Annotated in this window: 59 protein-coding genes (1 of these 59 cut by a window edge); 41 read left to right on the plus strand and 18 right to left on the minus strand. The window is 38.7% G+C overall.

Annotation, left to right across the window (positions count from 1 at the left end; all coding sequences use genetic code 11):
- From ACK1I8_RS21720 to ACK1I8_RS21745, 6 genes are all read left to right on the plus strand, one after another.
- Positions 1 to 555: the end of a M28 family peptidase gene (locus ACK1I8_RS21720; RefSeq protein WP_412467337.1), read on the plus strand. 894 nt of this gene lie to the left of the window's left edge; only the last 555 of its 1,449 coding nucleotides appear in the window; its start codon lies beyond the left edge, outside the window; the stop codon is at positions 553 to 555.
- Positions 556 to 919: 364 nt separating this feature from the next.
- Entirely contained in the window at positions 920 to 1,294 is a 375-nt protein-coding gene (locus ACK1I8_RS21725; RefSeq protein WP_412467338.1) for a hypothetical protein, read from the plus strand.
- A gap of 324 nt (positions 1,295 to 1,618) precedes the next feature.
- Positions 1,619 to 1,909: a hypothetical protein gene (locus tag ACK1I8_RS21730; RefSeq protein ID WP_412467339.1), complete on the plus strand. Its 291-nt coding sequence runs from the start codon at positions 1,619 to 1,621 to the stop codon at positions 1,907 to 1,909.
- 8 nt (positions 1,910 to 1,917) lie between these two features.
- On the plus strand, positions 1,918 to 2,340 hold the full coding sequence (locus ACK1I8_RS21735; RefSeq protein WP_412467340.1) for a hypothetical protein: 423 nt from the start codon (positions 1,918 to 1,920) through the stop codon (positions 2,338 to 2,340).
- A 578-nt stretch (positions 2,341 to 2,918) separates the two neighbouring features.
- Positions 2,919 to 4,235: an adenosylhomocysteinase gene (gene ahcY, locus ACK1I8_RS21740; protein WP_412467341.1), complete on the plus strand. Its 1,317-nt coding sequence runs from the start codon at positions 2,919 to 2,921 to the stop codon at positions 4,233 to 4,235.
- A 332-nt stretch (positions 4,236 to 4,567) separates the two neighbouring features.
- Entirely contained in the window at positions 4,568 to 4,918 is a 351-nt protein-coding gene (locus ACK1I8_RS21745; RefSeq protein ID WP_412467342.1) for a DUF6370 family protein, read from the plus strand.
- 166 nt (positions 4,919 to 5,084) lie between these two features.
- On the opposite strand, the gene ACK1I8_RS21750 is transcribed toward ACK1I8_RS21745, so the two are convergent.
- The 3 genes from ACK1I8_RS21750 to ACK1I8_RS21760 form a co-directional block, all read right to left on the minus strand.
- Entirely contained in the window at positions 5,085 to 6,065 is a 981-nt protein-coding gene (locus ACK1I8_RS21750; RefSeq protein WP_412467343.1) for a polysaccharide deacetylase family protein, read from the minus strand.
- Positions 6,066 to 6,365: 300 nt separating this feature from the next.
- The gene (locus ACK1I8_RS21755; RefSeq protein WP_412467344.1) at positions 6,366 to 6,746 is read right to left on the minus strand and encodes a GtrA family protein; all 381 of its coding nucleotides are present in this window, start codon (positions 6,744 to 6,746) and stop codon (positions 6,366 to 6,368) included.
- 1 nt (position 6,747) lies between these two features.
- Positions 6,748 to 8,382: an ArnT family glycosyltransferase gene (locus ACK1I8_RS21760; protein WP_412467345.1), complete on the minus strand. Its 1,635-nt coding sequence runs from the start codon at positions 8,380 to 8,382 to the stop codon at positions 6,748 to 6,750.
- A gap of 83 nt (positions 8,383 to 8,465) precedes the next feature.
- Between ACK1I8_RS21760 and ACK1I8_RS21765 the strand changes: the two genes are divergently transcribed.
- From ACK1I8_RS21765 to ACK1I8_RS21775, 3 genes are all read left to right on the plus strand, one after another.
- The gene (locus ACK1I8_RS21765; protein ID WP_412467346.1) at positions 8,466 to 9,182 is read left to right on the plus strand and encodes a pyridoxine 5'-phosphate synthase; all 717 of its coding nucleotides are present in this window, start codon (positions 8,466 to 8,468) and stop codon (positions 9,180 to 9,182) included.
- 102 nt (positions 9,183 to 9,284) lie between these two features.
- Positions 9,285 to 10,190, plus strand: a complete 906-nt coding sequence (locus tag ACK1I8_RS21770) for an EamA family transporter (protein ID WP_412467347.1) — start codon at positions 9,285 to 9,287, stop codon at positions 10,188 to 10,190.
- Positions 10,191 to 10,296: 106 nt separating this feature from the next.
- Complete coding sequence (locus ACK1I8_RS21775; protein ID WP_412467348.1) at positions 10,297 to 10,860, plus strand: hypothetical protein; 564 nt, start codon at positions 10,297 to 10,299, stop codon at positions 10,858 to 10,860.
- Between the two features lie 46 nt (positions 10,861 to 10,906).
- Here the strand turns inward: ACK1I8_RS21775 and ACK1I8_RS21780 are convergent, their stop codons facing one another.
- From ACK1I8_RS21780 to ACK1I8_RS21790, 3 genes are read right to left on the minus strand one after another with little or no spacing between them, the layout of a single operon-like run.
- Positions 10,907 to 12,229 carry a serine hydrolase domain-containing protein gene (locus tag ACK1I8_RS21780; RefSeq protein ID WP_412467349.1) on the minus strand — a complete coding sequence of 441 codons (1,323 nt, stop codon included), beginning with the start codon at positions 12,227 to 12,229 and terminating at the stop codon, positions 10,907 to 10,909.
- A 4-nt stretch (positions 12,230 to 12,233) separates the two neighbouring features.
- Positions 12,234 to 12,824, minus strand: coding sequence for an HAAS signaling domain-containing protein (locus ACK1I8_RS21785; protein WP_412467350.1), 591 nt, complete (start codon positions 12,822 to 12,824; stop codon positions 12,234 to 12,236).
- Positions 12,821 to 13,159 (minus strand): PadR family transcriptional regulator, encoded by a 339-nt coding sequence (locus ACK1I8_RS21790; RefSeq protein ID WP_412467351.1) that lies wholly within the window; start codon positions 13,157 to 13,159, stop codon positions 12,821 to 12,823. Before ACK1I8_RS21790 ends, ACK1I8_RS21785 begins: the two co-directional genes overlap by 4 nt.
- Before the next feature lie 473 nt (positions 13,160 to 13,632).
- On the opposite strand from ACK1I8_RS21790, the gene gcvP reads away from it, so the two are divergent.
- Positions 13,633 to 16,509, plus strand: coding sequence for an aminomethyl-transferring glycine dehydrogenase (gene gcvP / locus ACK1I8_RS21795; protein WP_412467352.1), 2,877 nt, complete (start codon positions 13,633 to 13,635; stop codon positions 16,507 to 16,509).
- A 557-nt stretch (positions 16,510 to 17,066) separates the two neighbouring features.
- Positions 17,067 to 17,651, plus strand: a complete 585-nt coding sequence (locus ACK1I8_RS21800) for a YceI family protein (protein WP_412467353.1) — start codon at positions 17,067 to 17,069, stop codon at positions 17,649 to 17,651.
- Between the two features lie 471 nt (positions 17,652 to 18,122).
- Here the strand turns inward: ACK1I8_RS21800 and ACK1I8_RS21805 are convergent, their stop codons facing one another.
- Complete coding sequence (locus ACK1I8_RS21805) at positions 18,123 to 18,890, minus strand: MBL fold metallo-hydrolase (protein ID WP_412467354.1); 768 nt, start codon at positions 18,888 to 18,890, stop codon at positions 18,123 to 18,125.
- Between the two features lie 235 nt (positions 18,891 to 19,125).
- On the opposite strand from ACK1I8_RS21805, the gene recJ reads away from it, so the two are divergent.
- The 7 genes from recJ to ACK1I8_RS21840 all read left to right on the plus strand — a co-directional run bounded on the left by recJ (position 19,126) and on the right by ACK1I8_RS21840 (position 25,555).
- Complete coding sequence (recJ, locus tag ACK1I8_RS21810) at positions 19,126 to 20,826, plus strand: single-stranded-DNA-specific exonuclease RecJ (protein WP_412467355.1); 1,701 nt, start codon at positions 19,126 to 19,128, stop codon at positions 20,824 to 20,826.
- 94 nt (positions 20,827 to 20,920) lie between these two features.
- On the plus strand, positions 20,921 to 21,661 hold the full coding sequence (gene lptB / locus ACK1I8_RS21815; protein WP_412467356.1) for an LPS export ABC transporter ATP-binding protein: 741 nt from the start codon (positions 20,921 to 20,923) through the stop codon (positions 21,659 to 21,661).
- Between the two features lie 166 nt (positions 21,662 to 21,827).
- Positions 21,828 to 23,345, plus strand: a complete 1,518-nt coding sequence (locus ACK1I8_RS21820; RefSeq protein WP_412467357.1) for a GH3 auxin-responsive promoter family protein — start codon at positions 21,828 to 21,830, stop codon at positions 23,343 to 23,345.
- Between the two features lie 484 nt (positions 23,346 to 23,829).
- Positions 23,830 to 24,258, plus strand: a complete 429-nt coding sequence (locus ACK1I8_RS21825; protein ID WP_412467358.1) for a YkvA family protein — start codon at positions 23,830 to 23,832, stop codon at positions 24,256 to 24,258.
- Positions 24,242 to 24,562 (plus strand): DUF2752 domain-containing protein, encoded by a 321-nt coding sequence (locus ACK1I8_RS21830; RefSeq protein WP_412467359.1) that lies wholly within the window; start codon positions 24,242 to 24,244, stop codon positions 24,560 to 24,562. The genes ACK1I8_RS21825 and ACK1I8_RS21830 overlap by 17 nt, the downstream gene beginning before the upstream one ends.
- A 6-nt stretch (positions 24,563 to 24,568) precedes the next feature.
- The gene (locus ACK1I8_RS21835; RefSeq protein ID WP_412467360.1) at positions 24,569 to 25,048 is read left to right on the plus strand and encodes a CCC motif membrane protein; all 480 of its coding nucleotides are present in this window, start codon (positions 24,569 to 24,571) and stop codon (positions 25,046 to 25,048) included.
- 96 nt (positions 25,049 to 25,144) lie between these two features.
- On the plus strand, positions 25,145 to 25,555 hold the full coding sequence (locus tag ACK1I8_RS21840) for a BrxA/BrxB family bacilliredoxin (protein ID WP_412467361.1): 411 nt from the start codon (positions 25,145 to 25,147) through the stop codon (positions 25,553 to 25,555).
- Between the two features lie 234 nt (positions 25,556 to 25,789).
- Here ACK1I8_RS21840 and cdaA read toward each other — a convergent pair whose 3' ends face one another.
- From cdaA to folP, 3 genes are all read right to left on the minus strand, one after another.
- Positions 25,790 to 26,581: a diadenylate cyclase CdaA gene (gene cdaA / locus ACK1I8_RS21845; RefSeq protein ID WP_293786288.1), complete on the minus strand. Its 792-nt coding sequence runs from the start codon at positions 26,579 to 26,581 to the stop codon at positions 25,790 to 25,792.
- A 125-nt stretch (positions 26,582 to 26,706) separates the two neighbouring features.
- Positions 26,707 to 27,069, minus strand: coding sequence for a four helix bundle protein (locus ACK1I8_RS21850; RefSeq protein ID WP_412467362.1), 363 nt, complete (start codon positions 27,067 to 27,069; stop codon positions 26,707 to 26,709).
- 151 nt (positions 27,070 to 27,220) lie between these two features.
- On the minus strand, positions 27,221 to 28,075 hold the full coding sequence (gene folP, locus ACK1I8_RS21855) for a dihydropteroate synthase (protein ID WP_412467363.1): 855 nt from the start codon (positions 28,073 to 28,075) through the stop codon (positions 27,221 to 27,223).
- Positions 28,076 to 28,174: 99 nt separating this feature from the next.
- On the opposite strand from folP, the gene ACK1I8_RS21860 reads away from it, so the two are divergent.
- Genes ACK1I8_RS21860 through ACK1I8_RS21880 form a run of 5 tightly spaced genes read left to right on the plus strand, consistent with a single transcriptional unit; the run spans position 28,175 to position 31,939 of the window.
- Positions 28,175 to 28,720 (plus strand): DUF1599 domain-containing protein, encoded by a 546-nt coding sequence (locus ACK1I8_RS21860; RefSeq protein WP_412467364.1) that lies wholly within the window; start codon positions 28,175 to 28,177, stop codon positions 28,718 to 28,720.
- 34 nt (positions 28,721 to 28,754) lie between these two features.
- Positions 28,755 to 29,906, plus strand: coding sequence for a BT_3928 family protein (locus tag ACK1I8_RS21865; protein WP_412467365.1), 1,152 nt, complete (start codon positions 28,755 to 28,757; stop codon positions 29,904 to 29,906).
- A 2-nt stretch (positions 29,907 to 29,908) separates the two neighbouring features.
- Complete coding sequence (locus tag ACK1I8_RS21870) at positions 29,909 to 30,964, plus strand: ABC transporter permease (protein WP_412467366.1); 1,056 nt, start codon at positions 29,909 to 29,911, stop codon at positions 30,962 to 30,964.
- 3 nt (positions 30,965 to 30,967) lie between these two features.
- Positions 30,968 to 31,414 (plus strand): DinB family protein, encoded by a 447-nt coding sequence (locus tag ACK1I8_RS21875; RefSeq protein WP_412467367.1) that lies wholly within the window; start codon positions 30,968 to 30,970, stop codon positions 31,412 to 31,414.
- 21 nt (positions 31,415 to 31,435) lie between these two features.
- Positions 31,436 to 31,939, plus strand: coding sequence for a shikimate kinase (locus ACK1I8_RS21880; RefSeq protein ID WP_412467368.1), 504 nt, complete (start codon positions 31,436 to 31,438; stop codon positions 31,937 to 31,939).
- A gap of 152 nt (positions 31,940 to 32,091) precedes the next feature.
- Here the strand turns inward: ACK1I8_RS21880 and crtD are convergent, their stop codons facing one another.
- From crtD to ACK1I8_RS21895, 3 genes are all read right to left on the minus strand, one after another.
- Positions 32,092 to 33,573 (minus strand): 1-hydroxycarotenoid 3,4-desaturase CrtD, encoded by a 1,482-nt coding sequence (crtD, locus tag ACK1I8_RS21885; protein WP_412467369.1) that lies wholly within the window; start codon positions 33,571 to 33,573, stop codon positions 32,092 to 32,094.
- Between the two features lie 273 nt (positions 33,574 to 33,846).
- The gene (locus tag ACK1I8_RS21890) at positions 33,847 to 35,547 is read right to left on the minus strand and encodes a M28 family peptidase (RefSeq protein WP_412467370.1); all 1,701 of its coding nucleotides are present in this window, start codon (positions 35,545 to 35,547) and stop codon (positions 33,847 to 33,849) included.
- A gap of 42 nt (positions 35,548 to 35,589) precedes the next feature.
- Entirely contained in the window at positions 35,590 to 36,048 is a 459-nt protein-coding gene (locus ACK1I8_RS21895) for a DoxX family protein (protein ID WP_412467371.1), read from the minus strand.
- Positions 36,049 to 36,263: 215 nt separating this feature from the next.
- Here ACK1I8_RS21895 and ACK1I8_RS21900 point away from each other — a divergent pair, with 215 nt between their 5' ends.
- The 3 genes from ACK1I8_RS21900 (at position 36,264) to ACK1I8_RS21910 (ending at position 38,456) form a co-directional block, all read left to right on the plus strand.
- Complete coding sequence (locus ACK1I8_RS21900; RefSeq protein WP_412467372.1) at positions 36,264 to 36,374, plus strand: phenylalanyl-tRNA synthetase subunit alpha; 111 nt, start codon at positions 36,264 to 36,266, stop codon at positions 36,372 to 36,374.
- A gap of 166 nt (positions 36,375 to 36,540) precedes the next feature.
- Positions 36,541 to 37,974, plus strand: a complete 1,434-nt coding sequence (rlmD, locus tag ACK1I8_RS21905) for a 23S rRNA (uracil(1939)-C(5))-methyltransferase RlmD (protein WP_412467373.1) — start codon at positions 36,541 to 36,543, stop codon at positions 37,972 to 37,974.
- 68 nt (positions 37,975 to 38,042) lie between these two features.
- Positions 38,043 to 38,456, plus strand: a complete 414-nt coding sequence (locus ACK1I8_RS21910; RefSeq protein ID WP_412467374.1) for a hypothetical protein — start codon at positions 38,043 to 38,045, stop codon at positions 38,454 to 38,456.
- A gap of 144 nt (positions 38,457 to 38,600) precedes the next feature.
- Here the strand turns inward: ACK1I8_RS21910 and ACK1I8_RS21915 are convergent, their stop codons facing one another.
- The gene (locus tag ACK1I8_RS21915) at positions 38,601 to 39,305 is read right to left on the minus strand and encodes a head GIN domain-containing protein (RefSeq protein WP_412467375.1); all 705 of its coding nucleotides are present in this window, start codon (positions 39,303 to 39,305) and stop codon (positions 38,601 to 38,603) included.
- A 191-nt stretch (positions 39,306 to 39,496) separates the two neighbouring features.
- On the opposite strand from ACK1I8_RS21915, the gene ACK1I8_RS21920 reads away from it, so the two are divergent.
- From ACK1I8_RS21920 to ACK1I8_RS21955, 8 genes are all read left to right on the plus strand, one after another.
- Positions 39,497 to 40,003, plus strand: coding sequence for a phosphoribosyltransferase family protein (locus tag ACK1I8_RS21920; protein WP_090986580.1), 507 nt, complete (start codon positions 39,497 to 39,499; stop codon positions 40,001 to 40,003).
- Positions 40,004 to 40,202: 199 nt separating this feature from the next.
- Positions 40,203 to 40,826 carry a 1-acyl-sn-glycerol-3-phosphate acyltransferase gene (locus ACK1I8_RS21925; protein ID WP_412467376.1) on the plus strand — a complete coding sequence of 208 codons (624 nt, stop codon included), beginning with the start codon at positions 40,203 to 40,205 and terminating at the stop codon, positions 40,824 to 40,826.
- On the plus strand, positions 40,823 to 41,920 hold the full coding sequence (locus ACK1I8_RS21930; protein WP_412467377.1) for a glycosyltransferase family 2 protein: 1,098 nt from the start codon (positions 40,823 to 40,825) through the stop codon (positions 41,918 to 41,920). The genes ACK1I8_RS21925 and ACK1I8_RS21930 overlap by 4 nt, the downstream gene beginning before the upstream one ends.
- On the plus strand, positions 41,890 to 42,564 hold the full coding sequence (locus tag ACK1I8_RS21935) for a carotenoid biosynthesis protein (protein WP_412467378.1): 675 nt from the start codon (positions 41,890 to 41,892) through the stop codon (positions 42,562 to 42,564). The genes ACK1I8_RS21930 and ACK1I8_RS21935 overlap by 31 nt, the downstream gene beginning before the upstream one ends.
- A 12-nt stretch (positions 42,565 to 42,576) precedes the next feature.
- Positions 42,577 to 43,425, plus strand: a complete 849-nt coding sequence (locus ACK1I8_RS21940; protein WP_412467379.1) for a 4-hydroxy-3-methylbut-2-enyl diphosphate reductase — start codon at positions 42,577 to 42,579, stop codon at positions 43,423 to 43,425.
- A 175-nt stretch (positions 43,426 to 43,600) separates the two neighbouring features.
- Positions 43,601 to 44,275 (plus strand): fatty acid desaturase, encoded by a 675-nt coding sequence (locus ACK1I8_RS21945; protein ID WP_412467380.1) that lies wholly within the window; start codon positions 43,601 to 43,603, stop codon positions 44,273 to 44,275.
- Between the two features lie 428 nt (positions 44,276 to 44,703).
- Positions 44,704 to 45,714 carry a ferrochelatase gene (gene hemH, locus ACK1I8_RS21950; RefSeq protein WP_412467381.1) on the plus strand — a complete coding sequence of 337 codons (1,011 nt, stop codon included), beginning with the start codon at positions 44,704 to 44,706 and terminating at the stop codon, positions 45,712 to 45,714.
- 7 nt (positions 45,715 to 45,721) lie between these two features.
- Entirely contained in the window at positions 45,722 to 46,228 is a 507-nt protein-coding gene (locus ACK1I8_RS21955) for a gluconokinase (RefSeq protein ID WP_412467382.1), read from the plus strand.
- Here the strand turns inward: ACK1I8_RS21955 and ACK1I8_RS21960 are convergent.
- Positions 46,206 to 47,438: a 3-deoxy-D-manno-octulosonic acid transferase gene (locus ACK1I8_RS21960; RefSeq protein ID WP_412467383.1), complete on the minus strand. Its 1,233-nt coding sequence runs from the start codon at positions 47,436 to 47,438 to the stop codon at positions 46,206 to 46,208. The genes ACK1I8_RS21955 and ACK1I8_RS21960 overlap by 23 nt on opposite strands.
- A 131-nt stretch (positions 47,439 to 47,569) precedes the next feature.
- Between ACK1I8_RS21960 and ACK1I8_RS21965 the strand changes: the two genes are divergently transcribed.
- From ACK1I8_RS21965 to ACK1I8_RS21985, 5 genes are read left to right on the plus strand one after another with little or no spacing between them, the layout of a single operon-like run.
- Complete coding sequence (locus tag ACK1I8_RS21965) at positions 47,570 to 48,880, plus strand: UDP-glucose dehydrogenase family protein (protein ID WP_412467384.1); 1,311 nt, start codon at positions 47,570 to 47,572, stop codon at positions 48,878 to 48,880.
- 1 nt (position 48,881) lies between these two features.
- Positions 48,882 to 49,871, plus strand: a complete 990-nt coding sequence (locus ACK1I8_RS21970) for a UDP-glucuronic acid decarboxylase family protein (protein ID WP_412467385.1) — start codon at positions 48,882 to 48,884, stop codon at positions 49,869 to 49,871.
- Between the two features lies 1 nt (position 49,872).
- A complete protein-coding gene (gene galE, locus ACK1I8_RS21975) occupies positions 49,873 to 50,895 on the plus strand; it encodes a UDP-glucose 4-epimerase GalE (protein WP_412467386.1) in 1,023 nt (340 codons plus the stop codon).
- A complete protein-coding gene (locus ACK1I8_RS21980; RefSeq protein ID WP_412467387.1) occupies positions 50,896 to 51,453 on the plus strand; it encodes a hypothetical protein in 558 nt (185 codons plus the stop codon).
- A gap of 17 nt (positions 51,454 to 51,470) precedes the next feature.
- Entirely contained in the window at positions 51,471 to 52,211 is a 741-nt protein-coding gene (locus tag ACK1I8_RS21985) for a tyrosine-protein phosphatase (protein WP_412467388.1), read from the plus strand.
- Here ACK1I8_RS21985 and ACK1I8_RS21990 read toward each other — a convergent pair.
- The 3 genes from ACK1I8_RS21990 to ACK1I8_RS22000 form a co-directional block, all read right to left on the minus strand.
- Positions 52,208 to 52,384, minus strand: a complete 177-nt coding sequence (locus ACK1I8_RS21990) for a hypothetical protein (protein WP_412467389.1) — start codon at positions 52,382 to 52,384, stop codon at positions 52,208 to 52,210. The two genes, ACK1I8_RS21985 and ACK1I8_RS21990, sit on opposite strands and share 4 nt — an antisense overlap.
- A 48-nt stretch (positions 52,385 to 52,432) precedes the next feature.
- Positions 52,433 to 53,662 (minus strand): ABC transporter permease, encoded by a 1,230-nt coding sequence (locus ACK1I8_RS21995; RefSeq protein WP_412467390.1) that lies wholly within the window; start codon positions 53,660 to 53,662, stop codon positions 52,433 to 52,435.
- A gap of 156 nt (positions 53,663 to 53,818) precedes the next feature.
- Positions 53,819 to 54,172 carry a HesB/IscA family protein gene (locus ACK1I8_RS22000; protein ID WP_293786224.1) on the minus strand — a complete coding sequence of 118 codons (354 nt, stop codon included), beginning with the start codon at positions 54,170 to 54,172 and terminating at the stop codon, positions 53,819 to 53,821.
- 93 nt (positions 54,173 to 54,265) lie between these two features.
- Between ACK1I8_RS22000 and ACK1I8_RS22005 the strand changes: the two genes are divergently transcribed.
- Together ACK1I8_RS22005 and ACK1I8_RS22010 are read left to right on the plus strand one after the other, a co-directional pair.
- Positions 54,266 to 54,796, plus strand: coding sequence for a hypothetical protein (locus ACK1I8_RS22005; protein WP_412467391.1), 531 nt, complete (start codon positions 54,266 to 54,268; stop codon positions 54,794 to 54,796).
- Between the two features lie 174 nt (positions 54,797 to 54,970).
- Entirely contained in the window at positions 54,971 to 56,518 is a 1,548-nt protein-coding gene (locus ACK1I8_RS22010; protein WP_412467392.1) for a methylmalonyl-CoA mutase, read from the plus strand.
- Positions 56,519 to 57,058: the final 540 nt, after the last annotated feature.

Genomic DNA, 57,058 nt, shown 5'->3' on the forward strand with positions numbered 1-57,058 from the left:
AAAACCAAACGAACAGTGGAATTTGTATTGTTTATGGGCGAGGAGCAGGGTTTATTAGGTTCTAAAGCATATATTAATCAGGCTAAAAAGGACAAAACTTTAAACCAGGTAAAATTTATGCTCAACTATGATATGACCAATGATCCGAAAGGTTTCTCCACTTCCAGGGCAGAAATGAAAGATTTGTTTACGGCCTGGGGAGCTGATATTGTGAAAATAGATACTGGCTTTAAAAATCTGTTTAATGCGGGTGCAGGTTTGCACAGCGATCATCAGCCATTTATGCTGGAAGGTATCCCTACCGGCGGTGGTTTTGGAGGTAAACTGCCTAATAATTCCGGCCCCTTTTACCATTCAGATGGCGATAGTTTCAAACTGGTTGATGAGCAGGAGCTCAAAAATACGGTACGGTATAGTGCCATGTTGACTTACGCCTTAGCCAATACACCGAGAATCCCGGTAGGTGTTCAGGGGGAGGAAGAGTTAAGAATTTTCTTAGAATCACAGAATTTAAAAGAGCCTTTAAGCATTGCGGGTGAGTGGAGGTGGAAGTAACCTGCAGTGTGATTTCTTGCGTTTTCGCTTCGCGGGTGAGTACACAAAAGTTGGGATTGCACAGATTATTATATCGTTGATTCGGAAGATTGTTCTTCAGTTATAGCTTAGGAGAACCTACCAGCATTCATCCAAAAAAAGCAATTTAAATATGCAAATAGCTTGCGTGAATGAGGTTTGATGTAGATTTTTTGGGGTTTGTGTAAGGTTCTGGATAGTTGATGTAAAATTTAGCATTAACTTAAGTTAGTGCTACCACCTGCCCGCATTCTTAACTATATTTGAATCATCAGATAATGGGGATTGAATTAATCATTACCCAAAAACTAATCATTATTAATCTAAATTAATCCGAATTCTAAAAATGATAATTATCAACACTCTCCTGCGCCCTGCGAAAAAGTTTTTTACCAGGCAAGATTTGGTACCGTCCGTAATTGGATTAACCTGCGCTGAAACACAGTCGCCATTAGCAATCACTAAAAACTATAATCCTTTTATCAGCACAGCTAATGCAAAATTAAATGCACAAGATTACGTTAATTGCGCAGTAGCTGCCTTGGACGTCCACAGCCAATATGCGCTTAGCCAGTCTACGTTGTCGACATGGTCTATTCCATTAATGAAAAAGGCCTTTGGAACCGTAGCAAAAAAAGTATTAGGTCCAATTGGAGTTGCAATTACTGTAGCCAGTTTTGGCTTCTGCCTTTATACTACTGACCACATACAACAACATTGATATGAACTTAGCTTATTTTATATTTGGTTTCATTGTTCTTTTATCTTTTGCTAAAAAGATAAAAGATATTACCAGAGATATTAGGAGGAACAATACAAGCAAACTAAAAGCAGATGCTTTCTTTTTAGTACTCATGATTTTGGCAACAACCATAGTGTTTTTTGCGCTCTCGAAGCTAAATCATAAGATCTAAAGGTTACTGTTAAATTCATTCCGTTATGATTTCAGGTTTGAATTAATGATAAAATGCGAATCATATCTTTTACATCCGAAGTAGATGAAACTTCATAATCTTCAAATATAAGCGGAGTAATCTCCAGTAATGTGAGCGAAAGAACTGGATGCATGGATGCAAAAACTTTTGGAACAAATGATGGTGATCCATCAACTCCTTTAAACGCAAATCATAGCAAGATTTTAAAATCACAAGTTGGAAATAGAGGTCAAAATCTGCCCGGTTTGCTAGCTGGTAAAAAAGGAATATATTGTATGGTGTCAGATAACATGAACTGGGCAAGTGGCCATGCGGACTTGTTGTATCCTGACGCAACCTGTGGAACGGAATGTCATTTTGAAGGACCCATAGCCTGGATTGACCTTTGGGTATTAAACTAATTGATAATATGAAAATATTAAAGCCATTTATACTGATTTGCTCTTTTGTACTGTCCTCTTGCAAAACAAATTATCGCTATCCAAGATTTGACTTCAATAATGGGCCCAACCCATGTGTAAATGCGTTTAAAGACAGAGTGTTTTTATCAATATTGAGTGAAGCATATAAAGGTACCGATGCATTGAAAGAAATATCTAAAAGAGATGTGGGGAATCCTTATGAAGGCATTTATTCACCTGAACTCTTTAAAAAGATTGATTCTATTGGTCATGATTTTTATAATAAAATCCCTCCTCCCGAATTATGTGAATGTGATAAGGGCCAAAACTATTTTATGGCTCAAGCATTGCATTTTTATGCGAGCAGAGAGTTGGATTCTGTAGCCCGTGCTGAATTAAAAAAAATATCAACAGATTGTTTTAAAAAATGAATTCAATTTAGGAAACACCTGCGAATGGTGCCACTACAGCTAACCTGTAGTGACACTTATAGTTTTATGGTTGATGATCTCACAATAAATAATTGGAAATCAAAAAAAATTAAGTTTTCCTGGGCCATACATATTACAGTTTATGGCTTATCCCGCTCAAGGCGTAACGATAATTGCCTTGGATGCTAATTTAAATTTTACAACATTTGACATAAAATCAAAAGTATTGAATCATTTTGAGTCTATAAGATTTCCCTATAGAATGTAAGGAATGTTAAGGTTAAAGCCAGAATGCTGATAAGTGCTGACATCATTTTAAATTACATTGGCGTTTTTATGATGTCCAGTGCAATTATCCCGCATCACAACATATGTGCGTAAGGTCGCAGCCATTGCCATTGTAAAGTTATAATGTACAACCTTGAACGTATTAACTTATAAGGCTTTGATATTGGCTAAACTATTGCGTAATTTTGAAACTCGAAACATAGCACTCTTAAATAAAGTGGGCAAATAGTGGGTATCAAAATTAAACTATTTGTAATCGACTGATTTTTAAACAATTAAATAATTATATTATGTCATCAGTAGAGACAACTTACATCCCTTACAAAGTTAAGGACATTTCACTGGCAGAATGGGGCCGTAAAGAAATCGAATTAGCCGAAGCAGAAATGCCAGGTTTAATGAGTTTACGTAAAGAATTCGGTCCATCACAACCGTTAAAAGGTGCGCGTATTGCAGGCTGTCTGCACATGACCATCCAAACGGCTGTATTAATCGAAACGTTGGTGGCCCTTGGTGCTGAAGTTACCTGGTCATCTTGCAATATTTTTTCTACACAAGATCACGCTGCGGCTGCAATTGCTGCTGCCGGTATTCAGGTTTATGCCTGGAAAGGTTTGAATGAAGAAGAATTCGACTGGTGTATTGAGCAAACTTTACACTTCGGTCCGGAGCAACAGCCATTAAACATGATTTTGGATGATGGTGGCGATTTAACCAATATGGTTTTTGATAAATATCCTGAATTAATTGCAGGTATTAAAGGTTTATCAGAAGAAACGACCACTGGTGTTCACCGTTTGTACGAAAGAATGAAAAACGGAACCTTGCACTTACCTGCAATTAACGTGAACGATTCAGTTACCAAATCTAAATTCGATAACAAATACGGTTGCCGCGAATCATTGGTTGATGCGATCCGTCGTGCTACCGATGTGATGATGGCTGGTAAAGTAGCTGTGGTTTGTGGCTACGGTGATGTGGGTAAAGGTTCTGCAGAATCGTTAAGCTCACAAGGTGTACGCGTTATCGTAACTGAAATTGACCCAATCTGTGCGCTACAGGCTGCAATGGAAGGTTACGAAGTGAAAAAATTAGCTAACGCCATTAAAGAAGCTGATATCGTAGTGACTACAACTGGTAACTGTGATATCGTTCGCGAGCAACACTTCAGGGCATTAAAAGATAAAGCAATTGTTTGTAATATCGGTCACTTTGATAACGAAATCGATATGGCCTGGTTAAATGGTGCTTACGGCGATACCAAAGTAGAAATTAAACCTCAGGTTGATAAATATACCATCGATGGAAAAGACGTGATCGTTCTTGCTGAAGGTCGTTTGGTTAACTTAGGTTGTGCAACTGGTCACCCAAGTTTTGTAATGAGTAACTCTTTTACTAACCAAACTTTAGCGCAGATCGAACTTTGGACCAATACTGATAAGTATGAAAACAAAGTATATACTTTACCTAAACATTTGGATGAAAAAGTTGCCCGTTTACACTTAGAAAAAATCGGTGTAGAATTAGATGTTTTAGATCAACACCAGGCTGATTATATCGGTGTACCGGTTGAAGGTCCGTTTAAAGCAGATACATATAGGTACTAGTTCAGTTTACAGTTTTTAGTTAGCAGTTAACATAAGACAATAAATGTTAAAGGGATGTGCAGATTTGCATGTCCCTTTTTTATTTGCTCTCCTCAGGGAAGTGGCCGCAGAAAGGGGGTGCCAATACTTTTAAGTCATTATACCATCAACGGTTAAATGAGTCTCTATTTTTTAAAAACGCTGGTTTCTGTTCTTTTCAGAGGCTTCAGTCCTGCTATCCCTCCAAGTCCTCACTCATGCTTCGCTCCGGTCTTTCCGTTCTATCAGGTTTATTTTACAGCGGACTTTGGTTCTTTTGCTACTGAAAACTTACATTTGAAAAAATAAAAACAATGAAAAAGTTAATAGTTGCCCTTTTATGGGGTGTGTTTTCCGTTGCTGCAAATGCTCAAACCACACCTAAGAAAGCTGAAACAGCAAAAATAATCACCAAACAAACGGTAGACATTGCCTGTGGCGAATGTCAGTTTAAAATGAAGGGTAAAGATTGTGAACTGGCGGTTAAAATTGATGGCAAACCTTATTTTGTGGATGGAAAAGACATTGATGAGTTCGGTGATGCCCATGGCGAACATGGTTTTTGCAATGCTGTTCGCAAAGCAGAAATTACCGGCGAAATCGTCAATAACCGCTTTAAAGCAAAAGAAATAAAGTTATTGCCGGTTAAGAAGCAGTTTAGATAAAATACGTCATTGCGAGAAGGCTTTTTCAGCCGACGAAGCAATCTATTTAATAAGGATCGCTTGCATTAAAGATTGCTTCGTCGTTCCTCCTCGCAATGACGAAAAATTAGCTTTGTGTTCTTTGTGCCTTTTTTTCTGTGTTCTCTGCGGTTAAAAACGTGATAGATTATTCAAATTCTTTCTCCAAACCCTGCCTTAAATCAAAAAGTAACCATTGTTTATTCTTTACGTCAGCTTGTTTTGTTTGGAGTAACCGGATAAAATCTTTCACGCCTATTTCTTCATTTCCGTTGCCGTGGATCAGTACAATGCTGCCCGCGTTAGGTTGCTGTCCTTTGGCTAACCAGGCATCGCTTCCGATTGGAATTAATCCGTAGGCTTCGATTCTTTCCACAATTTTTTTATCTGATACCAGACCGGGAAAGCGGAAAAATACCGAAGGAGTCAGACCATTCTTTAACATCAGTTTTTCGTTTTCCAGTACTTCTACATCTAAATCGGTACCTGGTGCCAATAGAAAATTTTCGGCTAATGGCAGTTTATTGACTTCGTGATTATAAGTATGGTTTACCCAGGTAATATTCAATTCCTTTTTCTCTACCAAACTTTTTAACCAGTTCAAATCATCCTGATGTTTTAACATCCACTTACCTGAAACTGAAATTGCGAGTGGTGTAGGCTGTTCTATTTTTTTAAATTCATCGAAAACCGATTGGAAAATAATCCGGTCTAAAGCCTTATGCGATGGACAAAGATCAATGGTTAAGGTAATGCCTTTTTCCTTTGGAATGGCGTGATCGATACCTGCATTTTGCAACTGCTGATCCTTAACGGCTGCAGCTTCGATTGATTTGATATAAGCTGTGTTTTTAAAAATGGCAAGTACATTAGCAAATTGTAGGCCTTTTGTAGTATAATTATTGGCCAAATCAATTTTGGTATCTAAAGTTTCAGGATTTACCAATAATAAATATTTTTGGTTGTTTGCAGAGAAACTCCTTACGGCGATTAACCGCTCATTATTTCGTGTTGCCAGGGCAAAATCTACCTTGTAGCGTTTAATGTTTTCAAAATTTTGCGCAAAAATTTCGGTGCAGAAAAAGCAGATACAAAAAATGCTCAGCAGTGTAAATTTAGATAACTTCATTTTTCCTTATTTAAAATCTTTCTAATTTAAGCCAAATCCATTATCTTTACAAACATCGCTATGAACAAAGAAAAATTAAAATTATGGTTTAAGCGGGTAGGGCTAGTGGGATTTTTATTCTTCCTGATTAAAGGATTGATATGGCTTGTTGTGTTCTACTTTATTGGCAAAAACGTTTCTTAAATTAGTTCATTCGTTCACCGGCCATTCGTTTATTAGTCCGGGCCATTCGCGTAAATCTTTAGCTGACCGTCATCCTGATCCGATGCCGTCGGATTTGTTTCAGGATCTTTATGTTAACTATTTAAAAGTAAACAACATATTCGCCAGAAAATTCCATACAAATACAATTACAATTGCAAAAAACTTCGCCACATAAAAATTGGTTCCGTTTTTCCTTTGGTGGAAAAGATAGATGATAAAAGTATTTAAACCTAAGCCGATTAAACTGACCACCAAAAACTTACTGAATTCGGTTCCCCAGTGGCTATTGGTACTCTGGAAAGTCCATATCCGGTTAATCAGATAATTATTAGTCACGGCTAAAGTAAAACCAATGGCATTAGCAATATACTTGTTGATTTTTATCTTTTCTTTACATAACCAGGTAGCTCCGAAATCGATTGCCATACCGAGCAGGCCTGTTAATCCAAATTTTATAATGCGGGAAAATAAATCCATTTTAATGCAATTTAACCAGGTAAAAATGTTCCAGTAGCTGAGGACGTGTTTCGGCATTGATAAATTTTGGCGTAAGCTTGGTAATGTGATAATATCCGAACGATTTTAACACCTCCGCACCATATTCTTTTTTCAGTTTCGCCAGTTCAGATTCCGCGGCGTAAATCACCAGATTTTTTTCATCCCTCGATTTATTCAATTCCTCATAACTCCAAAAGTATTTTGGTTCGCCATTGGCATAAAAATCGAAGGAATAAGCATCCGGGTACATTAAAACAGCAGCTTTGGATTGCGGATAATTCTTTTTTAGCCAGTTTCCCGCTTCCATACCCGATTCATATTTCAGTACTGATGGATAGAAAAATATCGATAAGAAAATCATCATACCCACGGAAATCACCGCACTTCTGGCCAGTAAGTTTTCGGTTCTAAATCCTTTGAAGATTAAAAAAGAAGCTGTCAGTAAAATAACTAAAACCACAATCGCTATATAGTAATCTGTAAACCCAAAAAAGACGGCAACTGCAGATAAAATCAAAACAATTAAAACAGCCAGTACATTTTGGATGGTAAAAAACACTTTCAGGTTTTTGCCTTCCAATTGCTGTATAAACAAAGCCGTAACAATGGCGAATTGCGGCAAAATAATCAAAATATAATGCGGCAACTGGAATTTCGAAAGCGAAAACAATAAAAAGGTAATGGCTGCGCTTGTCCAGATCATGATGCTTTCGGCAGGTAAAGTCACCCTGTTTTTCTTTTTGAAGAGGTTAACTACGGCAGCATAAAATAATATCGACCAGGGTAAAAAAGCCCAAAGGGTAGTGTGCAAAAAGAATGAAACATCGCCTTTACCTTTTATAGGTCCGTTGTTAAAGAACCTGCCGAACTGGCTGTCCCAAAAGAAGAACTTTAATCCAGATACGCCGGTTTTTCCAAATACTACCTTTTCGGGATGCAAGTCGAATTGTATATATAAAGTATATAATTCCGGAATAATAAAAATAAAAATCAATGCAATGGCAGTCCACCATTTGAGCTTTAGCAACTGTTTCCATTGCCTGGTGAGCAACCAGTAAATGACGAATCCGCCAAAAACGGGGATTAGTACAAATATGCCTTTAATCATGATGGCGCATGCAGCGAAAAATGAACCTGCAACAATATGCCAGAAAGAACCCTGATGCGCTTTATAATAATGATAAATGGCTGCTAAGGTAAAGGTAGTAATGTAGACCTCCGCACGAACATCGAAAGTAGAAATGAGGATGTGCAGCGAACTTAAAAAAATCAATGCACTGATCAATCCTGTTTTTTCATTGTAAATGTCTTTTGCCAGTTGATAAAGGTACCATGCACCCAATAATCCAAATAAGAAGGAAGGAAGTTTATAGGCGAAGGCTGTTATTCCAAAAATTTTAAATGAGGCAGCCGCCAGCCAAAAAGTTAAATGTGGTTTGTCTAACCAATCTGTACCGCGAACATAAATATTGATCCAGTCGTTCCGCAGCACCATATTTTTGGCTATGGACGCATACAGTGCAGAATCGGGTTCCATCACGCCACCAAAAAGTGCCAGTATGCTAACGAGCGCAACTAGTATGATTAAAATTTTATATCGGGCGGTGTCTTTCATTTACTGGAAGCAAATATGAGCAAAAAAAAGTCAAATTTTTTTAAGGTTTAAGATTAACAGGGGCAAAGCCTTATCTTTGCTTTATGACAAAGTTATCGGTTAACATCAATAAAATTGCTACGCTCCGCAACAGCCGCGGGGGCAATAATCCCGATTTGGTAAAGGTTGCGCTAGACTGTGAACGTTTCGGTGCGCAGGGAATTACGGTACATCCACGCCCCGACGAACGCCATATCCGTTACCAGGATGTATACGATCTAAAGGCGGTTATTGCTACCGAGTTTAACATTGAAGGAAATTGTAAGGAAAATAAATTTGTTGATCTGGTTTTGGCGAATAAACCTGCCCAGGTGACCTTAGTTCCAGATGCAGAAGGTCAGATAACCTCGAACCATGGTTGGGATACCATCAAACATAAAGATTATCTAAGAGAGATGGTTGCAGTTTTTCAAAAAGAGGGCATCCGTGTTTCGATTTTTGTTGACCCACAAGTAGAAATGATTGATGGCGCGGCGGAAACCGGAACAGACCGGATTGAATTATATACCGAAGCTTATGCACATAATTATTTTGCCGACCGGGAAAAAGCGATTGTTAATTATATCGCGGCTGCCCGTCATGCCAATACTTTAGGTTTGGGTATTAATGCCGGTCATGACCTGGATCTGCACAACCTGCATTATTTTGCCCAGAGCATCCCGGGTTTGTTAGAAGTTTCAATCGGTCATGCCTTAATTAGCGATGCACTTTATCTAGGTTTGGAAACTACCATACAGAAATATTTACAACAGCTCGCTTAGGGTTTAACCACAAAGTGCACAAAGAAGTACACGGAGCAAACAGCGCCTCTGCGAACTCGGAGTAAAACTTTTTTTCGCTGTGGTTGAAATAAAAAATATATAATGTTAAAAGGAATTCTCCTTGTCTTTTTTGGTGCCTGTAGTTTCGGCATCCTGTCTACTTTTGTTAAACTGGCCTATCATGATGGTTACACTTTGGGCGATGTTACCGGTGCACAGGCTTTTTTCGGTGCTGTAATTTTATGGGTATTATTTTTCTTGCAAAGCAGAACTGCAGCTTATAAAGCTAAAGCTCTTCCTGCTAAAACGCCCTGGTGGCAAATGCTCATTGCAGGCACCTGTACAGGTTTGGTAAGTATATTTTACTATCAATGTGTAAAGCTGGTACCTAATTCGGTAGCCATCATTTTGCTGATGCAGTTTATCTGGATGAGTATTTTAATGGAGTATCTCATTTTCAAAAAGAAACCCACCGGTTTACAGTTAGCAGCTATCGTATTGGTTTTGGGCGGTACTGTTTTGGCCAGCGGAATGGCAGAAACCAGTATGGAGAGCATGGATTTAAAAGGTATTGGTTTTGGCTTGCTTGCCGCACTTTGTTATGCCGGTTTTTTATTGTTGAGCGGTAGGATCGGGAATGAATATGCACCGCTAAAGAAAAGTGCCCTCATGATTACCGGTGCCTGTATTTTGATTTTCATCATCTTCCCGCCAGTATTTTTAATTAATGGTGCTTTGGCTGGAAGTTTATTAAAATGGGGATTGATCATTTCAGTTTTCGGTACCGTAATTCCGCCGTTATTTTATGCCGAAGGCGTTCCAAGGATTGGTACTGCTCTTAGCTCCATTTTAAGTGCGGCAGAATTACCTGTTGCCGTAATGATGGCCGGTTTTGTATTGCAGGAACAGGTTTCTTTTTTAAGGTGGCTTGGGGTTGTGGTCATTTTATCGGCGATGGTTTTACCAAATCTGAAATATTTGAAAAAAGGTGGAGGACAGGAAGGTTGAGGGTGTAAGGTTAAGTTACGCGATAAATAATCTTCCGACTTTCGGACCTTCGGCACCCCACTTATTGAAAAAATAAATATCTTTAACAAGCATAAAGCAATCACACATGAAAAAAGTTACGATTTATATTTTATCGCTGATCATGATCGGCTTAGCCGGATGTAAAACTAAAACCACCATCAATCAGGATGAAGCAGCTGAAGTGATTACTGATTACCTGAAAGCCAATCCGGAATATAAAACCACCAGGTTTAAGTTTGGTGAGATGAAATTCAACAGTACAAACGATATGTTCGAACTGGGAAAATATAAATCTTTGGCCAGTAAAGGTTTGGTTACTTTAAGTTTAAAAGAAGCCAAAAAGAAGTTTCTTTCAAAAGACAGCAGTTTTGTTTATCAGATTACGCTAACCGACAAAGCAAGTCCGCTGGTATTAAAACAGGATGGTGACCGGGCAACGGTGAAAGTGGTAGAATATGTATTGTCTGACGAGAAACCGGTTGATTTTGCACAGGTAAACTCCAGCACCGCCAAGGTAACGGTATCGCTTGAGATGAATACCACCGATTTTGAGCCTTTTGATAAAGAAGCCAATAAAAACAGCAACTTCATTACCAAAACCTATAAATTAAAGTTGAGTAAAGATGAGGGATGGAAAGTACAGAAATAAGCAGATTAGCGTGTATTAAACTAACCTGCCAATTGCGTTAATCTAACTATTCCCTCGTGAATTTAAATTCTTTTCCGCCCTGTTTCAGGGTCATTTGGTTTTCTGCCGGGTGGAAAGATAGCAGGATACCCGCCTCTTCAAATTTAAATTCGTGATTTCCATTGGATGTTAATCTTAAGGCTGGTTGACCTGTAGCCTGTGCGATTAAAGCGGAATTGTCTTTGGTAATGTTAATTTTTATCGGAATGGCCGTTGATGCATAGGTGCCTAAATATTTGTTTAAGTCTGCAGTACTTTGCTTCACTGTGTTAAAATCGGGAATACGATATTCCTTATTAAAAACAGCGCTTAATACAGCAAGTGAAATGATGTTATTGTTAAAATTTGAGCCGTTGCCTGTCAAGGCATAAGCAATATTTCCATCACTGAAATAAGAAAATGTAGCGCTGAAACCGTCTATACTGCCCGAATGACCGAAACCTTCCTTATCGTAAAATGGAATAGCGGAAATGCCCATGCCGTATTTGCCGTTAACGGTTTTCATCTGGGCTAAACTTTTTTGAGAAATTATTTTTCCACCAAATAATGCTGTGCCGAATTTCACCAGATCGGTCGGTGTGGAAACAATCCCGCCAGCACCAAGCGGAATGGAGATATCAGTCTCATCCTCCATTTTCCAATCTCCTTCATAACGGTACGAGCTGGCTTCGTTATTTTTTGAATTAATCTTTTTACCTAAAAAAGTATTTTTTAACCCAATAGGCTTGGCAATATATTTATCCAGTATTTGCGCATAAGGCATTTTGAAAGTTTTTTCGAGGATGTATGATAGCAGTAAATAGTTCGAGTTGCTGTAATCAGATTGAGTGTCTGGCTCAAAATGAGTCCCGCCCTTACTGATGATGGCGATCATCTCTTTTTCGGTTTTCGGTTGTGTATGCCATTTCAGGAATTCCTCTTGATCATCTGTAAAATCGTGTATCCCGCTTCTGTGGTCAAGCAAATTTGAGATGGTGATTTTACCGGCGTTTTTGATTTCCGGGAAAAATTTCAGGATAGTTTGGTTGAGGCTTATTTTTTCTTCGTCAATGGCTTTAAAAATTAAAGCAGCTGTAAAGGTTTTAGAGATAGATCCGATCCTGTATATTGTGCTTTCGTTCGCTTTTTGCTGCTTTTCCACATTGGCGAAACCCAATGAACGGTGATAAATCAGATGACCATTTTGAGCAACGGCTATACTGCCCATAAACTTGTTGTATTTGCCAAGGGTATCGAAATAAGCATCCAGCCTGGTTTTATCAAAAGATTGTGCAAAACTAAAATGGACTAAGGTTGTCAGAAAGATAAAGAATGTTAATTTTTTGATCATGATATTATTTGTTGATTGTTCTTTTTAATTTGAGGAGTAGGGTGATCATGAAGTAGAGTGCAACGGTCACGATAATCATTACAGGAATAAACCAGTTGCCCAGAATTTCATCTGCTGGATTTACCAGGCCTTTCGAAAGGCCGATTATAAACACTTCACCCGGTTTATAAAAAAAGCCTACCTGTGATGGATTCCATATCTTAGCACCGATCAGAAACACAAAACCAAATAGAAACAAGTAGAGGATGAAAAATATGATATAGGATATACCATTGGTTAAATTGAGCAATAAAGCTTTGAAAACAGCTATAGGATTAAATGTTTGAGTCGCTTCTGTTAATTTTTTGTCAGCAACTAATGGTTTAAGTATTTCTTCAGGTCTTCCTAACTTTTCCAGGATATTGAGTAGCTTTTCGACCTCGTTTCCGGTTGGATGTTCCTGCAGGTTTTCATAAATATGACTGTTCAGCTCCATTAATATTTCATCCTGATTTTGCTGATTGAGTCCTTTAACCTCTTTTCTTATTCTGTACAGATAATCCTGATAAATCCGCTCAGCAGATTGATCTTTAAATGGTATTTCTTTTAATTTCATTTTGTAATTTTTATAACAGAGCTGTTCAGGTTGTGCCAGTATTCTTCCATTTTGTTCACTGTGTTTTTCCCTTCTGGTGTAATGCTGTAATATTTTCTGGGGATGCCTGATTCTTGCTCAACCCATTCTGATATAATCAGTTTTTCATCTTTAAGCCGGTTCATCAGCGGGTATAGCGTTCCTTCGGCAATTTCAATTTCCGTAATCTTTTTGATTTCGTTAATCAGATCATAACCGTAATAGGCCTTTCCGCTTTTTAAAACATTGAGCACAATAAAGGATAAGGTCCCCTTTTTAACCTGCGATATCCATTTATGAATAAAGTCTTCGTTCATAGCGTAAAGGTATAACAAAATACATAGTATAACAATGTATGGCTCGATGAGAATAAATTTATGATGTAAGTGATTGTAAATGAGTTGTATAATTTTAAGGATATGATTTGAGTATTTGCTGCCCGACACTGTTTTCTGCAGTTCTGTTGTGATTATATCCTGAGAACAGTGGAAATCCTTTCTAGTTATCATGATTTGAATACGCTGCCATGCATCGTAGCTCAGCATTAAAGGATTGTAAAAAGATTGGAATGGATAGCAGAAACAAACTTAAATTTTAATACCGCTACCGCTTTCCAAATAATTAAAGTATCAGGGAAAAGTTGTAGAAAAGTGTAACCTTGCTTTCCATTACAAATTCTATCTGTTTTGTCGCTTTTAAGCGTAAATAAGACGCCTTTTTTACACTGATTGATAGTGAAATACAGCTTCATTTTTGCTACCTTTGCACGCAAATTTATTATTCATACCGCATGAGCTTAAATATCCACTACAAGGAAGATTTTCAAAATCGTCATATTGCTCCTAATGAGGCTGATACAGCCGAAATGTTGCAAACTGTTGGCGTAAATTCTATCGACGAGCTAATTGAACAGACTGTTCCCACGGCAATCAGGTTAAAACAACCTTTAAACCTGCCGGCAGCGAAATCAGAAACTGAATATCTTGGTGCTTTAAAACAAACTTCATTGTTGAATAAAGTTTTCAAAAGCTTTATCGGTCAAGGTTATTACGATACCATTACCCCTGGTGTTATTTTACGTAACGTATTCGAAAACCCGGGATGGTATACACAATATACGCCATATCAGGCAGAAATTGCGCAAGGCCGTTTGCAGGCTTTGTTAAATTTCCAGACCATGGTTATCGATTTAACCGGAATGGAAATTGCCAATGCATCTTTACTGGATGAAGGTACTGCTGCAGCCGAGGCTATGTTTATGCAGTACAGCTTACGCAAAAACCAGGCAGCTAAAAAGTTTTTCGTTTCAGCATTACTTTTTCCTCAAACCATCGATATTTTAAAAACACGTGCTAATCCTTATGGTATTGAGCTGGTGATCGGCAACCATTTGGATTTCACGGCTACCGATGAATTTTTCGGCGCAATTGTTCAGTATCCGGCTGGTAATGGCGAAGTTTTTGATTATGCCACTTTCGCATCAGCTTTACATAGTCAAAATATTAAATTAACCGTAGTTGCTGATATTTTAAGCTTAACCTTGTTAACGCCTCCGGGCGAGTGGGGTGCTGATGTAGTAGTAGGTACCACACAGCGTTTAGGTATTCCAATGGGTTTTGGTGGACCACATGCTGCATTTTTTGCCACTAAGGAAGAATATAAACGCAATATCCCTGGCCGTATCATCGGGGTAACCATTGATAGCCAAGGTGATTATGCTTTACGTATGGCATTACAGACGCGCGAGCAGCACATCCGTAGGGATAAAGCAACTTCAAACATTTGTACCGCACAGGCATTACTGGCTATTATGGCCGGTTTTTATGCCGCTTACCATGGCCCGAAAGGATTAAAAGCCATTGCTGAACGTACACACGGTTTGGCCATCAGTTTGGCATCAACCCTTAATAATCTGGGTTATGAGCAGTTAAATTCAGCCTATTTCGATACCATCCGTTTCGATCTTGGCGATTTAAAAGGTGGTATTCACGCTTATTGTTTAGATAATGAAATTAACTTAAATTATGTAGGTAATACGGTTACCATTTCGGTTGATGAAACCACTACTTTTGAAGACATCACTTTAATTGCCAAAATATTTGCAAGGGCTAAAGGTTTTGCTGGCGATCAGGTAGAGGTGGTTGATAGTGTAGAAACTGTTATTCCTGAGGCTTTACAACGTACTTCTGCTTATTTAACACATCCGATTTTTAATTCGCACCATTCAGAACACGAAATGTTGCGTTATATTAAATCGTTAGAAGCAAAGGATTTATCGCTTTGCCATTCGATGATTGCCTTGGGTAGCTGTACCATGAAATTGAATGCTACCGCAGAGATGATCCCGGTTACCTGGTCTCACTTCGGTCGCATCCACCCATTTGCCCCGGCCGATCAGGTATTGGGTTATTATTCTGTTTTTAACGAACTGGATAAATGGTTAAGCGAAATTACCGGTTTTGCTGCCATGAGCTTACAGCCAAATGCTGGTGCGCAGGGTGAATATGCGGGTTTAATGGTTATCCGTGCTTATCACCATGATAGGGGCGATTTCCACCGTAACGTAGCGTTGATTCCTGCTTCGGCACACGGAACCAACCCTGCTTCTGCTGCAATGGCCGACATGAAAATTGTAGTGGTCAAATCTTTAGAAAACGGTAATATTGATGTTGAAGATTTAAAAGCTAAAGCAGAATTACACAAAGATAACCTGTCTTGTTTAATGGTAACTTATCCTTCTACACACGGGGTATTTGAAGAAAGCATTATTGAAATCTGCGAAACCATCCACGCTAACGGCGGACAGGTTTATATGGACGGTGCCAATATGAATGCGCAGGTTGGTTTAACAAGTCCGGCCAATATCGGTGCCGATGTTTGCCACCTAAACCTGCACAAAACTTTCTGTATTCCACACGGTGGTGGTGGTCCTGGTATGGGGCCGATCGGGGTAGCGAAACACCTGGTTCCTTATCTTCCTGGTCATGCTGTAGTGGATATTGATAAAGGGAAATCGATTTCTGCAGTTTCGTCCGCACCATGGGGTTCGGCTTCAATCCTGATCATTTCTCATGCATATATTGCCATGATGGGTGCTGAAGGTTTAACCAACGCTACGAAATATGCCATTTTAAACGCCAATTACATGAAAGCACGTTTAGAGCAACATTATCCTGTGCTTTATTCAGGTGTTCAAGGTCGTTGCGCACACGAGATGATTTTAGATTGCCGTGCTTTCAAATCTTTCGGAATTGAAGTGACCGATATCGCAAAACGTTTAATGGATTATGGTTTCCATGCACCTACCGTTTCATTCCCGGTTGCAGGTACTTTAATGGTTGAGCCGACAGAATCTGAACCTAAGCATGAACTGGATCGCTTCTGTGATGCTCTAATTGCCATCAAAAAAGAAATAGATCAGGTAGAGAATTTAACTTTCGATAAAACGGATAACCCGTTAAAAAATGCACCACACACGGTTTCGGTCATTACTGCAAACGATTGGGAGCATGCTTATAGCCGTCAAACTGCTGCTTTTCCACTTCCTTATGTGTTAGAGCGTAAGTTCTGGCCATCAGTTGGTCGTGTAAATGATAGCCATGGCGATAGATCATTAATCTGTGCATGTCCTCCGGTGGAAAGTTATTTGGAAGAAATAGTTCCTTAGTGAGGTAGAAGGCGGGAAGATAGAGGGTTTAGGGCTCCTTTCCATCGCCTTACTCCCGATCGTCATTGCGAGGAGGAACGACTTGGCAATCTATTGAGATAAATTTTGAGCTAAGGTCGTGTTCTCACGAACATATTGATCTGCAGGTTTTGTGAATTCCTTTTCATAAAGCCTGCAGATTTTTTTTGGAAACGAATGTCGCTTTTTCATCGGCGGTTACAGCCCTGCCTTTTCTGTCCGTACTGCCAGCAGGGGCTTCAATCTTTTTGTAGTATATGCTTTCAATGCCGTCATTAAGAGCAGGAACAATGCGACAATCCTTTACGGTAAATACACAACAAAAAGCATTTCCGCTGCTGTCAGGTTTAGAATGAACATTGGAGGTTTGAATCATCGATTGTGAAAAATTTTCTATTCGGTAAATTAACCCTTACATCTTGCCACAGTCAATAGCATGACTTCTGATAAATCAATTATTTTTGAAAAACTTAACATAGGTCAACAACAAGAGTTAGGTAGTTCGTCTATATTTGTATCAAATTTTAAAAAACCAGAAAATGAAATTAAAAATCTCTTCAATTTTTTTATTAGTTGCAGTTGTTTCTTTATCAGCTTTTACAACTATTAAACCAGTAACTTATACTGTAGATGTAGCAAAATCAACCATTACCTGGATTGGTAAAAAAGTAACCGGTTCTCACAACGGAACAGTGGCTTTACAGTCAGGTACATTAGCGGTTAATGGTAAAAGCGTAACAGGTGGTACTTTTGTAATTGATATGACTTCAATTAAAGATGCTGATGGTAGTGCCAAATTAGAAGGCCACTTAAAAGCTGACGATTTCTTTGGTACAGCTAAATTCCCAACTTCAACTTTCGTTATTACTAAAGTTGCGGGTTCAGGTGCTAACGTAACGGTAACCGGTAATTTAACCATCAAAGGTATCACTAAACCATTAAGCTTCCCTGCAACAGTAACGGTTAATGCAGATGGTACAGTTTCAGCTTTAGCGGGTAAAATCATTGTAGATAGAACTAAATATGACATCAAATACGGTTCAAAATCGTTCTTCGATAGCATTGGCGACAAAGCAATTGACGATAACTTCGAATTGTCTGTTAAATTGGTAGCTAAAAAATAATTTTTCCAGTCTCGGAAAATGGAAAGCCCCCGGCAATTGCCGGGGCTTTTTTCGTTTAACCGCGAAGAGCGTTAAGTTTTTACCACAGAATGCATTGAGTTTTACACAGAGGAGCACGGAGACTCTATAAGCACCCAGCTTTGTGTACTTTGTGCATTTTCTCTGTGATCTTTGTGGTAAAAAAGCAACTATGCGTGCTTTGCGAATCTTCTTTGTGCGCTTTGCGGTAAAAATTGGAGGTTTTAAAAAAACAGGGTAAAGTAAGTAGCAAGTACTGCAAAGTCGAAAGATCTCTCCACTTCGCGTTGCTCCGGTCGAGATGACGGAACGACGTAAGTGCACACAGAAATAAAAAGATATTGATTTTTTAAACTCAAATCGTACTAAATTACTTTAGTATCTGTTTCGCCCTAAACCCTAAACCCTAAACCCTAAACCCTAAACCCTAAACCCTAAACCCTAAACCCTAAACTATCTTATCTTAAATCCACCTTCAACAGCATCTACGAAACCGGTTGCTGCACTTTTTCCATGGTAGAACAAACACTCCCAATTCTCATCGGCTGCTCGTTTACCAAATTCTTTGCGCAGTTCCATGGCTTTGCGGCCGTCGAAATCATACTTGGCAATAAAATTTTTGACCAGTTCTTCTGGTTCCGGTAAAACATCGCCGCCAAAAAATACTTTCTGATTGCCCTCCGTCAAAAGAAAAACCTGGTGGTTTGGGCAATGCGCCCCGGTAAATTCGTAAGCAATGGTTTCATCCAAAGCACCATCACCTTCCACAAACTTCAATTGCGCGTTACGCTGTACAAAATCAAAAATATCGGTATGGTAAGATGATGAACTGCTGCTGAAAGCGGTTTCCCATTCGCCCCGGTTTATTACATATTCGGCATCAGGGAAACTTAGTTCTACTTGATCATTGCTTTTTTTATGGATCATACCACCAGAATGGTCGTAATGTAAGTGCGACATTAAAACTTTGGTTACATCAGTGGGATCGAAACCTGCATTGCGGATGTTTTGATGTAAAATCAGTTCGCCATGGTCATCACTAAAACCTAAACCCGTATCAAAAAGTACGAGGTCGTTTTTCAGCTCAACCAAAAAAGGCTGAACATTGATAAATAATGAAGCAGGTCTGTCCTTATAACTGTGTATAGCGGAATCGAAAGGCACAAATTTCTTTGAGGCATCAACAGAGTAGGTTCCTTCGAATAGGGTGTGTACTTGCAAAATATGAATCTTTTAAGGTGTGTACAAAGGTAACAATCTAAAAATTAGTATTTATCATAAACCCACGTGTAATCACTTTCGACAGGGCTTTTCAAAATGATATGATTAAAACCACATTCGTTATTGGAATAAAATCTAACTTTTTGTATTTAAACACTTTGTAAGGCAGTACACTTAAGTTTAGCGCTGTCATATCCAATTAAAACGTATATTTACTGTTCGGAGACAGTATAAAATGGAAAAAAGATGGGTACTTGCGTCAGATTGTAATGATGATACGGTAGCAAAAGTAGCAGAACAACTTAACATAGACCGCTCATTGGCACAAATTCTCGTGCAGCGGAATGTCTGTGATTTTGATCAGGCGAAAGATTTCTTCCGACCTGATCTTGATCGCCTCCATGATCCTTTTTTAATGAAGGATATGGATATTGCTGTAGCCCGTATTGAAAAGGCATTGGCCAGCCATGAAAAAATATTAATCTATGGCGATTACGATGTTGATGGTACCACTTCGGTTGCTCTGGCCTTCAGTTTCTTTTCCAGGCTTACTCAAAATATAGAGTATTACATCCCAGACCGTTATCTGGAAGGCTATGGCATTTCTATTGCTGGGATTGACTATGCGAATGAAAATGGGTTTTCCTTAATTATTGCATTAGATTGTGGAATAAAATCAATCGATAAAATTGATTACGCCAATAAACTGGGGATTGATTTCATTATCTGTGATCACCATTTGCCGGGAGATGAACTTCCACAAGCCGTCGCGGTTTTGGACCCTAAACGCGTTGATTGTGAATATCCCTTTAAAGAGCTGGCTGGCTGCGGGATCGGTTTTAAATTGGCCCAGGCTTATGCCCAGAAACATCAGCTTCCTAAAGAAACCTATCTGCAATATTTAGATTTAGTGATGGTGAGTATTGCAGCCGATATTGTACCTGTGGTAGGCGAGAATAGGATTTTGGCATATTACGGCTTAAAAAAACTGAATACCAATCCTTGCGAAGGTTTACGCGCCCTGATGGAAGTTTCGGGCAAAACTGAAAATTATTCCATTACCGATGTGGTTTTCACATTAGGTCCGCGTATTAATGCAGCTGGTAGGATAGACCATGCAAAACATGCTGTTGCCATGTTACTTTGCCAGGTAGATGGTAACGCATTGGAACAGAGTGAACTCATTAATCTAAAAAATACCGAACGTAAAACCTACGATCAGGACATTACCCGCGAAGCTTTGGCATTAATTGGCGAAAGCGAAATCCTCATCAACAGAAAAACAACTGTGGTATTTAACGAAAATTGGCATAAGGGGGTAATTGGGATAGTGGCTTCGCGTTTAACGGAAAAATATTACCGCCCGACTATTGTACTCACTAAATCAAACGGGCATGTAGCCGGTTCGTGCCGATCGGTAGTGGGTTTTGATTTATATGAAGCTTTAAGCGGTTGTGCGCATTTACTGGATCAGTACGGTGGACATAAATTTGCGGCTGGTTTAACCATGCAGGAACACAATGTAAATGCCTTTGCCGATAAATTTGAAGAAATTGTGTCGGCTAGCATTACCGAAGAACTGCTTACCCCCATGATCAGGATTGACGCTGAAATTGAACTGACGCAGATAGATGGTAAATTTTTCCGCGTTTTATCGCAAATGGGGCCTTTTGGGCCAGAAAATATGGCGCCGGTTTTTGTTACCCATAATGTATATCTGGCTCAGCATGCCATGGCCGTTGGCCAAAATCATTTAAAAATTAATATAAAACAACAAAATTCGCCTATTTTTGAGGGCATTGCATTTGGGTTGGCAGAATTTCAAAGTCTTTTACAACCAAGGGTACCGTTTTCCGTTTGTTATACGTTAGAAGAGAATGTATGGCGTGATAAAAAACGTTTGCAGTTAAATATTAAAGGAATAAAAGTTAAATAAAATAAATCGTCATCCTGTCCCGATTTCATATCGGTGTCAGGAATCTTTTGAGTAAGATGCTGAATCAAGTTCAGCATGACGGATCGATAAATATATGATCTTAAGAGCCGAAAATCTGGTTAAAAAATATAAACAGCGTACTGTTGTAAACAATGTTTCCTTTAATGTAAGTCAAGGGGAAATTGTTGGCCTTTTAGGCCCAAACGGTGCGGGGAAAACCACTTCCTTTTACATGATTGTGGGTTTGATCAAACCAAATGAGGGACGTATCTTTTTAGAGGAAGAGGATATTACTGAAGATCCGATGTACCGCAGGGCGCAAAAAGGAATCGGTTATCTGGCCCAGGAAGCATCTGTTTTTAGAAAACTTACCGTAGAGGATAATATCCTGGCCATTTTGGAAATGAGCAAATTGACTAAGGAAGAGCAGCGTGATAAACTCGAAGAGCTGATCAATGAGTTTAGTTTGCATAAAGTACGCAAAAATCGTGGCGATTTATTATCTGGCGGTGAACGCCGCCGTACCGAAATTGCCCGTGCTTTAGCTGCAAACCCTAATTTTATTTTATTGGACGAACCCTTTGCCGGGGTTGATCCTATTGCGGTAGAGGAAATCCAAAGTATTGTGGCTAAGCTGAAACATAAAAATATTGGAATTCTAATTACCGATCACAACGTACAGGAAACACTTTCTATTACTGACAGGGCATATTTGCTTTTCGAAGGAAAAATCCTGGAGCAGGGGGTTCCGGAAGTGCTTGCTGAGAATGAAATGGTGAGAAAAGTATACTTGGGGTCGAATTTTGTACTGAAACGTAAGAAATTTGATATTTAAAATAGTTAACAAACAAAATTCAACCTGGCGTGTTGCCTAATCGCAACGTTAAACCAAAAGCTATTAAATTTATTGTGTATAAAAATCTCCGCATATCTTCGTGTAATCAATTCGTAAGTATGAAAATCTCTGGCAAAATGAGGGTCATTCACTTTAACATTTAGAAATGGCAATTGTAAATTCAATTTTTACCTGGTTAATGAAAAAGCGGATCCACCAGATTGAGCTTTTTATGAAATATCCCCACGATGTTCAGGAAGAGTGGTTTCATAGCCTGATTGATAGTGCAGAAAATACAGAATGGGGCAAATTGTATGATTATAAATCAATTCTAACTCCTCGACAATATCAAGAGCGTGTTCCGATCCAAAATTATGATTCACTGAAGCCATATATCGAACGCATGCTCAATGGCGAACAAAATATTCTTTGGCCATCCGATATCAAATGGTTTGCAAAATCTTCGGGTACCACAAGCGATAGGAGTAAATTTATACCAGTCTCTGAAGAATCTTTGGAAGAGTGCCACTTCAAAGGGGGGAAAGATATGCTTTCTATCTATTGTAATAACCGCCCGGATAACCAGATGTTTACCGGAAAAGGTTTGGTTTTAGGAGGCAGCCATCGGGTTAATCAGTTAAACGAAGATTGTTTTTATGGTGATTTATCGGCTGTGCTGATCAAAAACCTTCCCATATGGGCAGAATATTACCGCACCCCCGACATGTCTATCGCTTTGATGGACAATTATGAAATCAAGATGGATCGGATGGCAGAAGCCACCATTAATGAAAACGTAACCAGTATATCGGGCGTACCCACCTGGACCATCGTGCTGGCTAAAAAAGTGCTGGCGCTGACCGGAAAGCAGAACTTATTGGAGGTTTGGCCGAACCTCGAATTATATATCCACGGAGCAGTAAACTTTACACCTTATCGCGAACAGTTCAAACAGCTTATTCCTTCAGGTGAGATGTATTATCTGGAAACTTATAATGCATCCGAAGGCTTTTTCGGCATTCAGGATCAGGACCATTCGGAAGAAATGCTGTTGATGCTAGATTATGGGATCTTCTATGAATTTGTGCCGATGGAAAATATAGGAGATGAAAATCCTAAAGCACTACTGTTGGGTGAGGTAGAATTGCATAAAAATTACGCTATCGTTATTTCTACAAATGGTGGCTTGTGGCGTTACATGATTGGCGATACCATTCAGTTCACCTCTCTTTATCCTTACCGCATAAAAATAACCGGTCGCACTAAACATTTTATTAATGCCTTTGGCGAAGAGGTAATTATTGATAATGCAGAACAGGCCTTAACTAAAGCCTGCCAGCAAACAGGTGCTGAAATAAAAGATTATACTGCAGGGCCGATTTATTTTAAAGATGAAAAGGCCGGCGGACATGAATGGATCATTGAATTTGATAAGCAGCCTGATGATTTTGAAAAATTTGTGGATGTGATGGACCAGACCTTACGCGAGGTGAATTCTGATTACGACGCCAAAAGATTTAAAGATATGGCGCTGGCCCGTCCTAAAGTACACAATGCCCCTGCCCATACTTTTTATAACTGGTTAAAGGCAAAAGATAAGTTAGGTGGACAGCATAAAGTACCCCGATTAGCCAATGAGCGCAAATATATCGAGGATATTTTGGAGATGATGAAATCAGCTTGAGTTTGATTTAGATATGTCAGTCTGAGCCTGTCGAAGACCATATAAAGGCACTTCGACAAGCTACCATTGACAGAATCCAACAAAATGGTCGTTGCTCCCCCCGCAATGACGATTCCATGAGGCGGTGCTACAAAGTTGAATTTTACTGTCATTTATATTGACGTTTATCCAATAAATCTTATGGCATTATGCTCGAATGTAATCCGGACCTTAAAAACAAATCCTTCTCAATGGTATTCAAAAAATTATAATTTCAACCTGCATGAAAGTTATGCCGATCGGATGCCTGTTATCGCAAGATTTGTATTTGATCCAAAAAAGCAGCAGTTTTACTAAGAAGATGTGGGAAACAATAAACTGACTGCAATCGATTTTGACAAAAAAGTTATTGAAACTTTTAATAAAGAGTAAGGCTCAGGCTGTTCGGCAGATGAGCAGAATACAATGACGACACTTTTGGCCGTTAATTTGTAAAGCATTAATTATGAAATTGAACAGAGATAAAATACTTGGCTTTTTTAAGAAATCGCAAAGCAAAGCCTCGGTAATTTTGGGTGACAAAACTAAAGCCAGCAATACCATAAAAGATGCTTTAGGGAAGGCGGTAACTAATAAAGGTGATCTGGAAGGTATTTGGTCAAAATTGGTTCTGCTTTTTGCCGTATCTAAAGATTATGTGAATGGCGATTATACTGAGATCCCAAAAAGATCGATCATTGCCATTTTAGGAGGACTGATTTATTTCCTATCCCCAATTGATGTCATTCCGGACTTTGTGCCTGTTCTGGGCTTTATTGACGACATATACATTTTAAATCTGGTATACAGGCAGGTACTCAAAGATCTGGAAAAATATAAAACCTGGAAAGACGCACAAGGAAAAGTAATCGATATAAATGGCTCAACCGCATAAAAGTTTTTTAGAATGGTTGGGCGAACACCTCTTTAGTTGTCCATTTAAAAGCCATTTCGGCATCGATTGTCCCGGGTGTGGATTGCAGCGTTCAATTTTAGCATTATTTCGTGGCGATTTAACCACATCATTTAAGTTTTATCCTGCAACTATTCCGCTTATTTTTTTGGTGATTTTTACCATTATACATCTAAAATTAGATTTTAAGTATGGTGCACAGCTGATCAAAATCGTCTTTGCAGGGGTTGCAGTAATTATTTTAATCAACTACATTTACAAAATATACACTCACCAATTGATCTAAATACCTATGTCAGAAGAACAGGAAAACCCTCAGGAAAATAAACCTATTGATCTTTCAAAGAATCAAAATCCAGAACCTGCACCATTTCAGCCTTTCGGTAACGGGCCGGTAACGCCACCACCTTTTCAGCAACCGCCCCCATTTGGCCAGTTTGGAGGGGGAGGTTTTGGTCAGCAGAATTTGCCAAACGCTACAGCCGCTCTTGTATTGGGCATTTTAGCAATCCCGGCTTGTTGTTTTTATGGCATATTTGGATTGATATTCGGTATAATCGCCTGGATATTAGGTGCAGGTGACATGAAAAAATATCAGCTTAATCCGGGCTTATATACAGAGTCATCCTATAAAAATGCGAAAGCAGGTAAAATCTGCGGAATGATTGCAACCATTTTAAGCGCACTGGTAATCGTGATGTTTATATTAATTATAGTTGGAGCTATCTCTAATCCTCAGATGTTTGATAATTTTATCAAAGGAATAAAATAGGTCATTAATTTTACCTTAAAAATATAAACCGGATGGTGCATGCCATTCGATTTTCTTATTTTTGTACTATTGATATTGTAAATAAAAAAAAAGATAATGTATCCAGAATATTTAGTAGAGCCAATGCGTAAGGAATTAACCAACGTTGGTTTTCAAGAATTAAAAAATGCAGCAGACGTAGATCAGGCCATTAAAGGCGAAGGAACGGTGTTGGTTGTAGTGAATTCAGTTTGTGGCTGTGCAGCAGCAAACGCACGTCCGGCAGCTCGCACAGCAGCAGCACACGAAAAACACCCTGATAAATTGGTTACTGTTTTTGCGGGGATGGAAAAAGAAGCAGTGGATCAGGCTAGAAGTTATATGATGCCTTTCCCTCCATCTTCTCCGGCAATGGCTTTATTTAAAGATGGTAAATTGGTACACATGATCGAACGCCATCAGATTGAAGGCAGGCCAGCACAAATGATCGCTGATAACCTGATCGGTGCTTTTGAACAGTACTGCTAATCGTTGATTGCACAGATTATTAGACTAATAGCTGATTCTTAAAACTATATTCGAAAGGTGAATGGAAACATTCGCCTTTTTGCGTTTGTTACTTTTCGTCATCTCGAGCGGAGTGCAACGTAGTCGAGAGATCTATTGAGGTAGATCCGCACCTGGTCTTAGCGAGAGGCGAACAACTAGAGAATCAACGATTCTTCACTGCATTCAGAATGACCGTAAAGTTAACATCTCTTATTAAAAATCCTTATTGAGCAATTTCTCCAGTTCCCCGAATGAAACATTCATTCTTACTCTTCCTTGTTTGGCATAAGATATCTCTCCGGTCTCTTCTGATATAATTACAGCAACCGCATCAGTTGTTTCCGAAACACCGATACCTGCCCGGTGCCTTAAGCCGAATTGTGGGGGTAACTGGTCGTTATCTGTTAAAGGCAAAATGCAACTGGCGCTTTTAATCCTGTTTTCAGAGATCACTACAGCACCATCGTGCAACGGACTGTTTTTCTGAAAAATGCTTTCCAATAAACGTTTCGATATTTTGGAATCAACCAATTCGCAGCTATTGGCAAAAAACTGTTCATCGTAAAATTTAACAAATACGATTAACGCTCCTGTGCGCGTTTTCTTCATGCTTTTACAAGCATCGATAATGGGCTTTATCCGGGTTAAATTGTTTCTTTCAATCTCTTTTCGGCCAAATAAATAGCCCCACCAGGCTTTATTTTTCTGTAAAAAAGCATTCTTCCCGATCAGCAAAAGAAAGCGCCTGATCTCCGGATGGAAAATTACGATCAAAGCAATAATCCCTACGCTCATAAACTTGTCTATAATGGCCGTTAATAATTCCATATGCAGGGCTTTTACTATCCAGTAAAAAACGGTGATAATAAACATCCCAACCAACAGGTTAACGGCTAACGTATTGCGGATTAGGGTATAAACGTAGTAAATTAATAAGGCCACCAAAATAATATCAACGATATCAGTTGGCGATACTTTAAGGAAGTCAAAATCAAAACCTTTCATTAGTGGCAAGATAGCAAAACGGATTCCAGTTTACAAGATAAGGTTGATTGTTTAAGGGTTGGTTAATTGGGATTAGGTTAATTGTTTAAATTGGTTAACTGGTTAATTATTTGGGCGCATAAGAACTAATTCATTAATATGGATTTTCGTAAAGCATTTAGCTTGTTAGTTAATTCATCTAGTTTTAACCTGAATGAAATATATTCTTCTTCATTGATATATTCTAAATCGTAAGCGCCGATAATGTGATTAATGCTTTCTATTGCGCTAGAATAAGACATTGATATGAAGTGCGCTTTATCTTTGGAAGTAATTCTCGCTGAACCTTCTGCCAAACAATCGCCAATACTACTTGATGACCTTTTAATCTGACTCGTTAAACCAAACATTTCATCTTTTGGGAATTTTCTGGTCAAATTGTAAATGTCTTTTCTAAATATTCTGGCTTTTTGCCAGGTTTCTAATTTTTCAAACGAATAAACGTGCATAACAATTAAGATTAATCATTAGATGTGAACTGAGAATAGGAATATTTGAGATGAATTTAACTTAATAATCGTAAATAAACAATTAACCTCTACATTATGTACGGCCAATTAACCGATTAACCATTTCTTTTCAGTTAACCGATTTAAACAATTAACCAGTTAACCTTTCTACCAATTTCACACATTCTACCGCTTCTTTTACATCGTGTACCCTTAAAATACCTGCCCCTTTTTGTAAAGCAATAGTGTTGAGTACGGAAGTTCCGTTTAGCGCTTCTGCTGCAGTGATACCTAGTGTTTTATAAATCATTCCCTTGCGCGAAAAACCCACTAAAACAGGAAGTTTAAAAATTTTAAAAGCTTCCATTTGTCTGAGCAGTTCGTAATTATGTTCAACGGTTTTTCCAAAGCCGAAGCCAGGATCAATAATTACATCGTGAATATGCAGAGCCTTTAGCGCTGCAACTTTTTTCGAAAGATCATCTATTACTTCTAACAATACATTGTTGTATGTGGGGTTTTGTTGCATGTTTTGGGGTGTACCCTGCATGTGCATCATAATGTAAGGCACCCGTAGCCTGGCTACAGTTTCGAACATTTGACTGTCTAGATCGCCAGCGGCAATGTCGTTGATCATATGCGCACCGGCAGCAATGGTTTCTTCGGCAACCTTCGCCCTGAAGGTATCAATGGAAATAATCGCTTCCGGAAATGTTTTTGCCAAATTTTCTACTACAGGCACTAAACGGTCTGTTTCTTCATTGGGAGAGATATCTTTTGCGCCTGGCCTTGATGAATAACCGCCAATATCAATAAATGTAGCACCCTCATTTAAAAACCGGGCTGCTTTGTTCAAAGCTTCATCTATCGTTTTTGTACGGCTGTTGCTGTAAAAGGAGTCGGGGGTAATGTTTAAAATCCCCATTACTTTTGGCGAGCTTAAATCAATAAGTCTGCCTTTTATATTTAAGCTTTGTTTGGACTCAAAAAAGTTTTTTTCTGCCATAATAAACCCTTTCGGGATTTGGGTTTCGCTTTAAAAATGTATCTTTAGCTTTTGTTTTTTCAGGACAAAAATACACTAAAAACTAAATAATTATTGGCTTTGGCACAAACAAATACCTCTACAGAATTTGATGAAGTGATTGCGGTTTGCAGATCATTATTTTTAAAAAAAACTAAAGATTACGGCACTGCATGGCGGATTTTAAGGCCAAGTTCGATCACTGATCAGATTTTTATCAAAGCACAACGTATCCGCACCCTGGAAGAAAAAAAAGTAAGCAAGGTAGGAGAGGGTGTGATAGCTGAATATATCGGGATTGTAAACTATTGTGTGATTGCCATGATGCAGCTGGAACTGACGGAAAGCGACCCGAATGAAATGCCTTATGAAGAAGTGGAAAAAAGGTTTGACGAAAAGGTAACGGAAACTAAAGATTTGATGTTTGCCAAAAACCACGATTATGGAGAGGCCTGGCGCGATATGCGCATCAGTTCGTTAACCGACCTGATTTTGATGAAAATTTTTAGGGTTAAACAGATCGAAGATAATGAAGGGCAAACCTTGGCTTCGGAGGGCGTTAATGCAAATTATCAGGATATGTTGAACTATTCAGTTTTCGCACTGATCAAACTTGGTGTTAAATAATAATAACAAAATAGCCTTTAAGATAGATATATAAATGCGAAATATACTTTTAAGATTCTCCAGAATTTTTGTTGGTGTTTTATTCATATTTTCAGGATTAATCAAAGCAAACGATCCGCTGGGCTTTGGTTATAAATTACAGGAATATTTTGAAGTTTTTCACCTGAATTTCCTGAATGGTATGGCCACTGGCATAGCGATATTACTTTGTACTTTAGAAATTGTGCTGGGTGCTTTATTGTTATTGGGTTGCTGGAGTAAAAAGGTAGCTTGGGGATTATTATTGCTCATTATCTTTTTTACCCTGTTAACCTTTATATCTGCAGCATTTAAAGTGGTGACCAGTTGTGGCTGTTTTGGCGATGCCATCCCGCTTACGCCATGGCAATCGTTTACTAAAGATCTGATCCTTTTGACGCTGATTATTGTAATTTTCTTAAACAAACACCTGATTCATCCAATATTCAAAAAAGAAGCTGCACAAAGAAATATAGCCATTGCCGTAACGCTTGTATCTTTAGGTTTTGGATTGTATACCTATAATGTTTTACCGATTATTGATTTTCTGCCCTATAAAGTTGGTGCACATATTCCCTCTTTAATGGTGATCCCTCCTGGAGAAAAGCCCGATGAATTTGAAATCATGTATCACCTGAGAAACAAGAAAACCAAAGAGGAAAAAGATATGAGCGACAAAGCCTATCTGAAAACGGAGATTTGGAAGGATGAAAATTGGGAGATTATTGGGGAGCCGGCAAAAAGGCTGGTTAAAAAAGGGTTTGAGCCCAAAATCAAAGATTTGAATATTACAGATGCTTCCGGAACTGATTACACCAAAGAACTGATCGAAAACCCATACTATAATTTAATTTTTGTGGCTTACGATCTGCACGCAACCAATGAAGCTGCAATTGGTAAATTAAATGCATTAGCCATAAATGCCACCCAACAGTTTAATATCCGTACGGTATTGCTTACTGCTAATTCTGCACAGGATGCACAGGCCTTTATTAAAAAAAATAACCTGTTTTCAGAAGTATTTTTTGCAGATGCAGTTCCGTTAAAAAGTATGGTAAGGGCAAACCCTGGTGTTTTATTGATGAAAAATGGAGTGGTGATTAATAAGTGGCATTACCATAATGTACCCACATTCGATCAACTCAGCCGAAAATATTTCGATAAGTAAACATGATCGGATACGCACTAAAAAAACTCATGTATGGACTGCTGGTAATGGGCGGTGTAATAGTGGTGGTTTTTGTGCTGTTTAATATTTTGCCCGGCGATCCTGCAAGGATGACTATGGGGCAGCGGGCAGATGTGCAGTCACTTGAAGCTGTTCGAAAAGAATTTGGTTTAGATCGGTCTAAGCCGGTTCAGTTTATTTTATATATCAACGATTTATCGCCGATCAGTTTGCTGGATAATGATAGTGCCAGTCAACAGAAATACCATTATGCCAAACTAATCGCTTTTGATCAAAAAGTACTGGTGCTTAAATGGCCCTATCTGCGTAGCTCTTACCAAACCAAACGCGACGTTACTGCAATTCTTTCCGAAACGGTACCCAACACCTTTATCCTGGCATTAACCGCAATGATTTTTGCCACCATAATTGGTGTGTTTTTAGGGGTGCTGTCTGCCGTTTATAAAGATTCGTGGATTGATAAAGCAGCCAATGCATTTGCCATTTTAGGGATATCTGCACCTTCTTTTTTCGCCGGGATTATCATTGCCTGGCTATTTGGCTTTGTGCTGAGCGATTATACGGGTTTAAAAATGAGTGGGAGCTTATATTCTTACGATCCTTTTAATGGAGAAATTTTAACACTCAGGAATTTATGGTTGCCAATGATTACCCTGGGTTTAAGGCCTTTGGCCATTATTGTACAGCTTACCCGGAGTGCCATGCTGGATGTTCTTGCCCAGGACTACATCAGAACAGCAAAGGCAAAAGGTCTAAACAGAAATGCGGTCATTTATAAACATGCCTTAAAAAATGCCATGAATCCTGTAATTACGGCTATTTCCGGATGGTTTGCTTCGCTATTGGCAGGCTCTTTTTTTGTAGAATATATTTTCGGTTATAACGGTTTGGGAAGAACAACAGTAACGGCTTTAGAAATGTCTGATTTTCCGGTGGTAATGGGTTCCATTCTTTTTATTGCCTTTGTTTTTGTGGTCATCAACATCCTGGTGGACATTTTATATGCCTATGTTGATCCAAGGGTTAAATTAAGTTAAGTGATGAGCAAAGAAGAAATAGCGAAGTATACTGAGCTTGCAGATCAGCGTGTGATCGAAATTTTTAGGCATGCTAAGGTTGAAATGCTTCATGCCGAAAGATTGTTCAGCCATGTGCTAAATGCACAGCATATCTGGGCCTATCGCATGTCAGGACGAAAACCAGAATATGGCGTTTGGGATATACATCCAAAAGAAAATTTTGAAAGTCTCTCTTTAGAAAATTTTAAACTGATTAGGGAGGCATTGAATAATTTCCCTTTAGATCAGCGGATTTTATATTCAAATTCCAGAGGCGATCAATACGAAAACTCCATAGATGAAATTTTATTTCATTTATTTAATCATTCTACTTATCACCGCGGGCAGGTGGTAACCTTGTTAAAAAAGGCCGGTTTTACTCCACCTGTAACCGATTACATTATGTTAAAACGCGATCATTTACTATAGGTCGCCTTATAAAAACTTTAGATGAAAATTTTCCTTGTCGGATATATGGGCTGCGGCAAAAGTACCAAAGCGAAACAGTTGGCGCATCGTTTAGAATGCCCTGTAATTGATCTTGATGCCGAAATTGTTTCAACAACAGGTAAAAGCATTGCCGAATATTTTGCTGAATTCGGAGAAAGTGGCTTTAGGGATTGCGAAAGCGAAATGCTTAAAACATACGATTATCCAGAAACCTGTGTGGTAGCAACCGGTGGCGGATTGCCTTGTTTCTTCGATAATATGGAGTGGATGAATGCACATGGCACAACGGTTTACCTGCAAATGGAACCCGCTGCTTTGGTATCGCGTTTACATAACCGTCAAAAACGTCCATTGATTAAAGATTTGGACGATGAGCAACTTTTGGTATTCATTAAAGAAAAACTCCATGAACGAGAACCTTTTTATACCCAGGCGAAAATAATTGTAGATGCGTTCGATCTTGATGGAGAGCAGCTGGAGGAAGCGATTAAGAAAAGTCTTTAGTCTAAAGTCCAGAGTCCTTAGTCGATAAATAGTGATTTTGTTTTTATCAATTAAGAAATAACCCATTGACTATTAACGTGAACCATCAAACTATTGACCAACAACTCACGAACCAGTGACTAGTGAACTAATGGCTAATGACCAATGAACTATTAAACCGGCTTAATATCATCATCAATAATTTTAGCTGACAACAATGCCAATGGGATTCCGCCACCCGGATGTACGCTTCCACCGCAGAAGTAAAGATTTTTCACTTTCGAACTAAAGTTAGAGTGCCTTAAAAATGCGGAAAACTGATTGTTGGAGCTATTGCCATACAAAGCACCCTGATAGGAACCTGTTTTGCTTTCTATGGTTCTTGGATCAAGGATCTGTTCGCAAACAATATCCTTTTCAATGTTCCGGTTTAAAATCCGGCTGACTTTTTTAATCATATTTGCTCTTGCTTCCTTAATCAGCTGATCCCAATCTTGTCCGTTATTGGCAGGTACATTAATCATTACAAACCAGTTTTCAGCATTGGCTGGGGCATCAGTTCTGATGTGTTTAGCACTGATATTGATGTAAACTGTAGGGTCTTCATAAATGGTTTTGTTTTTCCAGATGGCATTAAATTCCCTTTGATAATTTTCAGTAAAGAAAATGTTGTGCAGGCCTAAGTCGCTATACCGGCTATCCATGCCCCAGTAAAAAATTAATGCCGAACTGCTTCGTTCCTGGGATAATAATTTTTTAGGTTCAGCTATGCCTTTAAGTAAGCTTTTATAAGTAAACCAGATATCGAGATTAGAAATTACGATATCTGCTTTGTAGGTTTTATCATTAACTTTAACACCCTCTATTCTGGGTTTGCCTGCAGGGCTGTATAAAATTTCTTCAACTTTTTGGTTGTAATGAAACCTGATGCCCAGTTCTTCTGCTAGTTTTACTAAAGCATTAACAATACCATACATTCCGCCTTTCGGGATAAAAGCACCAAAATGATATTCAAAATGTGGAATGACATTCAATGTAGCCGGAGCCTGATATGGATCTGAACCGTTGTAGGTGGCATAGCGGTTAAAAAGCTGCGTGATGCGCTCATCTTTGAAAAATGATTGGTTCGCCCTGGCCTGTGTTCTAAAAGCATCAATCTGACCAAAGCGGAATATCGATTTTAAGGTATCCCAATGCAGGTAACTTTTAAGTTTATGCAAACTCCTTTGTAAAAAAACGCGATGGGTAACCTCATAAATGGTCTCACTTTTTTTTAAATAACGCCGCACTTCTGTAGGGGTTGAAATGGTTTTTTCTGCTATTTCTTTAGCAAATTGATCAAGATCAGAAGTGGCGTTTAACCTTAAGCCATCTTCATAAAAGTAACGGCAGATTTCTTTTAATTTAATGTATTTAAAATAATCTTCCGGATTTTTACCAGCCAGTTTGAAGAGTTCATCCACATATTGCGGCATGGTAAAAAGACTCGGACCGGCATCAAACCTGAAACCATTCAGTTTTATTTCCCCAAGCTTGCCACCGGGTTTTGAATTGGCTTCGAAAACATCAACTTGATAACCTTTTATGGCGAGGCGAATGGCAGATGCAATTCCGGCAATTCCAGCACCGATAATTATAGCTTTTGGTTTAGGCATAATGCGAAAATAGCACAAATATTTTACTAACTTAATGCAATTACAAAGAGCGAAGTCAGCAACTCATAGAATTGAAGCAGGCCATTAAGTTGGTCGGTGCTATTCAAAATAACCACCTGCTTAATAGTGATGAGCTAAAAGACACTTTTAAAATTCTTACTGACTATGTTTATACTTTAGATGTTATTGACCGTTAAGGGCATCAGTAGCTAGAAAATGAAGTTTCTGGTCACAGGGGCGATTTTACAATAGATTACGATGCTGCACCTGAAGCTAGAGATGACCTAAATATAGTTGTGTCTGTTTTTCAATCTCGTTGGTGGCTAACTTAATAGCCGAACCTACTCTCGTCGTTTTCGCTTTTACGGGCATTTTATTGATCGTTGCCAGTGCATCAACGTACCATTTGCACCAAACCGCTATGATATGCTTTTCATCGTCTGCCGCTTTTCCATTCGCAATGGCTTTTTTGCTCAGTTCAAATTCGGTTTTTAAGCGTACCAGGGCATCCGCTTTTACTTGGGAAACAGTAGTAATAGCTGTGTTTTCGTCTGCTGATATTAAAGTATAGGCTGCGGTTAAACCGCTTATGCCAACGTTTTTCATTTCTGTTTGCGAGACTTTATCAATTCTATCATTATCGGTGTGGTAAAAAACATCGGTAAAGTGCCACATCAATAAACCGGGGATTTTATTTTGTAAAAATGGAGTGTGGTCGCTGCCCCCTTCAAAAGGATTGTAATTAACCGTCCAGTTGGCAAACCTACCCTGTGCTTTACAGATGTCGAAAATGAAATCGTTAAAATAGTGTGGGAAAAGATCTTTCTCACTAACATCACCAGCGCCCCACTCCGTATGTTTATCAGTACCTCTTGTCCAAATAGCAGAAGGATCTGGCATTTTTTCGATCAAGAAAGAGCCACCAGTTTTTTTAGTATCTTCACCAACCATATCCAAACTCATTCCCCACATAATGCCTTTGGCCCTAGTGCTGTCTTCCGTAATGTATCTTCTTGTTGATACGATTTCGTCTCCCCATAAAAAGGTTAAACTGCGTTTAGGGTTTATCTTTTTTGCACCATATAGTTCTGCCGTTAATCTTGCCATTTCTGCTAAAGTGCCAACGCCGCTTGCATTATCATTTGCCCCCGGTTCCTGTACGTGGGCACTAAATACAAAACGCTCATCAGGGTTTACATTACCCTTAACATTCGCCACAATGGTCAATTCTTCTGAAGGATATATTTTAGTCTGGATATTCACTTTCAGTTTGACATCACCTTTTAGGCAGGCAGCTTTTAATTTTTCTTTCGCGGCATAGGATAGGAGCAATGCCCATACTTCGCTATTAGCTTTCATACTGCCAAACTGAATGGAAGTCTGATGAATTTCTGGTTGGGTATATTTTGGCATCGAATAGCCTAGTACACCAATGGCTCCGGCTTTGCTTGCCATGTGGAGTAAACGTGAGGGATTGTTTTCAGAAAACAGGATTTTTCCCTTTAAATCCATTTTTTCTATTTCTGCCGGAACTATTTTTTCGATGTAAACCACGTTAGCCGTCACGCCATCAGTGGGAGTTGAGCCACAGTTGATCGGAATCATGTTACGGTTGGTTTTGTAAGAAATGAGCGGCTGTGCTTCACCTATAATATTAATAATCGCATCGACAGGCTCCCAGGTGTTATTTTTCATCTCTCTTTTTTCGATTCGATAAGTTAATGGGGCCTCGGTTTCATTTCGTTTTTGTTCAACAAAACCAGCTTTTTTAAGGATGGTTTCGACATAGTGAATGCTGGCATTAAAACCGGTGTTGCCAGGCACGCGAAAATACTTTTCTACAAAGGCTGTCGTTTCGTATGCATTTTTTGCCTGGAAACCCGTTCTTGTCAGTTTAAAATATCCATCTGTAGAATTCTGTGCGTAACATGCCACTCCCGCAAAAAGCAGTGCAAGAAATATCTTCGTTTTCATGATCATTAGTAAAAACGAAAGATACTAAGAATTTAATGTTGTTTAGTCGTAACGCTTACCCGTTTTACGTTTCAATCCTTCGTCAACAGATAATGGGCCTGAACCTACTACCCAAAACATAATCAGCAGAAATAGCACCAATACTGAAAACCACAATTCAGAATTTGGTGTAGAAAAACCCGGGGTAAGGTTAACAAAAAATACGGCAAACAATAAAATTGGGATCTGGATGACGACGGCAAAGCGGGTAACCAAGCCTAGTGTGATCAAAATACCACCAACCAAATGTGCAAAGGCAACAATATGAATGGCCACGCTGATCAGTACGCCTGAAAAACCAAATACATTGTTTTGTGTAATCATATTCTGGAGTACAGATGTGTCGCTAACGAAAGAAACACCTTTTCCAAAAATGATCAGGCCCAGGATAATGCGCAGATAATCCAGCCATTTTGAGTGATGAACATCTCCCCAATGTTCAATTTTACGGATAACGTTCATAATGAACCTCCATTTTTATGTGAATGATACATTAAGTTACGGATTTATATCCTAATATCAAAATAAAGGTTTGAAAATCAGTAAGAAAGAGATTTGGATTGAAAGTAATAAAGGTGTCTAACGATTTTAGGTAAAATTAATAAAAATTTAACTTGAACTGTTTTAGTTTTTGGTCTGAATTTTGTATTATTGTTTAAATAGATTGGTTTTTTATCATGAGCAAAGAAATACTTGAATTTTCTGTACAGGTAGATGAAAAATTTGACCTAAAATTTAACTGGCTGGACGGTTTCTGGGGAGTTGCACTTAAATTTTTCGGAAAATAGTTTTTTAAATCAAAATATGCTGTATCAGTTGTTACAAACTGAAAGGAAAAGTATTGCCAAATCTTTCTTGCCAACTATTTATATTCATTCCAACTTTAGCTTACACCTTGGGTCTTTAGCCTTTGGTCTTTCCTCTTTCAGCTTTTAGCCTTATCTTTGCAAAATAATGAGTAGAAGAAGACCTAGTACGGTAACTATTGTTCCAAACGTACAAATAATTGATATTGCTGAAGAAGGAAAAGGTGTTGGCAAGGCTGACGAATTGGTTATCTTTGTAGATAAAGCCGTTCCTGGTGATGTGGTGGATGTACGCTTGACCAAAAAGAAAAAGAACTTCGCTGAGGCGGTGATTGAACAACTCCATAAGAAATCTGATTTACGTACCGATCCTTTTTGTCCTCATTTCGGAACCTGTGGTGGTTGCAAATGGCAACATATGGGTTATGATGCGCAGTTAAAGTTTAAACAGAAAAATGTTGAAGCGGCCTTACAGCGTTTAGGTAAAATAGATACCGCTGGAACAGAACCTATTTTGGGGTCGGCGAAAAACAGATATTACCGTAATAAATTAGAATTTACATTTTCAAACAAACGTTGGCTGGAAAAAACTGATGTAGAACGCGATGAAGATTTTGATATGAATGCACTGGGTTTTCACGTGCCCTTGCGTTTTGATAAAATTTTAGATATCGAACATTGTTATTTACAGGATGAGCCATCCAATTCGATTAGAAATGCTGTTCGTAAATATGCTTTAGAAAATGAACTGTCGTTTTACGATCTGCGTAACCATGAAGGTGTTTTACGTAACCTGATTATCCGTACCTCTAGCACAGGTGAAGTGATGGTGGCAGTAGTTTTTGCTTATCCCCAACAAACACAGGTTGATGGTTTAATGGAATTTCTTAAAAATGAATTTCCACAAATTACCTCGTTACTTTATATTATTAACCAAAAGAAAAATGATACCATTTTCGATCAGGACGTAAAGGTGTTTTCGGGCCGGGATCACATTTTTGAAGAAATGCCTGCGGGATTAACAGGCGGGGATAGCATCCGCTTCAAGATTGGTGTAAAATCTTTTTATCAGACCAATTCTGAGCAAGCTTTTGAGCTATATAAAATTGCCAGGGAATTTGCCGGATTTAAAGGCGATGAATTGGTTTATGATTTGTACACCGGGGCAGGAACTATTGCCAACTTTGTGGCCAAAAATGTAAAACAGGTAGTAGGCGTAGAATATGTACCCACAGCTATTGAAGATGCTAAGTTCAACGCTGAACTGAACGGCATTGATAATACCATCTTTTATGCGGGCGATATGAAAGATATTCTTACTTCTGAGTTTATATTGGCGCATGGTAAGCCTGATGTCGTAATTACCGATCCGCCACGTGCCGGAATGCATGCAGATGTGGTTCAAAGATTATTGGAAATGGAAGCCGAAAAAATTGTTTATGTCAGCTGTAATGCTGCAACACAGGCCAGAGACCTCGAACTGTTAAAAGAAAAATATGATGTAGCCCGCATTAAGCCGGTAGACATGTTTCCCCATACGCAGCATGTAGAAAATGTAGTACTATTGAAGTTAAAGGCGTAAAATGTAAACGGATAAGGTATGATGGAACTTTAAAGCGTTCTAACATTCACACCTTCCAACAACAAAAAATGGATAGAGAAGAATTATTAAGTGCAACACCGGAAGATGGAGGGGCACCACAACAAAAGCAGGAAAGTCCACTGATCAGTTTAGAGAAAGACCTGGAATTTTATGCTGATGCAATTAAAGAAGTTGCCATAGAAATTATGGTTGAAGGCATTTCCGCTTCTCCGATCTTCATTGCTCATCAGCACGAAGTAAATATTGGGGAGGTGATCTTAAATAAAGAAGAACTTAATACCAATTGGACGATACAGGCTTCTACTTTAGAAGAATTTGTAGAAAAAGGAATTATCAGCAAGGATAAAAAAGAACCTTTCTTAAAAGTGTATAAAAAACCAGAAGACTTTATGTGTGTATTTGTAATCGTTCCTGAAGGTGCTAACTTTATTTATTACCCATATAAAAGACGTAGAGGTTAGACAGACGGAGGGTTTAAGGTTAATTGCTATAGCTCATAGCAGCCGGAATCCGTATAATTCCCAAATATCTGAAAGCTATCTAGAACGAAAAAACGCCGCTTTGCATCCACAAAGCAGCGAGTTATCATTAACTAAACTAAATTTTTAATCTACGTGGCGCACCTCTCCACTTTTGGAGGACGATGCTTTTTTAAGTGAAGCGTTCCCTTTATAACTTACATCTCCACCACCACTTGCGCTGGCCTCTAAGCCCTTGTTTACATAGAGATTTACATCAGAACCACCAGAAGCCTGCACCTTTGCATAATCTGTAATTAGTTCATAAGCGTCGATATCGCTACCGCCACTGGATTGAATGGTCATGTTTTCTGCTTTGCCTTTTAAATCAATGTCGCTTCCTCCACTCGATTGGATAGATAAATCTTTACAAACAACATTAAGTTTTAAATCTGATCCGCCAGAAGAGCGGACAGCAAGTTTATCTGTCTTGATCTGATTTTGAGTAAAAACATCCGAACCTCCTGATGCTGCAATAGCATTTAGGGTTTTAAAACTTACATAAGCTTTAATGGTACGGTTCTTAAACATGCCGCCCCAATTGATCCCATCCTTAAACTTTATGGTAATACTGCTGCCATTCTGTTCCACAACTATATCTTTTAACGTTCCCGAATCAGATTTTATATTTATGTTTTCACTATTGCCTTGGGTTAAGTACAAATCAATGCCGCTACTTACCCCAATGCTGTTGAAGTTTTTAGCCGTGAAGCTTTTCGTTTCCTGCGCTTTGGTCATATAGCTGCTTGCCACTAAAAAAAAGATGGCAGATGATTTGATTAAGACTTTCATATTTGTTTTTCGTTAAATGATTCTGAAGCTAATGGTAATGCAATATTTGCATGCCAGTACTTCGATTTTGTGTTTTGGTTATGGATTAGACGCATCTCCTGAGAAAACGTTGCAAGCAATTGAAAATATTTTTTAAATAGTTTGAATTTCATTCTTAAAATCGTTCTTTTTGTATTCAATCCGATTATACAATGGCATCGCAATTACTTATTCTTAATAAGAAACAAATTCAGCAGAAAATAGACCGTATCGCTTATCAGATTTTAGAGGATAACCTGAACGAGAAAGAAGTAGTACTTGCAGGTATTTGGGACCGCGGCTATAAGTTGGCACAAAGGTTAGAAAAAGTGCTTAAAAAGATTTCGGGCTTTAAACTTACCCTGCTGCGTATCGATCTGCAAAAGGAAAGCAGCAAATTGGTAGCTTCAACTGATTTGGATGAAAGCCATTGGAAAAACAAGGTAATTATTATTGTTGATGATGTATTGAACAGTGGTAAAACCCTCGCTTATGGTTTAGGTGTTTTCTTAAATACACCACATAAAAAAATCCGTACGGTGGTCTTGGTTGATCGAAGCCACAAAATTTTCCCTATTGCTACTGATTTCGTTGGACTCGAACTTGCTACCGTTTTAAAAGAGCATGTTGATGTGGTGATGGATGTGGAAGGTGAGGAAGATCGGGTTTATTTGAGCTAAGTATGCATTGGTATCGTCATCGTTTGTAACGAGGATGATTGAAAACCGCGATTTAATCGCTGGATCAAGAGTTTTTTATCATGTAGACCACATGACAAATGTGGGGCTCGCTGATCTTCGTTAAAAAACAGCGACTATCATTTTACAGTCTACGTAGCCCAAATTTGCAATTCAGCTCAATTTTTTGCAATTTTCCAAAATGTATCAGCCCAGAAAAAATAATCTGATTTTTAAATTTTTCTCCTGGTATATTCAATTGATCATCAAAAAGGATTTTGCTGCATTCAATTTTGATGCAATGGAAACCAAATCTGATTCGTCTGTTCTGATTTTGGCCAATCATTTCAGCTGGTGGGACGGTTTTTTTCTGTTTTACATCAATAAAAAAATATTCAAGAAACAGTTTCATGTTTTGGTGAATGCCGAGAACTATACCAAAATAGGTTTCCTGAAATACCTCGGTGCCTTTGCTGCTGAAAACAAAGGTAAAGATGTTTTAGAAACCCTTAACTATGCGGGCAAACTGTTAGATAATCCTGCAAATTTAGTCCTGGTGTTTCCACAGGGGAAATTATATTCCAACCATTTAAAAGGCATCAGTTTCGAAAAAGGGGTAATGCAGATGATCAATGCCAGTCAGAAAAAAATCAATATTGTTTTTGCCGCTACCTTTATCGATTATTTTGCCAAAAGAAAGCCTACAGCTTATACTTATCTACAACATTGGGAAAATGAAGAGTATGTGAGTTTGCAATTGCTGAAAAGCGCTTACAATAAACATTACGATCAATCGGTTGTTAAACAAACTCAATTAATTGAATGACAGTTTTTATTTACGCCGTTTTAATTTTCCTGGTGATCCGGTTTTCGGTTACTGTTTTTAATTTCCTTTCTAACCCAAAGTTACCCAGAGCAGTTAAGCACCATCATGATCTGGTTTCGATCCTGATCCCTGCAAGAAATGAGGCTGAGCATATTTTAGAATTGCTTGTTTCGATAAAAAATCAGGACTATACCGACTATGAAGTTATTGTTTTGGATGACAATAGCAGTGATCACACTTTTGAAGTAGTCGAAAAGTTTTGCCTTGATCATCCGCAGTTCAGGGTGGTAAGCGGTAAAGAGTTACCTCCAGCCTGGCTGGGTAAAAACTATGCCTGCCAGCAGCTAAGCGAATTGGCTACCGGTAAATACTTGTTATTCATTGATGCTGATGAGACCATTAAACTAGGATTGATCAATAGCCTCATCAGCCGGATGGAAATTGGAAAGCTGGCCTTGCTCAGCGTTTTTACCAATCAAACAATGAAATCGATAGGCGAATGGTTAACCGTACCCCTGATGCATTTTATCTTGCTGAATTTATTGCCTTTGCGACTGGTGAAGCTTTCTAAAAATCCGGCTTTTGCGGCAGCCAGCGGACAATGTATGTTTTTTAATGCCAATAATTACAAAGAAAACCATTGGCATAAGCGGGTTAAACACCAGGTGGTAGAAGATGTGGAGATTATGAAATTGGTAAAACAAGAAAAATTTAATGCAGAAGCGCTTCTGGCCAACGGATTGATTTATTGCAGGATGTATAGGAATTTAAACGAAAGCTTAAATGGCTTTAGTAAAAATTTATTGGCAGGTTTTGGTAATAACATCATAATATTATTACTTTACCAGCTTTTGGTAACCATAGGGCCATTGATTTTAATCTTAAACTTTAATGTTGCTTTACTTGTATTACCATTAACTTTAATCGTATTAAGCAGAATGATGATTTCTTATTTATCCGGGCAGCATGTTTTGATAAATCTGGTTTTACATCCTATACAGATGTTGTTCTTCTTAATTATTTCAATCATTTCTATAAAAAAACACATTTTTAAAACGGGCACATGGAAGGGCAGAACAATCAAAACGATTTAAAGGTTAAAAGGATTGCAGTTGCGGTAATTGTCGTTTTCCATATAGTTGGCTTGTTTGGCTTCTTGATCCCAGCTGCACAACCTTATTTTATCAAGCTTGTACCCTTTCATTTATTACTGATGTTCGCCATAATTGTTTTTTCGTACAATGCCGACGTAAAACGATTGTTGTTGTTCGTTTCAGGGGTTTTTCTCTGTGGTTTTTTAGTCGAGGTTCTAGGCGTACATACCGGAAAGATATTTGGCAGCTATTATTACGGAGATACCCTGGGTTACAAAGTTGCTGCGGTTCCGTTATTAATGGGCGTAAATTGGGTAATCCTTATTTTCAGCATAGGTCAAATGATGAAAAGCATGAAAATCAGACATAGTATTTTGGCTTCGGTTCTTGGTGCGATTTTATTGGTCATTTTCGATTTCTTTTTAGAGCCTGTAGCCATGAAATTTAATTACTGGCAGTGGGATTGGCACGAAATTCCAGTTCAAAATTTTGTGGCCTGGTTTATTGTTTCGGTAATCTTACTGAAGTTTTATTACGCCTTAGGCTTAAAGCAGCAGAAATACATTGGCGTGACCATGTTTGCCTCGCAGTTAATCTTTTTTGTTGTCTTATACATGACAACCGGAACAAATATTTTTGCTTAATTTTGTATTATAATGGGCTACAACTTACAGGTTAACATCGATAAATCATCAGGCTTTTGCTTTGGGGTGGTATACGCCATAGAAATGGCCGAGGATATTCTGGATAATGAAGGTTATTTATATTGCCTTGGTGATATTGTACATAATGATGAGGAAGTGGAGCGGTTAACCAACCGCGGATTAAAAATCATCGATCACGAAGTTTTAAAAGACTTAAGGGACGAAAAAGTTTTAATCAGGGCGCATGGTGAGGCACCCTCAACCTATCAACTGGCTTTAGAAAATAACCTGACTTTAATAGACGCTTCCTGCCCTGTTGTGTTGAAATTGCAGAACAGGATCAAAAATTCGCATGATGACGATGAGCAGGTACTTATTTTTGGTAAGCATGGCCATGCAGAAGTAATTGGTCTGCAAGGGCAAACAGATGGTAAGGCGATTGTTTTTCAGGATTTGGCCGAGTTAGATCACGTTGAGCTTCCTGCTAAATTTACCTTATATAGCCAAACCACCAAAAGCACCGATAAATTCTATCATATTAAAGATGAATTACTGAGCCGTGGTTACGAAGTTAAGGCTAACGATACCATTTGCAGGCAAGTATCTAACCGCTACGAAGAATTGGAAGATTTTGTTGGCCATTATGATAAAATTGTTTTCGTTTCCGGAAAGAAATCTTCGAACGGAAAAGTGCTTTACGATGTTTGTAAAAAACATAACGATAATTCTTACTTCATTTCAAATGTTGAGGAGTTGGAGCAAGGCTGGTTTGCTGAAAACGATAAAGTAGGTATTTGCGGAGCCACTTCTACACCCATGTGGCTGATGGAAAAGGTAAAGGTGGCGTTAGAAAAATATTAATTCTCCCGGTAAGGCATCACCCTGATCCGTAGCCATCGGATTTGTTTCAGGATGTTTATAAGGGAGGAAGATGCTGACCACGAAGTAGCTACAAGGCAATTGAAAATATCATATCTGCTTGTAAAATAAATCCGATAGCTATCGGATCAGCATGACGAAATAAAATAGAAACCATTTGAAAAAGATAAACCCATATTCCGGAATTCTGGTTGCGTTAACCGTAATTACCTGTTGGTTTGTTTCTCTTTATTTTCTGTTAACATGGGATTTTACCTGGACCAATCCTTTGGTTTATCTCATGATTTTTGTTCAGATGCATTTGTACACCGGTTTGTTTATTACTGCCCACGATGCCATGCATGGAACAATATCACCGAATCAAAAAGCAAATAATTGTATTGGCTATTTATCCGTTTTTCTTTACGCAGGTTTTTTTTATCATCGTTTGTACGCGAAACATCACCAGCACCACCGTCATGTACATACCGAAAAAGATCCTGATTTTGCGCCACACGGTTTTTGGAAATGGTATTTCCGTTTCATGTTAAATTATGTTAGCATTATCCAATTGATCATTATGGCAGCAGCTTATAATGTTTTGAAAATCTGGATTGCTGAAAAAAATCTGTTATTATTTTGGGTGCTGCCATCTTTGTTAAGCACTTTTCAATTGTTTTATTTTGGAACATATTTACCCCATAAAGGTGAACACCATAATGAATACCATTCTTCAACCTTACAGAAAAATCATTTTGTAGCCTTCATTACCTGTTATTTTTTTGGTTATCATTTAGAACACCACCAAAAACCAGGTATGCCTTGGTGGCAGCTGTATAAAACGAAAGGATAGCAATATCATTGGTGATAGGTCAGCTGTTACCATCTCACACTAAATAAACCATCTTCTGATTTCCTAAAGAATGTTTTAGCTCCAACTATCAGATTACAAAATTTGACAGCATATCAATAGTCGCCTCTAAAAAATAGCACATTTAAATGGGGTTTAAAAACGTCAAAAACTTGCACAAAACTTAGTTCTTAAACCTGACTGGACGAAAATCCTTTTTGAGGTATGGAAGTTTAAATCGCATGACCGGCCACAAAAAGATTGTAGGGAAGGCAGGACTACACATAAATATACTTACTGCCTTTGCTTTTCCAGTAAATAAGTAGCAAACACAATTTTTTTGACCTAAAAATGTCGGCAATCAAATTTTTGGCTTAGTGAAAAAGCAATAAAAAGGCGATATTTGTGCCACAAAACATATTTCTTTATAAATGAGCAAAAAGGGAATTTTACTGGTAAATTTAGGAACACCTGATAGTCCGGCAACGGCCGATGTAAGAAAATACTTAGATCAATTTTTGATGGATGAACGGGTAATCGATATTCCTAAGCTGAACAGAACATTATTGGTTAAAGGTATTATTGTTCCCTTCCGAAGTCCTAAAACAGCTAAGCTTTATAAAGAGATATGGGGTGAAAATGGCTCTCCACTATTGTTTTACAGTAGGTTACAGGCTATAATGCTTCAGGAGAGATTAGGCGATGATTATCATGTTGAATTGGCTATGCGTTACCAAAGTCCGTCTATTGCATCGGCACTGGCAAATCTAAAAGCAGGTTTGGTAGAAAGTATACAGGTAATACCCCTGTTTCCGCAGTATGCTTCTGCCAGTACCGGTTCGGTAATGCAACTGGTAATGGAATTGGTGAGCAAGTGGCCTACAGTTCCACCCATCTCATTCATTAATTCATTCCACGATAATGAATTAATGATTAAAGTTTTTGCCGAAAATGCCAGGAAACACCATGTAGAAAGTTATGATCACGTATTGTTCAGCTTTCATGGCTTACCTGAACGTCAACTTTTAAAATGCGATCATACGGGAAGTTATTGTTTAAAAAGTGCAGATTGTTGCCAGACATTAAATGATACCAATAAATTCTGCTATTCTGCGCAGGGACATGATACCGCCAGGTTAATCGCTAAAGAATTAAACCTGTCAAACGACCAATATACCGTTTGTTTCCAGTCGCGCTTAGGTAAGGAACCATGGGTACAGCCTTATACAACCGATGTGTTAAAGAAATTGGCTGCCGAAGGCAAAAAACGTCTGTTGGTTTTCAGTCCTGCTTTTGTGGCCGATTGTTTGGAAACGCTTTACGAAATCACTGTAGAATACCACGAAGAATTTAAGGCTTTGGGGGGCGAACATGTTCAGCTGGTAGAAAGTTTAAATGATAGTCCGGTATTCATTGAGGCTTTGGCCGGAATGGTTAAATAGTTTAACGATGGGAAGTTTTATTATTTTAATGGGCGTTTCGGGAAGTGGTAAAACGGTAATCGGAAAAGCCTTGGCCCCAAAATTAAATGCAGAATTTATTGATGGCGACAACCTGCATTCACAAAGGAATGTAGATAAAATGGCAGCCGGAATCCCATTAACGGATGCCGACCGATTGGATTGGCTGCAGCTGATTGCTAAAGTTGGCCGCGAACATGCTGCTCATGGAACCAACTGTATCATTGCCTGCTCCGCGCTAAAAAAATCTTACCGCGATTTGTTGAGAGTGGATAATACATCAATGCGTTTTGTGTATTTAAAAGGGAGTTTCGATCTGATTCACGATCGGATTACGAAGCGTTCGCATCAATATATGCCTTCCAGTTTATTGCAAAGTCAGTTTGAAACTTTAGAGGAACCACAAGATGATGAACCGGATGTATTTACAGTTTCAATCGATCAAAGTATCCCCGAAATTGTTGAAGAGATCGCTAAGGCCGATTTGATTTCATAATTACCGAAATAATCTGATCGGTTGCCCCTTTTTTATTGTCCACGTATTTTCTGGCTGCATCGGCTGCCTGTTGATGGTTTGCAAAAGCATTAAAAGTATCAATCAGTTCTCCGGTTGATGATATACTTTTGGCTGCACCAATGGCAATAAGATCCTTTGCTTCCTGAAATTTATCGTATTTAGGTCCGAAAATTACCGGTAATCCAAATGCCGCAGCTTCTAAAGTATTGTGGATACCTGTTCCAAAACCACCACCGATATAAGCCAGTTTCCCATATTGATATAAAGCGGAAAGCATGCCAATGTTATCGATGATTAGCGTTTGGTATTGTGCATTTAGCGCTTTGGGTTCGGCACCGAAAACTGAAAACCGGATACTGCCTACTGAAAACTGTTTTTCAATGCTTTCAATATGGCTTTCGTGGATCTCGTGTGGTGCGATGATAAATTTCCAATTAGGGTATTGCTGAGGCAAAGCCGACAATATTTTTTCATCTTCGGGCCAGGTACTTCCGCAAACTATCGTTGGGGCGCTACCAATAAAGCTTTCAACAATACTAAGTTGTTTAGGCGATTGCGCATTTTCATAAACACGGTCGAAACGGGTATCGCCACTTATGCTTACATGATGTAATCCGATTGATTTTAAAAGATCTTCGCTTTCTTTGTTTTGCACAAAAAAGTAAGTAACAGACTTTAAAATATTGCGGTAAAAGCCGCCATACCATTTAAAAAATGCCTGATTTTCTCTAAAAATTCCAGAAATTACATATAAGGGAATGCCCCGGTTTTTTAATTCCTTAAAATAGAAATGCCAAAATTCATACTTGGTAAAAATTGCCATTTCAGGGTTAATACCCGTTATAAAACGTTTGGCATTAGCTGCGGTATCCATCGGGAGATAAAATACGTCTGCAAAGGCATAATTTTTTCTGATTTCATATCCCGAAGGGGAGAAAAAAGTAACTACAATTTTCTTTGAAGGATAAAGGGCTTTTAATTTTTCTAAAACCGGCCGGCCTTGTTCAAATTCGCCTAAGGACGCAAAATGAAACCATATATGTTTTTCCGCAGGATCAACTTTCTGGGCAATTGAGGTGAAGATATTTTTGCGCCCCTTGATAAACAATTTAGCCTTAGGATTAAATAATGAGAATATCCTGATGAGCAAAGTGTAGGCCTGGATTCCGATGATGTAAAGTAATTTCATATCTTCGTGCCAAGATAAAACGAATATATTTAAAAAGCTTAAAAATATAGGGAAACCCACAATTTTAACTCACATTCGATTGAATAAATAAACTTGTAGGTAGTGGATAGCTGATAAAAATAAATTAACAGATGAAGATAGCCGTTATTGGTACCGGATATGTAGGTTTAGTTACCGGAACCTGTTTAGCAGAAACAGGAAATGATGTAATATGTGTTGATATTAATGAAGCAAAAGTAAAACAGATGCAGGCTGGCGAAGTGCCGATCTACGAACCAGGTTTAGATCTTTTGTTCCATAGAAATATCGAACAGGAAAGATTAACCTTTACGACCAATCTTGCTGATGCGGTAAAAGAGGCGCAGATTATTTTTATGGCATTGCCAACGCCTCCGGGCGGTGATGGTGCGGCCGATCTTTCTTATATTTTGGGCGCTGCGAAAGATATTTCCAAACTGATCACCGAATATAAGGTAATCGTAAATAAGTCAACGGTTCCGGTTGGCACTGCCGATAAGGTAAAAGCTGTTTTTGCCGAAAATACTTCAATTGAGGTAGATGTAGTTTCGAACCCCGAGTTTTTAAGGGAAGGCGTAGCGGTTGATGACTTTATGAAACCCGACCGTGTGGTTTTAGGCACCAAAAGTGAAAAAGCCAAAAAACTGATGGCCGAATTATATGGACCTTACGTACGTCAGGGTAATCCTGTTCTTTTTATGGATGAACGTTCTTCTGAACTGACCAAGTATGCGGCAAATTCTTTCCTTGCTACTAAGATCACTTTCATGAACGAAATAGCCAACCTGTGCGAACGGGTAGGCGCTGATGTAGATGCAGTAAGAAGAGGAATAGGTTCTGACGATCGTATTGGTAAACGGTTCCTTTTTCCGGGGGTTGGTTACGGTGGCTCATGTTTTCCTAAAGATGTTCAGGCTTTGGTAAAATCATCTGATGATTATGCCTACGATTTTCAAATCCTGAAATCGGTAATGGAAGTTAACGAAAGGCAAAAGACAGTTCTTGTTGACAAGGTATTAAAATACTATAAAGGTGATATAAAAGGCAAACATTTTGCCCTTTGGGGCCTGGCCTTCAAGCCGGAAACCGATGATATCAGGGAGGCACCGGCCTTATACATAATCGATGAACTGGTTAAGAATGGTGCTACTGTTTCTGTATTTGATCCGGAGGCAATGGCCAATGTTAAAAATGCTATTGGCGATAAGGTAAGCTACGCCAAAAACCAATACGAAGCCCTGGAAGGCGCTGATGCACTGTTGATTGCAACAGAATGGTCGGTTTTCCGTAATCCTGATTTTGATAAAATAGATGGCATTCTTAAAAATAAAATTGTTTTTGATGGCCGGAATTTATACGATCTGCAAAAAATGATCGATCTTGGCTATTATTATAACAGCATTGGTAGAAAATTGATAGATTAAAATGGGGCAGAAAAAGATATTGATTACAGGTGCCGCCGGATTTTTAGGTTCGCACCTTTGCGACCGTTTTGTAGAAGAAGGCTACCATGTTATTGGAATGGACAACCTGATTACAGGGGATATGGCCAATATCGAACACCTGTTCAAACTGGAAAATTTTGAGTTTTATAACCACGATGTTTCTAAGTTTGTTCATATTCCAGGTAAACTCGATTATATCTTGCATTTCGCTTCACCAGCCAGTCCGATCGATTATCTTAAAATACCGATTCAGACCCTTAAAGTAGGTTCGTTGGGTACCCATAACCTTTTGGGTTTGGCGCGTAATAAAAATGCAAGGATGCTGATTGCATCAACTTCAGAAGTATATGGCGATCCGAATGTAAATCCGCAGCCTGAAGAATATTGGGGCAATGTAAACCCGGTAGGGCCACGTGGCGTTTACGATGAGGCCAAGCGCTTTCAGGAAGCCATTACCATGGCTTACCATACTTTTCACGGTGTAGAAACCCGGATTGTTAGGATTTTTAACACCTATGGGCCTAGAATGCGCCTAAACGATGGCAGGGTTTTACCTGCTTTTATCGGGCAGGCATTAAGAGGTGAAGATTTAACTGTTTTTGGTGATGGAAGCCAAACGCGCTCTTTCTGTTATGTAGATGATCTGATTGAAGGGATTTACCGCCTATTGATGAGCAACTATGCCCAACCGGTAAATATTGGTAATCCCGATGAAATTACCATCAAACAGTTCTGCGAAGAAATTATCAAACTTACCGGCACCACCCAAAAAATTGTGTACAAGGAACTTCCACAGGATGACCCGAAACAGCGCAGGCCAGATATCACCAAAGCAAAAGAGCTTTTAGGATGGGAGCCAAAAATAGGCCGGGCCGAGGGATTAAAAATTACATACGAATACTTTAAGTCATTGCCTCCGGAGGCTTTGGCAAAAATTGATCATAAAGACTTTACCACATTTAACCGTTAACATGGCAAAAATATTAGTAACTGGCGGAACAGGATACATCGGTTCGCACACCGCAGTAGAATTACACAACGCAGGGTATGAAGTTGTCATTATCGATAACCTTTCTAACTCGAATATCAAAATTTTAACCCAGCTGCATGCTATTACCGGCAAATGGTTCGATTTTCATGAAATTGATCTCCGGGATGAAAAAGCGGTGCAGGAATTTGCAGACAACCATACCGATATTGATGGAATTATTCATTTTGCAGCCTCTAAAGCGGTAGGTGAATCGGTAGAGCAACCGTTAAAATATTATAAAAACAACTTTTACGGATTGATTAACCTACTCACCTCATTTAACAGGAAAATCAATTTTGTGTTTTCTTCATCATGTACGGTTTACGGTCAGCCTGAAACTTTGCCCGTAACCGAAGCCGCACCGGTGCAGAAAGCAGAATCTCCTTACGGAAATACCAAACAAATTGCCGAAGAAATTTTGGCAGAAACTGCTGCGGTAACTCCTGATTTAAATGTAATCGCTTTACGTTATTTTAATCCGGTTGGTGCGCATGAAACCGCTTTGATCGGCGAACTGCCAAATGGTGTACCTGCAAACCTGGTTCCTTTCATTACCCAATCGGCTATTGGTAAACGTGGTCCGATTACCGTTTATGGAAATGATTACGATACGCCGGATGGTTCAGCTATCCGCGATTATATCCACGTGGTTGATCTTGCAAAAGCGCACGTTGCAGCCATCAAAAAATTAGAAGACGGAAACCCGAACGGCAATTATGATGTTTTCAATATCGGTACCGGCAAAGGATCGTCGGTTTTAGAGATTATCGCTGCTTTTGAAAAGGTAAATGGTGAGAAACTGGACTATAAAATAGGACCTAGAAGGGCCGGAGATGTTGTAAAGGTATACGGCGATGTGCAGAAATCAAATAATGAACTGGGCTGGAAAGCCAGCCTCGATATTAATGAAATGATGCGCTCGGCTTGGGAGTGGGAAAAATATATTAAGGCTAACCCTTTTTAAATGAAGTTATCAGAGCACAAAGACTTAAAAACTGCCATTACCGAACTGCCTGTTAAAGAAAAAGACAAGCTGTTATTGCGTTTGGTAGCAAAAGATAAAGTGCTTACCGAACACCTTCATTATAAATTGTTAGAGGATGAAACCGATCTGGAAGATCGGAAAGAAAGGATTAAAGCTGATGTAGCTGAGCAGATTTCAGATCTGAAAAAGCTAAATGCCAAAGAAGCTTTGGTAAAAGTACGGAAGATGATCACTTCTGTGAATCATTTTTACAAAGTAACCAAAGATCCTGTTGGAGAAGTGGAACTAAAGCTGTTTATTCTTAATATCATCCCCTTAGATTATAAAAAATCAATCTTTGGTTACCGCGATTTTATGATACTTTTCAGTGTTTATTATATTAAAACGGTCGCGGTAACCATCAATAAATTTAAAAAACTTCACGAAGATCTGCAGTTTGATTTAAGTGGAAACGTGAATCAGCTGCTCGATAAAATATATTCCTCGAAATTGGCTGCTGCAGCAGAAGCCGGAAATTTGCCAACAGAGATCAGTTAAAGCCATGACCTATCATTATGTTCGGATTATTTAAAAAGAAAAAAAAAATAGTACCCGAATTTAATTTTTCAGGTATTAAGACCGATATGCATTCCCATATTATCCCTGGGATTGACGATGGTGCAAAAGATCTTAAAGATGCATTGCTGCTCGCTAAAAAGTTTAAAGCATTAGGTTATCAGAAATTGATTGCCACGCCGCATATCATGGCCGATTATTTCCGTAATACACCAGCTACCATTAACCGTGGATTGGATCTGTTGAGAAAAGGTTTGGAAGAACATGGTATTGATTTAGTTGTGGAGGCTGCTGCTGAATATTACCTGGATGAAACATTGGAAAGGAAAGTGAGGCAGAAAGAGGTGCTAACCTTTGGAGAAAACTACCTTTTATTCGAACTCTCTTACATCAATCCGCCTCAAAACCTTATTGATTTTATAAAAATGATGCAAGATGCCGGTTACCAACCCGTTTTGGCTCATCCCGAAAGATATTCTTATTATCATCATAATTTCGAAAACTATAATCAGGTCAGAGAAACAGGCTGTCTATTTCAGTTAAATTCAATTGCACTAACGGGTTATTACGGAACAGGAGCGAAAAAAGCCGCAGAAAGAATGGTCGATAAAAATCTGGTCGATTTTTTGGGTAGCGATATGCATCATTTAAAACATGCAATAGCACTCGAAAACAGCCTCGGCACTCCCTCAATGCAACAGCTGCTTACACAACATCAGTTGAATAACACTTTGCTTTAAGGTTCATTTGGCATTACTGTATCTGCTTTGCATCTTGCTAATGCCGTTTCGTGATCCTGAGCCTGTTTCAGGATCTGGAACAGGATAAATCCAGCCAGTATGAATGGCCTCGGGATTTTTATTCTGAATGATAAGTCATGAACTAACAACTCATCAACAACGAACCATTGCATTTTTAGATTTGAACAAATAAGCCATTGACCAGTGGACTATTGGCCAGATTATTCATACCTTAATGCTTCTACAGGATCCAATCTGGAAGCTTTTTTTGCAGGATAATAGCCAGACAGGATACCTACAAATACACAAAGTACAAAACCGCCGAAAATAAACAACCATGGAATTAAGAATGAACCGCCCATAGCCAGTGAAATCAGGTTCCCCAAAACAATTCCAAGGAAAATACCGAATATACCACCCATTAAACAAATCACTACAGCCTCAATTAAAAACTGGCGACGGATCACTTTTGGATTGGCACCAATAGCTTTACGGATACCAATTTCGCGAGTACGTTCGGTAACAGACACCAGCATGATATTCATTAAACCTATGGAGGCTCCAATTAAAGTGATAATACCGATTGCTACACCGCCAATGGCCACAAAGGCCAGGTTCTCAAACAGTGTTTGCGCGATGGCATCGCTTTTAGTAATCTCGAAATTATTGGATTCGTTAACCTTCACTTTGCGGATATTTCTGAATAGTGCAGTAGATTCGCCGATAATGTTTTCCTGCATATCGTTGGTAGGTACCATTACGGTAATGGTATATGATGGATTGGCATTGGCATTAATCTGCTTTGCTTTTAACAGCGGTACATAAACGGCCCTGTCTCCACTAAAGCCCATACTCGATCCTTTTTTCTCCAAAATACCAACAATTTTAAACCGGTTGTTGCCTACATTGATCAGCTTATCTAAAGGATCTGAATCTTTGAACAGTTTTTCCACTACTTCGCCACCAACGATACAAACATTACTCCCCAGCTGTATTTCAGAAATGCTAAAATTTCTTCCCTGCGAGAGGTTTAAACCCTGAGCGGCTAAACCATTTTCATCAATTCCCTGAACGTTAATATTGGGGTTGGTTTTTAAACTGCCGTATTTTATAGTAGAACCACCACTGGCAAAAACACTTACTGCAACAGTAGCGGGGGTATTCAGGCTATCTTTAAACTTAACGGCATCCTCGTAACGGATGGCTTTAAAAGGTTTAGGCCTTTTCCCGTTTCCAATTCTGATCCCCGTACCGCGGTTCCTGATGGTAAAGGAGTTGGCCCCCATGCTACTGAAAGCATCTGTCATGCTTTTCTTTACAGCATCCAGCGTGGTTAAAATCCCCACCAAAGCCATTAAACCAATGGCAATAATTAAGGCGGTAAGCATAGTACGCAAGCGGTTCGCTTTAATGGATTCTAATGCCAGTCTGATGTTTTCTCTGTAATTCATTTATTGTAAGTGCCAAGTCAAGTATTGAGTATCAAGTATAAATATGGGATCAACTTTTTACCCTATACCTTTTGCCTTAAACCTTTATGTGTAAAAATAAAAAAAGTCCCGATGTTTAGACAAGGGGACTGCACGATATGTTACAATATATTTTATTTACGCCGAGAAACTCGTGCCGCAGCCGCACGTACTGGTTGCATTGGGGTTGATGAAGGTAAAGCCACGTGAGTTTAGGCCATCCTGCCAATCGATCATCATGCCCATTAGGTACATCTGGTGTGCTTTGTTCATGAAAACTTTAATACCATCGATCAAAAATTCCTGATCGCCATCTTTTTTCTGATCAAAACCTAAAACGTAATTCATGCCGGCACAGCCACCACCTTCTACGCCAACGCGCAATCCGTAATCATCGCCAATTTCCTGCTGATCTTTTAATTTATATAACTCTTTTGCTGCCCCTTCAGAAAAACTAACTGGTGCAAATGCTGTATCAACTGTTGTGCTCATTGTTATTTAAATTTTATCTGTTACAAATATAAATAATAATGTACATTTTTGCTTTTAACGTTCAGTTAATATTACTGTACTTAAACAATACTTATGAATACACAACAGATTTTGATTGATATAATAATTTTGTTTGCAGGCGTTTTTATGGCTTTAATGGCCGTTTATTATATTTTAAGGAGCGATATCCAACGTTTCTTTAACTTAAAAACCATTGAGCTGAATAAAGAAAGCCGGGCGCATATTTTACCCCTTCGCTTACAGGCGCATGAACGTTTAATTATATTTGTTGACCGCATTAACCCGGCAAATTTGTTGGTTCGCCTGCACCAGCAGGGGATTGCCATCACTACTTTACAAGCTGGTATTTTAAATGAGGTCCGTTCAGAATATCAGCATAACATTACCCAACAGCTGTATATAGATAGTATAACATGGGGCGTAGTGCAAAAATTAAAAGAAGATACCATTGCCATGGTAAACAATGCGGTACAAGGTTTACCAGCCGATGCAAATGGGATTGAACTCAGTAAAGCAATTTTGCAGCATATGGCCAGTATAGAGGAAAACCCGTATGACTTAACAATTGAGTTAATTAAGAAAGACATTCACAGGCTTTTTTAGGGTTAACTGTTTAATCGTTTTGATTGCTTGAATAAATTGCTAGCCATTTTGCTTAGTTTAACCGGTTAACCAGTTTCAACAATTAACCAATTAAACTATGGACTATCAAACTATTGACGATGAACCAATAAAGGACTAATGGCTAATGAACCACTGAATTAATAAACTAACTAAATGAGTGAAAAAAAGCACACCACCACATCTGGTATCGAAATCAAAGCATTGTATACCGAGGCTAAGCCAATGGAAGAACGTCCCGGAGAATTTCCTTTTACCAGGGGAATTCAGAAGGATATGTACCGTGGCCGCTTGTGGACGATGCGGCAGTATGCCGGTTTTTCGACAGCTGAAGAATCAAACAGACGTTATCATTATTTATTGGCTCAGGGCACAACTGGTTTATCTGTTGCCTTTGATCTTCCGACACAAATTGGTTACGACTCTGATCATGAAATGGCTGATGGAGAGGTAGGTAAAGTTGGCGTAGCAATCGATTCGTTAAAGGATATCGAAATTTTATTTGACGGTATCGAGTTGAAAGACATTACAACCTCGATGACGATCAATGCAACGGCTTCGATTTTATTGGCCATGTATATTGCGCTGGCCAAAAAACAAGGTGCTGATTTAAAGCAGATTTCGGGTACGATACAGAATGATATTTTAAAAGAGTATGCTGCAAGAGGTACATATATCTATCCACCCAAGCCATCAATGCGTTTAATTACGGATATTTTTGAGTTTTGCAGTAAAGAATTACCGAAATGGAATACCATTTCCATTTCTGGTTACCATATTCGTGAGGCTGGATCTACCGCAGTACAGGAACTTGCTTTTACATTGGCTAACGGCAAAACTTATCTAAAAGCTGCCCTAGATAAAGGTTTGGATATTAATGTCTTTGCAAAACGTTTGTCATTCTTCTTCAATTGCCACAATAATTTCTTTGAGGAAATAGCCAAGTTTAGGGCTGCAAGGCGCATGTGGGCGAAAATCACCAGGGATTTAGGGGCTACAGATGAAAAGGCTCAAATGTTGAGGTTTCACACCCAAACCGGAGGTTCAACCTTAACCGCGCAACAACCCTTAAACAATGTGATCAGGGTAAGTAACCAGGCTATGGCTGCAATTTTAGGCGGAACGCAGTCTTTACATACCAACGGCTACGACGAAGCACTTTCGCTTCCAACAGAATCGGCAGCTAAAATCGCGCTACGCACCCAACAGATCATTGCCTTTGAAAGCGGAGTTACCGATACGGTAGATCCATTGGCGGGATCGTTCTTTGTAGAAAGCCTAACCGATGAAGTAGAGGCTGCAGCCTGGGCTTATATCGATCGGATAGACGCTATGGGGGGATCAGTTAATGCCATTGAAAGCGAATACATGCAAAATGAAATTGCCAGCGCTGCTTATCAATATCAAAAAGAAATCGAAAACGGCGAAAGAATTTCGGTAGGGGTAAATAAATTCACACAAGAAGAGGAGGCGCTAACCGAGGTATTTAATATAGACGATTCGATCCGTAAGCTGCAAGCAGAAAAGCTGGGTCATTTAAAATCAACCCGCGACCAGGTTGCGGTTGGGCAGGCGCTACAGCAATTACGTGAAGCAGCCGAAGGCCATACCAACCTGATGCCTTTGATTATAAATGCCGTTGAAAAGTATGCTACACTTGGCGAAATTGCAAACGTATTCAGGGATGCCTTTGGTATTTATTAATTAACCGTACATTGCTTGCTCCTTAATTTTATTACAGGTTAAACCTAATGGGCGTTCGGCTTTTATGTGTAGCCAAGAAACCATCTCAAATCTTGCTGCTTATTTTAAAATCTTACCCTAAACTGTCAGAAAATTTATACAGTAATCAGTTTCAATGAAATATTTCAAGTGGTTTTTTTTAAGTAATATCAATTTATAAAAGTTATGGCTTTGATTTCCAGTTTATTTAACATTTAAGAGGGCCAAAACGGCTAAGCCGAATCTAAAATGGCTCAGATTTTGCTTTTCCAGCAGCAATTCGAAGTGATGAACAGATATAGATCATAGATCGTGTTTAATGTGGATAACCGGTGTTAATAAATAGTTATCAACATAAAAAATTGAGGTTAAGTAGGCTAGGATATTCCTTATCAGTAGGTTACGATTTATTTGAAATTTTTGTTTAAAATGTTGATAATTTTCTCAATATTCGTAGTCCCTAAACGGACCATCCCTTTAATTCGAATAGGCACTGTAAACCAATAAATTATAGAAATCGCA

The organism is Pedobacter sp. KLB.chiD (assembly GCF_047040275.1).
GTDB lineage: Bacteria > Bacteroidota > Bacteroidia > Sphingobacteriales > Sphingobacteriaceae > Pedobacter.

Bases quoted from the DNA above. Each gene is read 5' to 3' on its own strand.
- ACK1I8_RS21820 (WP_412467357.1), top strand. From the start codon at position 21,828: ATGGCAATTGTAAATTCAATTTTTACCTGGTTAATGAAAAAGCGGATC.
- ACK1I8_RS21830 (WP_412467359.1), top strand. From the start codon at position 24,242: ATGGCTCAACCGCATAAAAGTTTTTTAGAATGGTTGGGCGAACACCTC.
- ACK1I8_RS21920 (WP_090986580.1), top strand. From the start codon at position 39,497: ATGGCATCGCAATTACTTATTCTTAATAAGAAACAAATTCAGCAGAAA.
- ACK1I8_RS21800 (WP_412467353.1), top strand. From the start codon at position 17,067: ATGAAATTAAAAATCTCTTCAATTTTTTTATTAGTTGCAGTTGTTTCT.
- ACK1I8_RS21825 (WP_412467358.1), top strand. From the start codon at position 23,830: ATGAAATTGAACAGAGATAAAATACTTGGCTTTTTTAAGAAATCGCAA.
- ACK1I8_RS21900 (WP_412467372.1), top strand. From the start codon at position 36,264: ATGAGCAAAGAAATACTTGAATTTTCTGTACAGGTAGATGAAAAATTT.
- ACK1I8_RS21915 (WP_412467375.1), bottom strand. From the start codon at position 39,305: ATGAAAGTCTTAATCAAATCATCTGCCATCTTTTTTTTAGTGGCAAGC.
- ACK1I8_RS21965 (WP_412467384.1), top strand. From the start codon at position 47,570: ATGAAGATAGCCGTTATTGGTACCGGATATGTAGGTTTAGTTACCGGA.
- ACK1I8_RS21880 (WP_412467368.1), top strand. From the start codon at position 31,436: ATGAAAATTTTCCTTGTCGGATATATGGGCTGCGGCAAAAGTACCAAA.
- ACK1I8_RS21995 (WP_412467390.1), bottom strand. From the start codon at position 53,662: ATGAATTACAGAGAAAACATCAGACTGGCATTAGAATCCATTAAAGCG.
- ACK1I8_RS21735 (WP_412467340.1), top strand. From the start codon at position 1,918: ATGAAAATATTAAAGCCATTTATACTGATTTGCTCTTTTGTACTGTCC.
- ACK1I8_RS21745 (WP_412467342.1), top strand. From the start codon at position 4,568: ATGAAAAAGTTAATAGTTGCCCTTTTATGGGGTGTGTTTTCCGTTGCT.
- ACK1I8_RS21765 (WP_412467346.1), top strand. From the start codon at position 8,466: ATGACAAAGTTATCGGTTAACATCAATAAAATTGCTACGCTCCGCAAC.
- ACK1I8_RS21865 (WP_412467365.1), top strand. From the start codon at position 28,755: ATGCGAAATATACTTTTAAGATTCTCCAGAATTTTTGTTGGTGTTTTA.
- ACK1I8_RS22005 (WP_412467391.1), top strand. From the start codon at position 54,266: ATGAATACACAACAGATTTTGATTGATATAATAATTTTGTTTGCAGGC.
- lptB (WP_412467356.1), top strand. From the start codon at position 20,921: ATGATCTTAAGAGCCGAAAATCTGGTTAAAAAATATAAACAGCGTACT.
- galE (WP_412467386.1), top strand. From the start codon at position 49,873: ATGGCAAAAATATTAGTAACTGGCGGAACAGGATACATCGGTTCGCAC.
- gcvP (WP_412467352.1), top strand. From the start codon at position 13,633: ATGAGCTTAAATATCCACTACAAGGAAGATTTTCAAAATCGTCATATT.
- ACK1I8_RS21985 (WP_412467388.1), top strand. From the start codon at position 51,471: ATGTTCGGATTATTTAAAAAGAAAAAAAAAATAGTACCCGAATTTAAT.
- ACK1I8_RS21895 (WP_412467371.1), bottom strand. From the start codon at position 36,048: ATGAACGTTATCCGTAAAATTGAACATTGGGGAGATGTTCATCACTCA.
- ACK1I8_RS21910 (WP_412467374.1), top strand. From the start codon at position 38,043: ATGGATAGAGAAGAATTATTAAGTGCAACACCGGAAGATGGAGGGGCA.
- ACK1I8_RS21755 (WP_412467344.1), bottom strand. From the start codon at position 6,746: ATGGATTTATTTTCCCGCATTATAAAATTTGGATTAACAGGCCTGCTC.
- ACK1I8_RS21875 (WP_412467367.1), top strand. From the start codon at position 30,968: ATGAGCAAAGAAGAAATAGCGAAGTATACTGAGCTTGCAGATCAGCGT.
- ACK1I8_RS21770 (WP_412467347.1), top strand. From the start codon at position 9,285: ATGTTAAAAGGAATTCTCCTTGTCTTTTTTGGTGCCTGTAGTTTCGGC.
- ACK1I8_RS21935 (WP_412467378.1), top strand. From the start codon at position 41,890: ATGGAAGGGCAGAACAATCAAAACGATTTAAAGGTTAAAAGGATTGCA.
- ACK1I8_RS21775 (WP_412467348.1), top strand. From the start codon at position 10,297: ATGAAAAAAGTTACGATTTATATTTTATCGCTGATCATGATCGGCTTA.
- ACK1I8_RS21750 (WP_412467343.1), bottom strand. From the start codon at position 6,065: ATGAAGTTATCTAAATTTACACTGCTGAGCATTTTTTGTATCTGCTTT.
- ACK1I8_RS22000 (WP_293786224.1), bottom strand. From the start codon at position 54,172: ATGAGCACAACAGTTGATACAGCATTTGCACCAGTTAGTTTTTCTGAA.
- ACK1I8_RS21785 (WP_412467350.1), bottom strand. From the start codon at position 12,824: ATGAAATTAAAAGAAATACCATTTAAAGATCAATCTGCTGAGCGGATT.
- crtD (WP_412467369.1), bottom strand. From the start codon at position 33,573: ATGCCTAAACCAAAAGCTATAATTATCGGTGCTGGAATTGCCGGAATT.
- ACK1I8_RS21970 (WP_412467385.1), top strand. From the start codon at position 48,882: ATGGGGCAGAAAAAGATATTGATTACAGGTGCCGCCGGATTTTTAGGT.
- rlmD (WP_412467373.1), top strand. From the start codon at position 36,541: ATGAGTAGAAGAAGACCTAGTACGGTAACTATTGTTCCAAACGTACAA.
- ACK1I8_RS21930 (WP_412467377.1), top strand. From the start codon at position 40,823: ATGACAGTTTTTATTTACGCCGTTTTAATTTTCCTGGTGATCCGGTTT.
- ACK1I8_RS21980 (WP_412467387.1), top strand. From the start codon at position 50,896: ATGAAGTTATCAGAGCACAAAGACTTAAAAACTGCCATTACCGAACTG.
- ACK1I8_RS21790 (WP_412467351.1), bottom strand. From the start codon at position 13,159: ATGAACGAAGACTTTATTCATAAATGGATATCGCAGGTTAAAAAGGGG.
- ACK1I8_RS21850 (WP_412467362.1), bottom strand. From the start codon at position 27,069: ATGCACGTTTATTCGTTTGAAAAATTAGAAACCTGGCAAAAAGCCAGA.
- ACK1I8_RS21925 (WP_412467376.1), top strand. From the start codon at position 40,203: ATGTATCAGCCCAGAAAAAATAATCTGATTTTTAAATTTTTCTCCTGG.
- ACK1I8_RS21890 (WP_412467370.1), bottom strand. From the start codon at position 35,547: ATGAAAACGAAGATATTTCTTGCACTGCTTTTTGCGGGAGTGGCATGT.
- ACK1I8_RS21760 (WP_412467345.1), bottom strand. From the start codon at position 8,382: ATGAAAGACACCGCCCGATATAAAATTTTAATCATACTAGTTGCGCTC.
- ACK1I8_RS21990 (WP_412467389.1), bottom strand. From the start codon at position 52,384: ATGCAATGGTTCGTTGTTGATGAGTTGTTAGTTCATGACTTATCATTC.
- ACK1I8_RS21835 (WP_412467360.1), top strand. From the start codon at position 24,569: ATGTCAGAAGAACAGGAAAACCCTCAGGAAAATAAACCTATTGATCTT.
- ACK1I8_RS21725 (WP_412467338.1), top strand. From the start codon at position 920: ATGATAATTATCAACACTCTCCTGCGCCCTGCGAAAAAGTTTTTTACC.
- ACK1I8_RS21840 (WP_412467361.1), top strand. From the start codon at position 25,145: ATGTATCCAGAATATTTAGTAGAGCCAATGCGTAAGGAATTAACCAAC.
- ACK1I8_RS21940 (WP_412467379.1), top strand. From the start codon at position 42,577: ATGGGCTACAACTTACAGGTTAACATCGATAAATCATCAGGCTTTTGC.
- ACK1I8_RS21780 (WP_412467349.1), bottom strand. From the start codon at position 12,229: ATGATCAAAAAATTAACATTCTTTATCTTTCTGACAACCTTAGTCCAT.
- cdaA (WP_293786288.1), bottom strand. From the start codon at position 26,581: ATGAAAGGTTTTGATTTTGACTTCCTTAAAGTATCGCCAACTGATATC.
- ACK1I8_RS21870 (WP_412467366.1), top strand. From the start codon at position 29,909: ATGATCGGATACGCACTAAAAAAACTCATGTATGGACTGCTGGTAATG.
- ACK1I8_RS21955 (WP_412467382.1), top strand. From the start codon at position 45,722: ATGGGAAGTTTTATTATTTTAATGGGCGTTTCGGGAAGTGGTAAAACG.
- folP (WP_412467363.1), bottom strand. From the start codon at position 28,075: ATGGCAGAAAAAAACTTTTTTGAGTCCAAACAAAGCTTAAATATAAAA.
- ACK1I8_RS21960 (WP_412467383.1), bottom strand. From the start codon at position 47,438: ATGAAATTACTTTACATCATCGGAATCCAGGCCTACACTTTGCTCATC.
- recJ (WP_412467355.1), top strand. From the start codon at position 19,126: ATGGAAAAAAGATGGGTACTTGCGTCAGATTGTAATGATGATACGGTA.
- hemH (WP_412467381.1), top strand. From the start codon at position 44,704: ATGAGCAAAAAGGGAATTTTACTGGTAAATTTAGGAACACCTGATAGT.
- ACK1I8_RS22010 (WP_412467392.1), top strand. From the start codon at position 54,971: ATGAGTGAAAAAAAGCACACCACCACATCTGGTATCGAAATCAAAGCA.
- ahcY (WP_412467341.1), top strand. From the start codon at position 2,919: ATGTCATCAGTAGAGACAACTTACATCCCTTACAAAGTTAAGGACATT.